The 57671-nt window shown below is 54.8% G+C and carries 51 protein-coding genes and 1 tRNA gene (2 of these 52 running past the window's edge); 21 read left to right on the plus strand and 31 right to left on the minus strand.

Annotated elements, in window-relative coordinates; translation table 11 throughout:
* The 3 genes in view from ACR0EO_RS15215 to ACR0EO_RS15225 are tightly spaced (at most 8 nt apart) and all read right to left on the minus strand, a layout consistent with a single transcriptional unit that may run on beyond the window.
* On the minus strand, positions 1–223 hold the 5' portion of the coding sequence (locus ACR0EO_RS15215; RefSeq protein ID WP_480691347.1) for a dynamin family protein. 1523 nt of this gene lie to the left of the window's left edge; 223 of the gene's 1746 nt are visible here — the first part of the coding sequence; it begins with the start codon at positions 221–223; its stop codon lies off the left edge, out of view.
* Positions 224–231: 8 nt separating this feature from the next.
* A complete protein-coding gene (locus ACR0EO_RS15220; RefSeq protein WP_480691348.1) occupies positions 232–2241 on the minus strand; it encodes a dynamin family protein in 2010 nt (669 codons plus the stop codon).
* 2 nt (positions 2242–2243) lie between these two features.
* Positions 2244–2657 (minus strand): hypothetical protein, encoded by a 414-nt coding sequence (locus ACR0EO_RS15225; protein ID WP_480691349.1) that lies wholly within the window; start codon positions 2655–2657, stop codon positions 2244–2246.
* A 737-nt stretch (positions 2658–3394) separates the two neighbouring features.
* Here ACR0EO_RS15225 and ACR0EO_RS15230 point away from each other — a divergent pair.
* Both ACR0EO_RS15230 and ACR0EO_RS15235 read left to right on the plus strand, forming a co-directional pair.
* Positions 3395–3479, plus strand: a tRNA-Leu gene (locus ACR0EO_RS15230).
* 169 nt (positions 3480–3648) lie between these two features.
* The gene (locus ACR0EO_RS15235) at positions 3649–4719 is read left to right on the plus strand and encodes an agmatine deiminase family protein (protein ID WP_480691350.1); all 1071 of its coding nucleotides are present in this window, start codon (positions 3649–3651) and stop codon (positions 4717–4719) included.
* Between the two features lie 298 nt (positions 4720–5017).
* On the opposite strand, the gene ACR0EO_RS15240 is transcribed toward ACR0EO_RS15235, so the two are convergent.
* The 15 genes from ACR0EO_RS15240 to ACR0EO_RS15310 form a co-directional block, all read right to left on the minus strand.
* On the minus strand, positions 5018–5713 hold the full coding sequence (locus ACR0EO_RS15240; protein ID WP_480691351.1) for an RraA family protein: 696 nt from the start codon (positions 5711–5713) through the stop codon (positions 5018–5020).
* Complete coding sequence (locus tag ACR0EO_RS15245) at positions 5710–6405, minus strand: alpha/beta fold hydrolase (protein WP_480691352.1); 696 nt, start codon at positions 6403–6405, stop codon at positions 5710–5712. The genes ACR0EO_RS15240 and ACR0EO_RS15245 overlap by 4 nt, the downstream gene beginning before the upstream one ends.
* A complete protein-coding gene (locus tag ACR0EO_RS15250; protein ID WP_480691353.1) occupies positions 6402–7526 on the minus strand; it encodes a cobalamin-independent methionine synthase II family protein in 1125 nt (374 codons plus the stop codon). Before ACR0EO_RS15250 ends, ACR0EO_RS15245 begins: the two co-directional genes overlap by 4 nt.
* A 9-nt stretch (positions 7527–7535) precedes the next feature.
* Entirely contained in the window at positions 7536–8138 is a 603-nt protein-coding gene (locus ACR0EO_RS15255) for a class I SAM-dependent DNA methyltransferase (protein ID WP_480691354.1), read from the minus strand.
* Entirely contained in the window at positions 8135–9094 is a 960-nt protein-coding gene (locus tag ACR0EO_RS15260; RefSeq protein ID WP_480691355.1) for a cupin domain-containing protein, read from the minus strand. The genes ACR0EO_RS15255 and ACR0EO_RS15260 overlap by 4 nt, the downstream gene beginning before the upstream one ends.
* 154 nt (positions 9095–9248) lie before the next feature.
* Positions 9249–10238, minus strand: a complete 990-nt coding sequence (locus ACR0EO_RS15265) for a nuclear transport factor 2 family protein (protein WP_480691356.1) — start codon at positions 10236–10238, stop codon at positions 9249–9251.
* On the minus strand, positions 10235–11278 hold the full coding sequence (locus ACR0EO_RS15270; RefSeq protein ID WP_480691357.1) for a LacI family DNA-binding transcriptional regulator: 1044 nt from the start codon (positions 11276–11278) through the stop codon (positions 10235–10237). The genes ACR0EO_RS15265 and ACR0EO_RS15270 overlap by 4 nt, the downstream gene beginning before the upstream one ends.
* Positions 11278–12042, minus strand: a complete 765-nt coding sequence (locus ACR0EO_RS15275) for an SDR family NAD(P)-dependent oxidoreductase (RefSeq protein WP_480691358.1) — start codon at positions 12040–12042, stop codon at positions 11278–11280. The genes ACR0EO_RS15270 and ACR0EO_RS15275 overlap by 1 nt, the downstream gene beginning before the upstream one ends.
* Positions 12042–13094, minus strand: a complete 1053-nt coding sequence (locus ACR0EO_RS15280; protein ID WP_480691359.1) for an ester cyclase — start codon at positions 13092–13094, stop codon at positions 12042–12044. The genes ACR0EO_RS15275 and ACR0EO_RS15280 overlap by 1 nt, the downstream gene beginning before the upstream one ends.
* Complete coding sequence (hisD, locus tag ACR0EO_RS15285; RefSeq protein ID WP_480691360.1) at positions 13091–14422, minus strand: histidinol dehydrogenase; 1332 nt, start codon at positions 14420–14422, stop codon at positions 13091–13093. Before hisD ends, ACR0EO_RS15280 begins: the two co-directional genes overlap by 4 nt.
* Positions 14423–14436: 14 nt before the next feature.
* The gene (locus ACR0EO_RS15290; protein ID WP_480691361.1) at positions 14437–14964 is read right to left on the minus strand and encodes an ester cyclase; all 528 of its coding nucleotides are present in this window, start codon (positions 14962–14964) and stop codon (positions 14437–14439) included.
* Between the two features lie 126 nt (positions 14965–15090).
* Positions 15091–16245, minus strand: coding sequence for a carbohydrate ABC transporter permease (locus ACR0EO_RS15295; protein WP_480691362.1), 1155 nt, complete (start codon positions 16243–16245; stop codon positions 15091–15093).
* Between the two features lies 1 nt (position 16246).
* On the minus strand, positions 16247–17269 hold the full coding sequence (locus ACR0EO_RS15300) for a carbohydrate ABC transporter permease (protein WP_480691363.1): 1023 nt from the start codon (positions 17267–17269) through the stop codon (positions 16247–16249).
* A gap of 64 nt (positions 17270–17333) precedes the next feature.
* The gene (locus ACR0EO_RS15305) at positions 17334–18545 is read right to left on the minus strand and encodes an ABC transporter substrate-binding protein (protein WP_480691364.1); all 1212 of its coding nucleotides are present in this window, start codon (positions 18543–18545) and stop codon (positions 17334–17336) included.
* A 75-nt stretch (positions 18546–18620) separates the two neighbouring features.
* Complete coding sequence (locus ACR0EO_RS15310) at positions 18621–19667, minus strand: ABC transporter ATP-binding protein (protein WP_480691365.1); 1047 nt, start codon at positions 19665–19667, stop codon at positions 18621–18623.
* 160 nt (positions 19668–19827) lie between these two features.
* Between ACR0EO_RS15310 and ACR0EO_RS15315 the strand changes: the two genes are divergently transcribed.
* Together ACR0EO_RS15315 and ACR0EO_RS15320 are read left to right on the plus strand one after the other, a co-directional pair.
* A complete protein-coding gene (locus tag ACR0EO_RS15315) occupies positions 19828–20829 on the plus strand; it encodes an ester cyclase (protein ID WP_480691366.1) in 1002 nt (333 codons plus the stop codon).
* Entirely contained in the window at positions 20826–21713 is an 888-nt protein-coding gene (locus tag ACR0EO_RS15320) for an amidohydrolase family protein (protein ID WP_480691367.1), read from the plus strand. Before ACR0EO_RS15315 ends, ACR0EO_RS15320 begins: the two co-directional genes overlap by 4 nt.
* A gap of 135 nt (positions 21714–21848) precedes the next feature.
* Here the strand turns inward: ACR0EO_RS15320 and ACR0EO_RS15325 are convergent, their stop codons facing one another.
* The gene (locus ACR0EO_RS15325) at positions 21849–24083 is read right to left on the minus strand and encodes a methyl-accepting chemotaxis protein (RefSeq protein ID WP_480691368.1); all 2235 of its coding nucleotides are present in this window, start codon (positions 24081–24083) and stop codon (positions 21849–21851) included.
* Positions 24084–24395: 312 nt separating this feature from the next.
* On the opposite strand from ACR0EO_RS15325, the gene ACR0EO_RS15330 reads away from it, so the two are divergent.
* The 6 genes from ACR0EO_RS15330 to ACR0EO_RS15355 all read left to right on the plus strand — a co-directional run bounded on the left by ACR0EO_RS15330 (position 24396) and on the right by ACR0EO_RS15355 (position 34181).
* Entirely contained in the window at positions 24396–27188 is a 2793-nt protein-coding gene (locus ACR0EO_RS15330) for a bifunctional aconitate hydratase 2/2-methylisocitrate dehydratase (RefSeq protein WP_480691369.1), read from the plus strand.
* Between the two features lie 417 nt (positions 27189–27605).
* Complete coding sequence (locus ACR0EO_RS15335) at positions 27606–29912, plus strand: FdhF/YdeP family oxidoreductase (RefSeq protein WP_480691370.1); 2307 nt, start codon at positions 27606–27608, stop codon at positions 29910–29912.
* Positions 29905–30198: a hypothetical protein gene (locus ACR0EO_RS15340; protein ID WP_480691371.1), complete on the plus strand. Its 294-nt coding sequence runs from the start codon at positions 29905–29907 to the stop codon at positions 30196–30198. Before ACR0EO_RS15335 ends, ACR0EO_RS15340 begins: the two co-directional genes overlap by 8 nt.
* The gene (gene fdhD, locus ACR0EO_RS15345; protein ID WP_480691372.1) at positions 30195–31019 is read left to right on the plus strand and encodes a formate dehydrogenase accessory sulfurtransferase FdhD; all 825 of its coding nucleotides are present in this window, start codon (positions 30195–30197) and stop codon (positions 31017–31019) included. The genes ACR0EO_RS15340 and fdhD overlap by 4 nt, the downstream gene beginning before the upstream one ends.
* Positions 31020–31071: 52 nt before the next feature.
* A complete protein-coding gene (locus ACR0EO_RS15350; protein ID WP_480691373.1) occupies positions 31072–32253 on the plus strand; it encodes a DMP19 family protein in 1182 nt (393 codons plus the stop codon).
* A gap of 137 nt (positions 32254–32390) precedes the next feature.
* Positions 32391–34181 carry a cobalamin-dependent protein gene (locus ACR0EO_RS15355; RefSeq protein ID WP_480691374.1) on the plus strand — a complete coding sequence of 597 codons (1791 nt, stop codon included), beginning with the start codon at positions 32391–32393 and terminating at the stop codon, positions 34179–34181.
* Positions 34182–34222: 41 nt separating this feature from the next.
* Here ACR0EO_RS15355 and ACR0EO_RS15360 read toward each other — a convergent pair whose 3' ends face one another.
* Complete coding sequence (locus ACR0EO_RS15360) at positions 34223–35494, minus strand: MFS transporter (RefSeq protein WP_480691375.1); 1272 nt, start codon at positions 35492–35494, stop codon at positions 34223–34225.
* 187 nt (positions 35495–35681) lie between these two features.
* Between ACR0EO_RS15360 and cyoA the strand changes: the two genes are divergently transcribed.
* The 7 genes from cyoA to ACR0EO_RS15395 all read left to right on the plus strand — a co-directional run bounded on the left by cyoA (position 35682) and on the right by ACR0EO_RS15395 (position 41395).
* Entirely contained in the window at positions 35682–36743 is a 1062-nt protein-coding gene (gene cyoA / locus ACR0EO_RS15365) for a ubiquinol oxidase subunit II (protein WP_480691376.1), read from the plus strand.
* Between the two features lie 28 nt (positions 36744–36771).
* Positions 36772–38805 (plus strand): cytochrome o ubiquinol oxidase subunit I, encoded by a 2034-nt coding sequence (gene cyoB, locus ACR0EO_RS15370; RefSeq protein ID WP_480691377.1) that lies wholly within the window; start codon positions 36772–36774, stop codon positions 38803–38805.
* A complete protein-coding gene (gene cyoC / locus ACR0EO_RS15375) occupies positions 38805–39446 on the plus strand; it encodes a cytochrome o ubiquinol oxidase subunit III (RefSeq protein ID WP_480691378.1) in 642 nt (213 codons plus the stop codon). The genes cyoB and cyoC overlap by 1 nt, the downstream gene beginning before the upstream one ends.
* Positions 39443–39799, plus strand: coding sequence for a cytochrome o ubiquinol oxidase subunit IV (cyoD, locus tag ACR0EO_RS15380; RefSeq protein ID WP_480691379.1), 357 nt, complete (start codon positions 39443–39445; stop codon positions 39797–39799). The genes cyoC and cyoD overlap by 4 nt, the downstream gene beginning before the upstream one ends.
* Positions 39796–40506, plus strand: coding sequence for an SURF1 family protein (locus ACR0EO_RS15385; protein WP_480691380.1), 711 nt, complete (start codon positions 39796–39798; stop codon positions 40504–40506). Before cyoD ends, ACR0EO_RS15385 begins: the two co-directional genes overlap by 4 nt.
* A 164-nt stretch (positions 40507–40670) precedes the next feature.
* Complete coding sequence (locus tag ACR0EO_RS15390; RefSeq protein WP_480691381.1) at positions 40671–40877, plus strand: hypothetical protein; 207 nt, start codon at positions 40671–40673, stop codon at positions 40875–40877.
* An 11-nt stretch (positions 40878–40888) separates the two neighbouring features.
* A complete protein-coding gene (locus ACR0EO_RS15395; RefSeq protein WP_480691382.1) occupies positions 40889–41395 on the plus strand; it encodes a hypothetical protein in 507 nt (168 codons plus the stop codon).
* 15 nt (positions 41396–41410) lie between these two features.
* Here ACR0EO_RS15395 and ACR0EO_RS15400 read toward each other — a convergent pair whose 3' ends face one another.
* The 11 genes from ACR0EO_RS15400 to ACR0EO_RS15450 form a co-directional block, all read right to left on the minus strand.
* The gene (locus tag ACR0EO_RS15400) at positions 41411–42460 is read right to left on the minus strand and encodes a siderophore-interacting protein (protein ID WP_480691383.1); all 1050 of its coding nucleotides are present in this window, start codon (positions 42458–42460) and stop codon (positions 41411–41413) included.
* An 11-nt stretch (positions 42461–42471) separates the two neighbouring features.
* A complete protein-coding gene (locus ACR0EO_RS15405; protein ID WP_480691384.1) occupies positions 42472–43254 on the minus strand; it encodes an ABC transporter ATP-binding protein in 783 nt (260 codons plus the stop codon).
* Position 43255: 1 nt separating this feature from the next.
* Positions 43256–44266, minus strand: coding sequence for a FecCD family ABC transporter permease (locus ACR0EO_RS15410; protein ID WP_480691385.1), 1011 nt, complete (start codon positions 44264–44266; stop codon positions 43256–43258).
* The gene (locus ACR0EO_RS15415) at positions 44263–45294 is read right to left on the minus strand and encodes a FecCD family ABC transporter permease (protein WP_480691386.1); all 1032 of its coding nucleotides are present in this window, start codon (positions 45292–45294) and stop codon (positions 44263–44265) included. The genes ACR0EO_RS15410 and ACR0EO_RS15415 overlap by 4 nt, the downstream gene beginning before the upstream one ends.
* Position 45295: 1 nt before the next feature.
* Complete coding sequence (locus ACR0EO_RS15420; RefSeq protein WP_480691387.1) at positions 45296–46282, minus strand: iron-siderophore ABC transporter substrate-binding protein; 987 nt, start codon at positions 46280–46282, stop codon at positions 45296–45298.
* 59 nt (positions 46283–46341) lie between these two features.
* Positions 46342–48585 carry a TonB-dependent siderophore receptor gene (locus tag ACR0EO_RS15425; RefSeq protein WP_480691388.1) on the minus strand — a complete coding sequence of 748 codons (2244 nt, stop codon included), beginning with the start codon at positions 48583–48585 and terminating at the stop codon, positions 46342–46344.
* Positions 48586–48868: 283 nt separating this feature from the next.
* On the minus strand, positions 48869–49678 hold the full coding sequence (gene tolA, locus ACR0EO_RS15430; RefSeq protein ID WP_480691389.1) for a cell envelope integrity protein TolA: 810 nt from the start codon (positions 49676–49678) through the stop codon (positions 48869–48871).
* On the minus strand, positions 49675–50058 hold the full coding sequence (locus ACR0EO_RS15435; RefSeq protein ID WP_480691390.1) for an ExbD/TolR family protein: 384 nt from the start codon (positions 50056–50058) through the stop codon (positions 49675–49677). The genes tolA and ACR0EO_RS15435 overlap by 4 nt, the downstream gene beginning before the upstream one ends.
* A 4-nt stretch (positions 50059–50062) precedes the next feature.
* The gene (locus ACR0EO_RS15440) at positions 50063–50434 is read right to left on the minus strand and encodes an ExbD/TolR family protein (protein WP_480691391.1); all 372 of its coding nucleotides are present in this window, start codon (positions 50432–50434) and stop codon (positions 50063–50065) included.
* A gap of 4 nt (positions 50435–50438) precedes the next feature.
* Positions 50439–51395: a MotA/TolQ/ExbB proton channel family protein gene (locus tag ACR0EO_RS15445; RefSeq protein ID WP_480691392.1), complete on the minus strand. Its 957-nt coding sequence runs from the start codon at positions 51393–51395 to the stop codon at positions 50439–50441.
* A gap of 268 nt (positions 51396–51663) precedes the next feature.
* A complete protein-coding gene (locus ACR0EO_RS15450) occupies positions 51664–53709 on the minus strand; it encodes a TonB-dependent receptor (protein ID WP_480691393.1) in 2046 nt (681 codons plus the stop codon).
* Between the two features lie 305 nt (positions 53710–54014).
* On the opposite strand from ACR0EO_RS15450, the gene ACR0EO_RS15455 reads away from it, so the two are divergent.
* The 4 genes in view from ACR0EO_RS15455 to ACR0EO_RS15470 are tightly spaced (at most 3 nt apart) and all read left to right on the plus strand, a layout consistent with a single transcriptional unit that may run on beyond the window.
* Positions 54015–55061: a hemin-degrading factor gene (locus tag ACR0EO_RS15455; RefSeq protein WP_480691394.1), complete on the plus strand. Its 1047-nt coding sequence runs from the start codon at positions 54015–54017 to the stop codon at positions 55059–55061.
* The gene (locus ACR0EO_RS15460; protein ID WP_480691395.1) at positions 55058–55909 is read left to right on the plus strand and encodes a heme/hemin ABC transporter substrate-binding protein; all 852 of its coding nucleotides are present in this window, start codon (positions 55058–55060) and stop codon (positions 55907–55909) included. Before ACR0EO_RS15455 ends, ACR0EO_RS15460 begins: the two co-directional genes overlap by 4 nt.
* Positions 55902–56966 (plus strand): FecCD family ABC transporter permease, encoded by a 1065-nt coding sequence (locus tag ACR0EO_RS15465; RefSeq protein WP_480691421.1) that lies wholly within the window; start codon positions 55902–55904, stop codon positions 56964–56966. Before ACR0EO_RS15460 ends, ACR0EO_RS15465 begins: the two co-directional genes overlap by 8 nt.
* A gap of 3 nt (positions 56967–56969) precedes the next feature.
* A protein-coding gene (locus tag ACR0EO_RS15470; RefSeq protein WP_480691396.1) for a heme ABC transporter ATP-binding protein crosses the window boundary here: on the plus strand, positions 56970–57671 show its 5' portion. Its footprint extends 75 nt past the window's final position; 702 of the gene's 777 nt are visible here — the first part of the coding sequence; it begins with the start codon at positions 56970–56972; its stop codon lies beyond the right edge, outside the window.

A 57671-nucleotide genomic window follows, 5' to 3' on the forward strand; every position in this document is an offset into this window, starting at 1 on the left:
TTATGTAAGCGGATTCCTTGCCCCAGCTAAACCAAACCGGGGGCAATTGTGTCGCAGTTACCTGTGTCGGCAACGCTTGAGAGCGCAACAGAAAGTTCATCAGCGTGGATTTGCCAGCACTGAATTCTCCCATAAGCGCAAAAACCGGTTTGCGACGGGACCACTGCTCGATGCGTTCCCATGCCTTAGGAGAGACGAAGCGGGTTTGTGTATCTTTTGCCATATCGCTACTTATGCTGCCTCGTTGCTAAGATCTTTCAGGATGTCACCCAGAATGTCGTCACGCGACTTTTTGGGCGTCATGCCAGCCATCAAGGCTGCCTGGTTTGGGTCTTGCTCGGCCGCGGTCGAGATATTCAGCAGAGTTTCCTTCTGCTCGCGCAGGAAGTCTGCCAATCCAGCCCGGACATTCTCGAGCACCGCTGCGACTTGGTTTTCCTCGATGTCTTTGGTGATCGAGTTTGCCTCGGACGCGATCAGGCGTGTGTAGTCGGCGGCATATGCCTCAAACCCTTTGCGGCGTTGCCACCAGCGGCGCCACCAAGTGCTTTGAAGGTCTAGTGCGATTGTTCGGCCAATACCCAGTGGTGGCGGAACACGGGGAACCATTGGGGCTTCGATGCTGAATTCGCCCAAATGGTTGCCTAGAAGCTTTTGATAAAGCGCTTCAATGTCCGCAGCCGCGGCGTTGTATAATGCGCCCGCGTCTTTGCGCATGGCGCGTGCGAAACTGAAGTAAGCCGCCTTTTGAAGCGTCCGTAGGCCAGCGGGGTCATACTGCCAGGTGCCTTGCTCACCATTCAGTTCGAGATGCGCGATCAAAGAGTCGGTCGCGCGTTTGACGAAATTGGTTTCGGCAGCATTCAGCCGTTCCAATACCTTTTCCCGCAGCGCAGTTGTGAGCGCCGCGGCTTTCTTTTCGTATTCGTCGGAAACCTTGGCGATTGCTTCTTCTGCCGACACGCCGTCCAGGTCGCGTACAACGCCGCCCCCTTCGGACAGGTTTTTCGCAACTGCGGTAGCGCGGATTTGGCTGGCAATGTTGCGAGCGCGATGGCGCACTCTGTCCAGCATCCGTGTGCCCGCGCCTTCGGCGATCCGTTCATTCATCGCCAAAAGCAGATCAGGCAGGCCTGATAGAGCCCATATTTTATCAAGCGACGGCGCCTGATCACCAAAACCTGCGGCCAGATAGAACGTGTTAAGAGCCTCGCGGGACTCCTCGGACAAGATGTCTGGGTTGCCAGTCAGTGCGGCCTCAGCCCAGAGTGCGCTGCCAAATACGACACTTGTGTTGGCATCAATGCTGTTCTGTTTCAGGGTGTCCTGAATCCGGTCGCGGATTTCAGGGACTTGATTGACCGGATCAGCCAACTCGTCGATCCGGTTAACAAAAAGAATGATCTGGCGATTTTCGAACTGTGCGATGATCCGCATCAACGCCATGTCCATGGTGGTCAGGGCTTGGCTTGCCGCCAGCACCACGACGCAGACCTCGGAACCGCGCAAGCTGCGCAGAGTAATCTGCTCGCGGACCATAAAGGTGTCGTTCACACCGGGTGTGTCACAGAGCTTGAGCGAGATCGGGTACTGCGGAATGTCCATATACAGTTCCGCTGACTTGGTCACATCAGCAAAACGCCCGGTTTTTGGGTTGATGTCCGGATCGTCCTCGTCACCGAGGCAAACGTAGCGCTGGATCAGTTCTTCGTCGAAATAGTCGTACTGGTGGCTTTGCCCAAGAATCAGGTCGAAGTGCTGGCCCAGGCGCGCTTCGGACTTGGCTTTCATTTCGCCGATCTGACGGCGAATGTCTTCCATCTCGTCATCTGCACCAGCACGGTTGGCCAATTCGCCAAGGCGACCGCCGCCAACCATCAGGTTGTCCCATTCTTCCTGTTCGAAAAATGTGAACTTTGCCCTTTTGTCACCTTCGGTGCGGGTATTGATGTTCAGTGTCGTCACCACCGACGTCCAAGGGTTCACATCCGAGGGCAAAAGGGCAGGGCGCCCGGCCAGGATGTTCACGATCGAGGACTTGCCGGCCTTGACCTGACCAACCATTGTAATGCTGGCCGTGAAATTCTCCATGCGCGTCTTGAGCGTTGCAAGCCGCGCAGAGGAGCGCGCATCCGCCACCTCTGTCAATTGGTCTATCTGTGTTGTCAACGAAGACATGGCCGAGGTCATCGACGCCAACGCTTCGTTTCCTACGGACAGAAGATGGTCGTTGCGGGCCATGTTCAGCCTCCGGTTCCAGTAGCAATATGGGGTTGGTTCTGACCTTCAGGGGTGCTGGTCAGCGTATCAATGCGGGCAATCAGGTTCAGCGCGTTGCCCAGAATTTCGGCTTCTGCCCCAGGTGTCATCGACTCGTATGCGTGGGAATCGGCAAGCACTTCGATCGAACTGAAGTGTTCGCTGTTCTCTAGACACGCAACGCGACGCCCGGTTGGAAAACCAGCGGATTTCGTTTCGGGCAGAGGCATGCGGGAGTTGGCGAGCAGGTAGTGCCCCCCAGAGTGGGTGCGCAGGGAAACTCCAAACCCAGTATTCGGATGATGCCGATTCAGGGACTTGAGTTCACCAAGAAAACTTTCACGGGCAAGACCGAGGGCGTCTTGCTCAGCAGCAGCGGAGTTCATCATATTGGTCATGGTTCGGACCCTTGTAATGGAGTTGAGCAAAAAACTCGTACGGTGCCAGACGGCAATAAAGACTCATTATCTCCCAGTGCTCATCAATTACTGGCAAGACGGTGTTATTTTGACGCGAATAAGATTTTTTGGCGTTTGAATTGTGGCGCAATTGTGATTGCTTTTGCGATCGGCCGCTCAACCCATGCGAGAAAGGCTTATCGTTGAAGTGCTTGATCCCCCGATTCTCATCGCATTTCGTGTAAGGGAATGTCTGAGCAGTAAAATTTGGTGCCGTAACGTCAATATGCTGAAAATAGGCGAATAAACCTGTCCTTGTTCAGTCAGGGAACCTACAGGAGCCTTGTCGGTTCAGTAGTGGGTGACCGGCTATCGCCACATCAACGTCGCAACTCTGATTGCTTCGGAATCATATCGACTCAACGCTTAGGTGTTATCATTTCACTGCCGCTCTTTACTTAAATGAGCGGAAATTATGGGGTTTTTCTGAGTGTTAAGAACCCGCCAAAGATATGGTGTGCTCCATCCAAATGACGCAGGGAAGAGAGCTGCATCTCCGCTCTGATACGATAACATCGCTCGACAATATGGTGTTCTGGGTTGAAGTCGATCGATCGGTTAAGCGCGGGTATTTTCAGTGCAAACAAATAATCTTTCTCACAAGCATAATTTCCCTCTCGCACTTGCTCAAAACCTTTGCTATTGACCGCCCCAACGCTGTTCTGACGGACAGCGATGCGGGTGTGGCGAAATTGGTAGACGCACCAGATTTAGGTTCTGGCGCCGCAAGGCGTGGGGGTTCAAGTCCCTCCACCCGCACCATTCAGGTTCTTGAAAGAAAACCTGATTCTCTCAACCTGTACTCGACTAACACGATCTTCTGACTGTGCTCTGGCCTACCGCGTAACGGGTTCCGAATTACCTGCTTCTCGGTAGACAAGTTGTTCGATAACTTTCGCCGCAGATAGTCAACGATCTGAGAGTGCAGAGTATGAGGCGGCGGGAGGCGTTGTTAGGTGGAGGTGCAATCGGCCTTTGCGGCCTATTTGGGAGTTCCCATTTGGAAGCTGCATCAGGATACTACGTGCCGCCCGAAGAAAGGCGCCATCAACTCACATTCATGCAGTGGCCAGTGAGCCCCAATGTGTACCGAGATGCCGGCTTCCTGAAAATGACACAGCAAACCATTGCTGACATCGCCAATGCAATTGTTGAGTTCGAGCCGGTGACCATGCTTGTCGCGGCGGAGGATGATCGAGGCGCGCGTGCCAAGCTTTCAAGCAAGGTTGAGTTGTTGGACATTCCTACCGAAGATTTGTGGTGCCGAGATTCTGGCCCAATTTTCGTAATCAACGATGCCGGTGAACTGGCCATTAGTCACATTCAATTCAATGGTTGGGGGAACAGGCAGCTAAGTAAACGTGACAGTCTGATTGCTGCTCGCGTGGCCGACCGCCTCGGATTGAAACTATTGCCAACCGGCCTCAAGGGTGAAGGGGGTGGCGTTGAGCACGACGGACACGGTTTACTCATGGCTCATGAAAGCAGCTGGGTGAATGACAACAGAAACCCTGGTTTTTCCAAGGGCGAAATTGAAGCGCGCTTGTTAAGTGCATATGGAGCGGACCGCATGATCTGGTCAGAAGGCGTTTGGGGAGAGGACGTAACGGACTATCATATCGACAGCCTTGCGCGTTTCACTGGAAGGGGTCGTGTTCTGATTAACCTTCCGGATCGGCCTGATTCGAACGATCCATTCCACGTCGCCGCACTAGAAACGTATGATACTTTAGTCGCCGAGGGTTTATCGGTCCAAGTCATTCCAGAACCTAATTTTCGCCGAATAAAATCCATCGATTTTGTGGCGTCTTATGCCAACTATTATGTTTGCAACGACGCAGTTATGGTGGCGGAGTTTGGTGATCGGGAAACAGACATTCTGGCCCAGGAAACACTTGCGGACCACTATCCCGACCGTGAAATCGTAGCTCTGAATGTAGACCCACTGGGGGAATTGGGCGGCGGCATACACTGCGCCACGCAACAGATGCCAGCCGTATAAAGCATATTACCCGTTATCGAACAAAGTGCTGTCGGGCTTTTCCCTAAGTGCATCCTCTTTGGTCCGCTTAGCGGATCATACCAGATCTTACTCTACCGCTCTTAGTGAGCTTTGTTGTTTAGGTGGTGCTGACAGTTGAAGTTTCAGCGCGGTCTGCACCTTTAGGCGGACACAGCATTTTGCCCACCTCATTGGTGGCACACTGTATTAGGACGAGGTTCGCACCTGCGCGCCTTCATAACATTCGGGCTCAAAGTCGGTTCAGGAGGTCCTCAGGCGCGGATTTGAGCCTGTGATCCTATACTCTGGCTTTTTCGAAGGCCGCCCAAGCGGTTTGGAAGGACTCGAAATCAAAACCAGGCTGCAATGCGGCGTCCAGAATGATGCGCTCGGTTGTCAGCAGTTTTTGGATTGCGGCTTCCAACTGATCAACCAGATCCTGAGGGATTACCACGGCACCGTGTCGGTCAGCATGGATCAGGTCGCCGGGATTGACAGTTAGCCCAAAGATCGAGACTGGTGTGTCGAGCTCTCGGACGTGGACAAACCCATGGCTTGGACCGACCGAACCAGCCACTACCGGGAAACCTTCGGGTAGATCACCGAGGTCACGCATGACGCCATTGGTCAATGCGCCTGCCATTCCAAATCCTTTGTGTACCGTGGTGTTTATCTCGCCCCAATAAGCACCGATACAATCTGGGAAATCGACGTCTTCGATCACTGCGACCGAAGTAGCAGGGCCTTCGGCCATGTACTTATAATAAGCCATCCGGCGCGCTTTGATTACGTCTAGTGCTTCTGAAGGGGGGTTCACAGCAGCGATCTTTGCAGTGCGGGCATATCCGACGATGGCAGGTTCAGATGGGGATGAACACAACATGGTGCCCCGCGTGAAATCATTAAATCCGCGTTTTCCCTGCGCGACTTCGATAGCGTTGCAAACGGTGGGCGTATCGACTTTGCGCAACAATGTCAGAAGTGAAGGTGTCATGGGGTCTCCAACCAGCGGATCAGAGCCGCTGTCGTATCTTTGGGTTGTTCAAGAGTGGGCAAGTGCCCGGCCTCTTCGATGATTTCAAACGTGCTGTTGGGCAAAAGATCATGCATGAGTTTATGCCGTTCGACAGGGCAGAGGTCGTCTTCACGACCACAAAGGACCAGAGCGGCGCTGGTGTAGGCGGCGAGAGTTTCAGTTTGATCCGGACGGTCCATCAGGGCACGAGACTGGCGCAGAAAGACGTCAGGACCAAGGTCCATCGCCATCACCATGCACAAGTCAAGTATAGCACCTTGATGAGGCCCGTCGGCCAAGTAGTTGGGCTTCATTTCATCCCGCATGACCTGTCGCAATTTTCCGGCTCGAACAGCGTCCATCTGGGGGCCGCGCCGTAACTTGACCTCGGGTTTTTCTGCCAGTGGGTTGGTGTCCAACAAAGCGAGCCGGTCAACTCGGCGCGGCGCCTGACGTACGACCTCCATGGCGACAATGCCGCCCATAGACAAACCTGCCAGAGCAAAATCGGGTGGGGCACTTTCAAGAATATCAGCCGCCATGCCTTGAACACTGTCATGCGTAGACAACGGGAAAGTCATAAGTGGGCGCGAACCCGACAACGCATCTATCTGAGGTCCGAAAAGACGTGCATCGCACATCATACCGGGCAAAAAAACCAATGGCGTCATGCACAGGCCTTCCGAGCGCCTTCAGACAAAGCTGCCAGTTTGGCATAGGCGATGTCCGGATCAACTGCGCCAAAGCCCGCAAATGTGCCAAACCCGCAATCGCTTCCTGCAATGACACGATCTGCGCCTACGATGTCCGTAAATCGTTCGACCCGTTGGGCCACAAGGTCAGAGTGTTCGATAAAGTTCGTGGTGGTGTCTACGACGCCGGGAACCAGCACCTTGTCGTCCGGGATCTCAGTCTTCCGGTCTCGGAAAACGGTCCATTCATGGGCGTGACGCGGGTTAGAGGTTTCGAAAAGGACATATCTGGCTTTCGTGGCCATCAGGGTGCTGAACACCTTGTCCATTGCAATGTCACAGCAATGAGGCCCTTCGTAGTTGCCCCAGCAGATATGTACCCGAACGCGTTCTTGCGGCACGTTTTGCAGAGCATGGTTCAAGGCCTCGACATGCATATCGGCGATCTTGATAAACTCCTCGTCGGACAGATCGGTGAAAAGCATGTGGCGAGAGAGAGCGAGGTCCGGGCAATCAAGTTGAATATCCAAACCAGAGGCCACGATGGTCTCGTATTCGTCTTTCATGGCGTCGGCCAGCGCTGCCAGATACGCTTCTCGCGTGGAGTAGAAGTCGTTCTGCAGAAATAGGGAAATCACACCCGGAGATGCGGCGTTCATGAACCCGCGCTCTGCCCCATGCTGCGCCATTGCAGCCCTGAGGTTGGCGATATCCTTCTCCAATTCACCCTGGCCCTTGGATCGAACCTCACCAGTACATTGGGGGCGAGCGTATTGCGGGGTACCGCCATCGTCGGCCAGCCTTTGCAGGAAACCGGGAAACATCTTCAGATCAGCTGGGGCGTTACGAGGGCTGTCGCCCGAAAATCCTGTATAGCGATCTTTGACGTAGGTGGCGTAAGAGATCTTAGAGGTTTCGCCATCACTAACGATGTCTACACCGGCTTCTACCTGTTTGCGTACCGTTTCTGAAACGGCTGCTGTCATGCATGCGTCAAAGGCCGTGGGGTCGAAAGGTTCTTCCCGTTCGCGCGCAAAGATGAAGTCTACCACCTCCTGCGAGCGTGGCAGGGATCCAACATGTGTTGTCTTTACTGGCATTAGACCTCCCTAAATCTTTCGTGCCATAAGCACGGTGTGACTTTGCGTTTCCGGGTCTTTGGCAAGGAAACCCGTCATGAGCATCCCATTTTCCTCAAGGCAAGCGGCATAGCCTGCAGGGGAAAGGGACGCGTGATACACCAATTCCCCGCCAACGGTGCCTTGCTCTTCGCCTGCGCTGGGACCAACGGTCAGCATTAGCATCCCGCCTTTGCGCAGGTGACGCGCCATTCGGGTGATGCAGGCCTTTTGCTCATCAGCTGTCAGGTGGAAAAAGCTGTTCCAGGCAATGATGCCGTCAAACCCTTGATTCAGTTCAAGCTCTCGCATATCCGCCTGCCGCCAATCGCCGTCAGGCCAACGGCTGCGGGCAATCTCAAGCATGGCTTCCGAGAAATCGACGCCGGTAACGGTGAACCCTTCGGCTTTGAACCAGCGGGCGATGGGGTCTCCGGTCCCGCAGCCCAGATCCAGTACATGATCGCCGGGTTTCAGGCTTGCGGTGAAGCGCGCCAGCCAGCGCGCTTCGAACAGGGCCTTCGAGCGTTGCTCGTCATAGGCCCTGGCCTGCCGCTCATAAACGGCATGTGTATCGTCGGGATCGACGGTCATCCGACCCAGGTCGCACCGGCAGGATCGTCGGTGGCTGTGATACGATAGAGACCCGCCTGACCGGTCATGGATGGCGTGACGGTGAAGGTCTCACCCGGCATCACAACCGCAGTGTCACCGTTGGACAATGTGGTCGAATAGCCATCAACAGTGATGCGCCAATGGCCGCTAGCCGGCATCAAAACCACAGGCTTCTCAGCTTTGACAGCATCATTCTGCGCCGAGCCGCGGGTCAGGAAGTCAACCTCAAAGCCCGGCTTGTCTTTGATGACGCCGTTTTCACCAATCACCGTTGCGGGTTTGTCCGCTCCCAGAGCCATCAGATCCCAATAGCGCGCAACGTATTTGCCGATAACAGCATCAACTGGCACTTCGGGATAGGCTTTCAGCTCTTCTTCGGTCAGCAGAGGCATGGGCTGCACATTGTGTGGCAGTTCTTGACCCTTTTTCGAGTCATACAAAACGCCGTTGTTGCCCAGCATCAGACCATGCGCTTGCGCGTCTTCGATCACCTGCGGAGCCCATGTCACACCGCCACCAGCATCGTCGCCGCCGAGGATCGACATGATCATGCCGTAGTCGTCGCCAACGTTCTCAAACCCACGGAAGATGCCGGTCGGGATGTTGAAGATGTCGCCTTCCTCGGCAATGAACTCACCCGCAGTACCGTAACGGCCCCAGAAGAAGCGCCAGCGCCCCTTGGCGACAAAGAAGACCTCTGCCGTGGTGTGGCTGTGCAGCGAGTTGCGGCATTTAGGGGGTTGCCCTGCCGCGCCAATGTTAAAGCCGATCTTGTCGGTGATGTGGACGTGCTGATCGGGCGATTCTGAGACACCGCCGCCGACGATGGTAAAGTTCTCTTTCTGATCGCTGCCCGGCGTGTGGGCATCGATGAAAGCGGTTTTGCAGGGTTGCAGTTCGCCATAGCGGACGATGCGTTCGTGGATGGTGCTCATTTTAGTCTCCTAACGGGTATAATGTTGCAACAGGGGGGTTAGCCTGTTGCCCCGGGAGGTCGATTGTTCAACCGCTTGGCCCGCAAAGAGGCCCGGTGGCAATGATACCGCCGGGTTCCTTCGCTGGCATCAAGAATTGCAGGCACCAGAGGCATTACACGTCCCCGGTCGCCAGGATAAGTTGTTTCCAGATCGCCGTTTCATCGAACAGAGTCCATTCACGGCGCAACCTGATGTCACCGCCAATCAGTTCGCCCCATTCAGCGTGGCTGATGCACAGCACATAGAGCTCGGCTCCGGTCGGAACGCCAAACGCACCCCAACCGTCATGCTTACCGTGCAGGCTCCAACGAACAGCCGAACGCGGGGGCATGTTCGGATCGTCGCGCCCGATTTGGTGGTGGATAGTGAAGGTCGCACTAGGCATCGCCGCACGCAGCGACATCCAGAAGCGGTCAACCGGACCACGCCCATGATCGCTTGCGCCGCCAGGGTATTCGGTCTGAACAGCACGATCATACTCACGCTCAACCGCGCCCATATCCGCGCCCATCATCCGGGTCAGCAGGTCAGCGTGGCGCTGTCCCCATTCGTTGTCATTGCCGCGCCCGGAATACGGACCTTCCATGTCATTGGCAGGGGTTAGCGGTTTGACACAGTTTTCCGGCCCGCCCTCACGCGCGATAAGATCACGAGTGAAATCCTTCGGATCCCAGCCCATCTGGCGCACGACCGCGCCGTTATCACGGATCAGCCATTCGTCATCGATGGTGTTTTCCCGCGCATGACAGTCGGCCAGAATGCGATAGCGCAGCTTTGCCCCGGTCGCTTTGCCAAACATACCGTCACCCAGATGGGTCGCGGTTGACATGATGCGGTGGCTCGACAGCATCCCGTCTTCAGGGGTGCCGGACCAGATCACATCCTCACCCAGCAAGGTCCGGTCAGGAAACTCGGCCAGCGTCGCCATAGTGGCGCCGATCACGCCCTGATTGCCGGTCGACACACTGCCCGGCATCCGCACAACAATGTCGGACCCGTAATATTCGTGTAGGGTCGAGATGCCGCGGTCTTCCCAGATTTCTTTGGTAATACCGATGATATAGTCGGGAAAATCCCGGAACTTGGCGTCGAAACCTTTCATGTCTCTGTCCTTTGTGGTGTCCACCCTTTGGGCAACCGGGCTGAGGTCCGCACGACCAGAGGCCCATCGATGGCCACCTTGCGTGGCGTCACCGATGCCGGGGCGTCGATATGTTCAAGAAGTGCGGTGACGGTCTCCGCCACCATAAGATTTGCGCGTTGTCGGATCGTTGTCAGGTTGTAAGCAGGCCACCCCGCGGGCGGAACGTCATCGTAGCCCACAACCGACACATCCTCGGGCACGCGCAGCCCTAGTTCAAAGCGGATCACGTCCATTACCGCCAGTGCCATGTGGTCGTTGGCGACGAAGACGGCGTCAGGTCGCTTATCGGGCGATACATCGAACATTTGTCGCGCAGCAGCGCGTGTCTTTTCAGTGTGGAAGTCACCGACGCCATGCGCGAATGGGCTCTGACCGGCTTCTGTTAACGCCGCACGGAAACCTGCCTCACGGTCGCGCTGGGTCGAGGCACCCTGCCAACCCGCGATATAGGCGATACGTTCATGTCCCCCGGCCAGAAGGAACTCGGCGACCTTGCGTCCACCAACATAGTTGTCGGATGTGACCGACGTGATGCCTTCGATATCCTGACTTCGGTTGAACAGCACCACCGGAACACCGGCCTGCTGGCAGCGCATCGCAATTTCCGACGACATCGCAACCGAGGCCAGAATGACCCCATCCACCTGATAGTCGAGGATTTCCGCCATCACGTCTTCGATGTTGCCAGCCGTACGCGAGGCCATGAAGATCAGGACGTGATAGCCCTTTTCCTGTAAAGCGTTGGACAATTTCTCAAGCGCTTCGGGATAGAAGTAGTTGTCCAGATATCCAACCACCAAACCGATCATACGGCTTTTACCCGACACCATCGCGCGGGCCAGAACATTGGGGCGATAGCCCAGTTCGGCAGCAGCCTTGCGCACCTTTTCTTCGGTTTTCTTGCTGACCGACGCGCCGGGCGTGAACACCCGGCTGACCGCCGACTGGCTGACACCTGCCAACTGCGCAACTTGCAGCGATGTGACTTTCTCAGCCATCAGTCTGCCGTCCATCCTCCGTCAATCAGCATCGAAGTGCCCGTGACCAGCGCCGAAGCGTCCGAGGCCAGATACGTCACCGCGCCCATGATATCCTCGACCTCACCAATCCGGTCCAGCTTGATTTTTTCCATGATCCAAGCGGCGCGTTCGGGGTTGTCGAAGGTGGATTGGGTCAGGGGCGTGCGGATGAAGGTGGGACACACCGTGTTGATACGGATGCGCTGCTTGCCCCATTCGATCGCCATGGCTTTGACCATACCTTCCAGCCCGTGCTTGGTGGCACAATAAAGCGCCCGGTCAACGCCGCCCACATGGCCCATTTGGCTTGAGATATGGATGATCGACCCCGGCTTGCGCGCCGCCAACAGCGCTTTGGCCGCATAAGACGACAGGAAATAGGCCGAGCGCAGATTGACGTTGGTCACTGCGTCAAAATCCTCGGCCGAGGTTTCAATTGCCGGGCCGTGACGCGCTGTTCCGGCCGAGTTCACCACCACGTCAAAGACACGACCGTCGAACAGCCCGCGCAGCGCCTCAAGATCACCCTGATCCACCACGGCCGCCTCAGCCGACCAACCCTGCTCTTGGAACGCGGCCACTGTCTCGTTCAAACGATCCGCACCACGCGCCGCACAGACCACATGCGCACCCGCTTCGGCCAGTGCCACGGCGCAACCCTGCCCGATGCCCGATGATGCACCGGTGACCAGAGCGGTCTTGCCCGCCAGAGAAAACGAAGGGGTGCGGGGCAGATCACTCATCAGCTCATTCCATCCGGTATATTAATGCGCCCCATGTTGCGGGCCTTGTTGAATTCCCGCAGTCGGGCGAAAACGTCAACGCCAAGCTGACGATATGCGTCCAGAAGATCGACCAGAACCCAGTTTTCGCGGATCTTGCCGTTTTCAACGCGCCAGAAATCAAGGCTGCGCATGGTGATCCGTTTGCCCGAGGGCGCAATCCCCATCCACCCGTCATGGGTCACGGTCTGAATCATGTTGGGCCAGCCGGTTACGGCGGCGTAATCGCCATCCCCAAAGAAGTGATAGGTGATGTCGTCCACATATTGTCCGCGATCCGGCATCCCGTTGAGGAATGGAATCTGGTGCCAGTTGCGGAAACCCGAGAATCCGCGCCCCGTTCCGATACCCGCCGGACCGTACCAGTTCATACGAGGATGCCAGAACCGCTCGGGCTCCATCACCTCCGGCCCACCCTGCGAGGGGTGTTTCTTGAGGTATTCCAACATGTCGATGATGTGCTGGCAGGTCGCCTTGCCTTTGTCCGCATCATAGGGACCGGGCACAAAACCGTCCTGCGTGGCGGGTCCCGGCACATGCCATTCGCGGCCAAGGCTGGGCGCCATCGGCCAGGCATTCGCCTGCATCATCACCTCGGGGATGTCCCAAAGGGCCTGCATCTCGACCACTTTGCCGTCTTCGAAACGGTAAAATTCATGGAACCGCATCGTTACCTGATGGCCGGTTGGCGGGATATCCAGCCAAGGCCCGGTGAAGGTTCCGGTGTAGTAACCGCCGCAACCGACCCAATCAGCGCCATGTTCATCCGGGCCAGCCATGACGATATAGTCGCGGCGTTCCAGATCAGGCCAGGCCGACAGCAGGTCTTTATAGGCAGTGTCGTAATACGCGTCGCTGCCGGTGCTGTCTCCAAAAGGATGGCACAGTCTGTAAACAGCGTCAGGGGCGCTGACATCTGCCAGCGCCCTGCGCACACCGTCTTCACTGAAGTCGTACGTCGCCGCCCGAAGCGGCGCGATCAGCGATTTGTGATGTGTGTGCTTGTCACTCATTCAGCGGCATCCCGATAGGGCGCGGGCTCACCGTAAGGCACGTTGATCCCGCCATAGCGACGCACACGCACGTTGCACTGCTCGGCATGGCCAACAAAGCCTTCGAGCATGCACAGGCGCGAGCCGTACTCACCGATCAGCGTCGCCGCTTCGTCGGTCAGAACCTTTTGATAGCTGTGCGTCTTCAGGTATTTACCGACCCACAGACCACCGGTATAACGGCCCGCCTTCTTGGTAGGCAAAGTGTGGTTTGTACCGATCACCTTATCCCCGTTCGAAACGTTGGTACGTGGACCAAGGAACAGCGCGCCGTAGCAGGTCATGTTCTCAAGGAACCAGTCGTCACGGTCGGTCATGACCTGAACATGCTCGGATGCGATGTCGTCAGCAACCTGCAGCATCTCGTCATAGGTGTCACAGACGATGACTTCGCCATACTCATCCCACGACACTTTCGCGGTGCCTGCGGTTGGCAGAATGCCCAGAATACGGTCAACTTCCGACAGGGTCTCCTCGGCCAGTTTGCGCGAGTTGGTCAGCAGTACGCAGGGGCTGTTATAGCCATGCTCGGCCTGACCCAGCAGGTCAGTGGCGCACAGTTCGGCATCCGCTGCGGTTTCATCGGCGATGACCATGGTCTCGGTCGGACCGGCGAAAAGGTCGATGCCGACGCGGCCGAACAGTTGGCGCTTGGCTTCAGCGACGAACGCGTTGCCGGGGCCGACCAGCATGTGAACTGGGTCAATGGTCTCGGTCCCGATCGCCATTGCGCCGATGGCCTGAATGCCGCCCATGACATAGATCTCATGCGCGCCGCCCAGATGCATTGCTGCAATCACAGCAGGGTTAGGCTTGCCGTTGAACGGAGGCGTGCAGGCGATGATGCGCGGAACACCAGCGACCGAGGCTGTGGCGACCGACATATGCGCCGAAGCCACCATCGGGAACTTACCACCCGGAACGTAGCACCCAACGGACTGAACGGGGATGTTCTTGTGACCCAGGATCACGCCCGGAAGGGTTTCGACCTCGATATCCAGCATCGAGTCGCGCTGTGCCTGCGCAAAGTTACGCACCTGCTCTTGCGCGAACTTAATGTCCGCCAACTCACGTTCGGTTAGCTGGCCGATCAGGTCGTCGATCTCTTGCTGCGACAGGCGGAAGGACGCAGGCGAATAACTGTCGAACTTCTCGCTCAGCTCGCGCACGGCGGCATCGCCACGAGTTTCGATATCTTTCAGCGTGGCTTCCACCACTGCACGGGTCTTGGCGTCATCCTCTGCCCGGTCGGCGTCAGACTTACCGCGTTTGAGATACTCAATTGCCATTGTCTAAACCCTTTTTATTCAGGACGAGGAGCTGTTTTTTCACCACGGTCATAGGCTTCCCAGCCTTCGCCGTTGAAGATATCGACGCCCAGCTGAGCAGCGACATGAGCGAAATCAACGTTCACCCAGTTGTCGACGATCTTGCCATCGACCACTTTCCAGAAGTCCATGTAGCGGATCTCAACCCGCTTGCCGGTGGGCGCGATGCCAAGGAATTCGCCGGAATGGGTGGCTTCCTGACGGCCGAATGCCGCAGCCCACTCACCCATATAAAGGCGCGCCTCGTCGATGCAGGTCTTGTCCGAGAACGCCGCTTGGAACGGACGCTGCCAGTTGTCCTGAAACTCCTTCAGGCCGGTTTTGGTGCCGCAGCCTTGGTTGCCCAACCAACGGAAGCCTGCCGAGAAGAACTCGCCGATGTCGTCGATGCGGTGGTCGTTCAGACCGTCAACCATGGTTTCGATGACACGACGGGTGTCTTCGGTTTTGCTCATGTCCGTGTCGCGGGTCAGGACCGCTTGTTCGGGACGGGAACCTTTCATTTTTCTATCCTTTCAGATCGCAAGAGTATGTGAGGGGGACAATTGCCCCGCTTCACAAAAAGTCCCTCGGCATTCTGTTCAGCGCCGGATGGCGCGAGACTGCGCTGTTGCGCGACCGACTGCTCATCAGCCCTTCACGGCCCCTGCGGTCAGACCGCTGACGATTTGGCGCTGGAAGATCAGCACAAGGAAGATCAGCGGCGCCGTGATTGAAACGGCCGCAGCCACGGCAACAACCTGGTCGGTCGTGGTGGTTTCGCGGTTGAACATACCGACGATGGCCGGAACCATGGTCTGGTTCTGAGCGTCAAGCAGCAGTGAGGTCACGAGGAAGTCGTTGTACGCCAGCAAGAAGCTGAACAGACCCGTGGTAATCACACCCGGCCACATCACCGGCATGATGACACGGCGGAAGGCCTGGAAGTGGCTGCAACCATCAACGCGAGCGGCCTCGTCCAGTTCGGACGGGATGTTCTGGAAGAACGACCGAAGCATCCAGATGGTGAAGGGCTGGTTAATCGCAACCAGAACCGCAATCACCGCGAAAGGCTTGCCGTACAGGGTCGGAGCATTTTCGCCGAGGATCGGGCTCAGCCATTCGGCCGAGTTGATGAAGACTGGCAGGTAGCCTGCAACCAGAACCGAATGTGGCAGGGCGCGGAACACCAGAGCTACAATCAGGATCCAGAACGCGAAAGTAGACCCCGAACGCGCTAGACCGTATCCCGCCAGCGTCCCAACGGTCAGCGAGACGGTCACAACTCCGGTTGTAACGATCAGAGAGTTCCGGAAATTGTCCGAGAAACCACGGTCAATCCAGACGGTTTTATAGTGTTCTGTAGTCAGGCCCAGAACGTCACGACCCAATGGGCCAAAGATCGGGTTTAATACGCCAAGGATCGCAGGCAGGATCACAAAGAACGCCACGACGAAACCGATGGCTACGGCCAGTACTCCAATGACCCAACCAATCCATTCCTGTCCGGGCTTTGAGTAGGACTTCACCATGGATGGCAGAGTTTTGGTTGCCACCTTTATGGTGCCCCAGATCAACGCAATGCCAAGAATGATATCCAGCAACGACAGGCCGTTGCCTTTGGACAGTGTCTCGGGGCCGAAGATCACATTCAGCGCGTTGCTGTCAAAAGCGTCCACTGGGGACTTGAAGCTCATTACAGCGATCCAGAAGATCGGGAAGGCTGCGACCAGGCACCAGAAAACCAGGAAGATGTTTGACGTCAGCCGTAGGCCGAGAGGTTGTTGAAGCGCGCGTGAGGACATATCAGTGACCTCCTTTGTGATCGCGCCATGTCCGGCGCAGCGGAAGAATAAGCAGGATGACGATGCCGATCATGGTCAGCATGGCGCTGGCCGAGGCTCGGCTGATCGACCGGTTTCCGGCCTGATCCGGCACGAGGAAGTCATAGGTCAGCCACTGCAGCGAGATGACGTAGCCCTGGCTTGAGAAACCTACGATTTCTTCGAACACACGGTAGGCATCCATCAGATGGATCATCGAGACAAAGATGATCAGAGGCATCAGATGCGGAATGACGATGTATTTCATGCGCTGCCAACGGGTCGCTCCATCGATCACTGCGCTTTCCAGACTGTCCTGATTGACGGTCTGCAAACCGGCGTAGAAGACGATGGCGGCAAAGGGCGCGACGTGCCACACACGGTAAAGCATCATCAAGATTTCAATGGTCCACGCTTGCGCGAACAGTGCAATATCCCGGTTTAACCACCACTCCAGCATCGCGGTCAGGATACCGTCACCGCGGAAAAGCCAGTTGATTGATAGCACACCGATCACCGGAGTGATGATGAAAGGCAACAGCGAGATAAAGATAACCGGTCCTCGGATCGCCCGTGCAGCGTTGTTGATCAGAACCGCAATGCCCAATCCACATACGATCACCAATGGCAATGTGATCAGTGTGAACGTGAGCGTAAACCGCAGCGCCTTCCAGAAGTTGATAGTCGACAGAACGCTCAGGCTGCCGTCGCTGATTGCGCGCCATGCTCGTTCGGGTTCCAATACGTTCCGATAGCTTTCCAGCCCGACATATTGCGTTTGCGTGACGACCTCGCCGTGTTCGTCCAGCTTTGGCTGTGATTTAAGCTCTGTCACACAGGTCTGGGTCAGAAAGCCCGGCGTGCAGGTTTCGACCTCAACCGTCTCGTAAATCGGCTGAGTAATATAGAAGCTCTGCTTGAAAACGCTGACCAACGGGAAAGCGATAAAGAGAAGCATCATAAAGACAGAGGGGCCAACAAAGGCGGCAAATGTCCTGAAATTCATGGCTCTGCCTTTCTCATGGTTCTCGAGGGAAGGAAGGGAGGGCCGGAGCCCTCCCTAGGGAGGATTAGTTGTTGACCAGGCCAGCTTCTTTAGCTGCAGTCAGGTACGAGGCTTCGATGTCTGCCAGAGTGGTGGACGCATCTTTGGCGCCGGTCAGGTAGTCGGCCAGACCGTTACCCAATGCGCTGTGCAGAACACCCATCGCAGCCGAGGCAGGGTATGCCCGCGCACCGTTCTCAGCCGAAGCAGCGGCGCCAGCGGCCAGATCGCCAGGCTGATAAGCTGGGCTCAACCAGACGGCGGTGTCATTGTTCGCGCTGACCATGTCACCGTCGATGCCTTCCATGACGACGCGGAACGCGGCATCCGCTTCTTCGTCGCTCATGTTGGCCGCCAGAACAACGCCATCCCACCAGATTGTGGTCGAAGGCGCTGCAGCGCCCATCGGTGCCGAGGCCATGGTGACTTTACCAACAACCTGGCTTTCAGCCTCGTCGTTCATCGCAGCGGCGCGGCTGGCCCACAGGTTGGCCATAGCAATTTTGCCCTGCTGGAACTGTTGCTGAACATATGTCGAGTCAGAAACCAGGAATTCCGGGTCCATGTACTCGGTCATCGCCTTCATTGTCTCAAGCGCTTTGACGCCTTTTTCGTTGTTGATCGAGGGCATATTGCCTTCGCCAAAAAACTCACCGCCTTCGCCCATGTACATGTTGACGAATTCCTGGGCCAGGTTCCAACCGGTCTTAAACGTACCGCCGATCGGGTACTCCATGACGCCTGCTTCTTTGATCTTGGCAGCTGCGGCCAAAACGTCGTCATAGGTTTGGGGCTCTTCGATGCCCAGATCGGCCAGAACGTCGTTGCGGTACATCAGGTGTTGTGCATTCACCATCATGGCAATCGCCATGACCTTGCCGTCCACTTTGATCAGCTGGTTCGGCAGCAAGTCCTGACCGTATTTAGCGACCAGATCATCCAGAGGACGTAGCGAGCCCGCGTTCAGCAGTGGGATCATGGTCTCGTTGGCAACGCCACCGATCTGGTACAGCGAGGGGTTCGCAGCAAATGCTTCAGGCTGCTTTTCGCGGAACTCCTGATCCAGCGACGCGCTGAAGTTGCCGCATTCGGCCATCGCGTCTGTGACAGCTTTCCAAGCCTCAAAGCCAGCCGAGAGCGACTTCAGCGGCACTTCGTTTTCAAACGAGCATTCGGCCCAAGCGCCGGTTGCTGCGAGAGACATGGCACCAGCCATGAAGAGTGATTTGAGTTTCATGCGTTTCTCCCTGTCAGGATCGGTCCGTCGTCGACGTCCGGACCGGTGTTGTGCCCGTTTGGGCTGTTCGTGGGATTACTCCCCAATCCGAGCACCGCTTTCAGCTTCAAAGAGGTGACAGATATCTGTGGGCACCGAGAACGAGACCGTCTCGCCAATCTCGGCGCGGAATGCTTTGTCGGCTTTGACCGACACCAGCGCACCACCTACACGGACCGAGATCATGGTCGCGTCGCCCAGCAGTTCGAGTGTGTAGATTGGAGCTGTGATTTCGCCCTTACCTTCGGCAATGCTGGCGTCCTCTGCACGGAAGCCCAATGTCAGTGGGCCATCGGCAGAATTCACCGGAATTTCCACGTTCTCGGCACGGAAAACACCGCCGGAAACTTCGCCATCCATTAGGTTCATCGCGGGCGATCCGATGAAGCTGGCCACGAAAGTGTTTGCAGGGCGGTCATAAATCTCGGTGGGGCTGCCGACCTGCTGAACCACACCCTTTTTCATGACCACAACGCGATCAGCCAAAGTCATCGCCTCGATCTGATCGTGGGTCACATAGATTGTGGTGACGGCCAGTTCGTGGCTTAGGTTTTTGATCTGAGCACGGGTCGAAACACGAAGCTTGGCATCCAGGTTGGACAGCGGCTCGTCCATCAGAAACACGTTGGGTTCGCGAACAATAGCCCGTGCAAGCGCCACACGCTGACGCTGACCGCCGGACAGTTCGGCTGGCTTGCGGTGCAGGAACTCGTCCAGTTCGACCATTGCGCTGGCGCGACGAACTTTCTCGTCGTGGGTCGCTGGATCGATGCCGCGGACTTTCAGCGGAAAGCGGATGTTTTCATAAACATTCATGTTGGGGTAGAGCGCGTAGCTCTGGAACACCATCGCAACGTCGCGATCCTTTGGCTCGAGATCATTAACCACTTTGCCGTCGATCAGGAGTTCACCTTCGGTGACGTCCTCAAGACCTGCGATCATGCGCATTGTGGTGGTCTTGCCGCAGCCCGATGGGCCGAGCAGAACCAGGAACTCGCGGTCCGCGATGGTCAGGTCGAAATTGTGAACCCCGACAAAGTTGCCCCAGCGTTTGCCGACGTTACGCAGTTGAATTTCCGCCATGGTGCCCCCTGCAAGGATTCGCTTTGCATACGTTTGCAAAACTGTATTCTTCAGGAATCATTTCTGGCAAGACTTTTTTGCATACGTATGCAAAAAACCTGTAAATCGCGATTCTCAATCGCTTAAATCCAAAGCAAGCCATCAGAAAAGTGGTGCAAACGTGAGCTTTCAGAACGAAAAAACACTCGTGTCCTCGTTTTTCGAGGCCCTCGATAAATCTAGCGATTCGAATCTGCCTGATGTTTTCAGGCGCTATTGCGCAGAGGATTTGCTCTGGCGCGGCTTTCATCCATTCGATGAAATCACCGGGTCCGATGCGGTGGCTCGGACATTTTGGCAGCCACTCAGGGCCAGCCTGCGCCGAATGCAGCGCCGTCAGGATGTCTTTTTCGCGGGCACCAACTCTTTGGAGGAGGGTGCGGATGTATGGGTCGTCTCAATGGGCCATCTTATGGGCTTGTTCGACGCACCCTGGCTGGGCATTCGGCCCACAGGTAAGATGGCATTCTTGCGTTATTGCGAATTCCACAGAATTGCCGACGGGAAAATCGCAGAAACGGCGATGTATTTCGACGTTCCTCATCTCATGGTGCAAGCCGGACAAAATCCGTTCCCGCCTCAAACCGCCGCGCACTTAGTTCAGCCGGGGCCGCTGACTCATGGCGGCATTCTGATCGATGACCAGCCAGAAGAAGAGGGGCGCAAGACGCTGGCGGCGATCAATGCGATGATCTCGGATCTGGGACAATGGAACAGTGGATTGTCTCTTGAGGACGAATTGGCGCGTACCTGGCATGACGATATGATCTGGTGGGGGCCCGAGGGTATCGGCGCCACCTATACGATCGAACGTTATGCAAAGCAGCATTCCGGCCCGTTCCGCGCCGCTTTCTCGGATCGCTCGAAAACCAAACACATCTGTCGTTTGGCAGAAGGTCATTATGGTGGTTTTTTTGGTTGGCCGAACTTCACCGCCGTTCCAACGGGTGGATTTATGGGAATGCCCGCCACCGGCAAGCCCGGAGAATTCCGGGTGATTGATATCTACCGCCGCGCGGACGACAAGCTGGCCGAAAACTGGATATTCATTGACTTGCTGCATTTTTGGAAACAGCAGGGCATTGATATTCTGGGGCGAACAACAGGAATTGAAACGCCATGAGGATAGACGCGCATCACCACCTTTGGGACCTCAGTGCGGTTGAGTATCCTTGGCTTATGGAAAACGGCGCAGTGCGGTTTTTCGGAGATCCCACTCCGATTCAGCGCAACTACCTGCTGCCCGAATTCTGTACAGATGCCGAAGCCACGGGATTTTCAGCTTCGGTCCACATTCAGGTCGGGGCCGCTGATCCGTGGGCCGAGGCCCAGTGGGTGCAGTCTGTCGCAGATCAGAACCCTGACTGGCCGTTGGTGCAGGTGGCATTCTGTGACCTTACCGCAGACGACTTGTCTGAACAGCTGGATCGCTTGCAAACCTTGCCTTCGTTGCGCGGCGTGCGTCAAATCATCGGCCGCGCCCCAGGAGAGGATCAGATTTCCGGCACCAATGATTTGTTGGATAACCCCAAATTTCTTGATGGCCTCAAACAGCTTGGAGACCGTGCACTTTCTTTTGACCTTCAATTGTTGCCGGAACTGATGGAAAGTACAGCAACTGTTTTGGATCAGGCGCCTGCGACGCAGGTTGCACTTTGCCATGCTGGGTCGCCGCACAACCGGTCAAAAGAGGGTTTGCAAGCTTGGGCTAAAGCACTGCAGGGCCTTTCAACGCTACCACAAGTGACGTGCAAATTGTCAGGTCTGGGAATGTTCGACCACGGTTGGAGCGCGGATAGCGTGAAACCGATTGTTTCCACTTGCCTGTCGCAGTTTGGAGCCGAACGATGCATGTTTGGCTCCAACTTTCCAGTGGACAGCCTTAGCTCCACCTACCCCGAGTTGATTTCCCGATATGAGGAGATCATTCCAAGCGATTTCCAACCTGATGTGTTTCATAAAACGGCAAGGAATTTCTATCGGTTCGCACAACTCGGCCATCTTTAAATGTGGGCGGGCTTGGGTTCGCTCAAATAGCTACTTCCAGCCACAAGCGCTTTGTTACAAAGTTCTCCTAAGAGAATTGATCACTTGTGGCCGAAACCTATTGGTTGCGAAGCACGGACGGGAATACCTTTCGAATCAAAAATCCTGCCAAACTTTAGCGTTGGAGTTACCACCGGCAACCGCCGCAATAGGTGCTGGCGTGAAGCCTTTGTTATCCTCCCAATCGCTGCCACGAGCACTTGGTGGTGTCACTCTTGCCTTTGAGGTCTGGGAGTTACTTGTCGAGAACCGACTGACAAGATCTGTCAATCGCGTTGCATCACTTTTGAGCATGTGCCCCGCCGCATTCGCTTCTTCAACCATGGCTGCGTTCTTCTGCGTCACCTGATCCAATTGTGTTACGCCGATGTTGATTTCTCCCAGCCCTGTTGACTGTTCCGCAGCACCCTCCGCTATGTTCGATACAAGCTGCGAGATCTGGGCCACCTGACTAACAATGCTTTCGAGAGCCTCACCTGTCTTCCCAACTAAGATCACACCGCGCTCAACATGCCTTGAAGAGTCACCGATCAAAGTTTTGATTTCAGTTGCAGCATCCGAGGAACGCTGTGCCAATGCTCGCACTTCGGAGGCGACCACCGCAAATCCGCGACCTGCTTCACCTGCGCGCGCGGCTTCAACACCTGCGTTCAGAGCCAGTAAATTGGTTTGGAAAGCAATATCATCAATCACCGAGATGATCTGAGAAATATGCGCTGAGCTCTGCTTGATCTCGTTCATCGCCTCGACAGCGTTTTGAACCACTTTCCCGCTTTCTTCGGCTTCTGCCTTGGCGAGTGACATGGTCGTTTCGACATCACGGGCGCCATCAGCGGCGGATTTCACAGAAGCTGTAAGCTCGTCCAAGGCTGCAGCTGTCTGTTCAAGAGTTGCGGCTTGGCTTTCGGTTCGCCGTGACAAGTCATCCGAGGCCTGACTGATCTCGCCGGCACCATTGTTGATAGAGCTAGCGGCCTCAATCACGTCGCCCATCAGGTTACTCAGCGTGGTGACGGTCGCATTGAAGTCTTTCCGGAGTTTTTCATAGCGGCCAGGCATTTCCTCGGAAATTTCTGTATCCAGTTGACCTGCCGCAAGGTTTTGCAGGCCTTGAGCTAAAGACTGGACAACAGCGGCTTGATTATCCTGATCCTTTTGGCGCGACACTTCCAACTGTTCTTTCTTTGCCAGACCCTGACGCAAGGTTTCAATCGACTCTGCAATTTCTGCGATCTCGTCTTTGCTTTGAGGCAGGGTAACGAGCTCGTCTACTTTTCCGTTCGACAGGTCCTGTACTACCTCGCGGATCATCCCAAGCGGACGCTGCACCAGTTTTCGTGCTGAAAAAAAGATTGTGGCGAGCGTCAGTGCTAACAAAACCAAACTTGAAACCAACAGTTCAATGACGCTCTGTCGAACAGGACTAACAAAGACTTCACGCGGGATATCCAGAACGATCACCCAAGTCTTGTTCATGCCGAAGGCGGTAAAAGGTAAAAATAGTCGCGTGGCACCGTTAGGAAGTGCCGATACAACTTGAGGCTGGCCGGTCTCTATCGCGGTGCGAAACTCTGAGCGGCCTTCTCCCTCAAATGGCTTGCTTAGAAGGTTTCTGTCCGGATGAGCCAACCATTTACCGTTCTGCCCAAGAAGCATAACCTGATCACCTTCATAGGCCGAAAAATTGCTTACGAAACGGGTTAGCTCCTTCAGCAGGATGTCGACGCCGGCGATTGCAATTATCTGATCCTCAACGAAGACGGGCACCGAGATGGATGTCATCAGATGTCCCTGTTGAGTCAGGTAGGGTTCTGTGATCGTGCTGGTGCCGGTATCGAGCGGCAAACGGTACCATTCGGCGGTGTCGTTAGGGTCCACTTCAAATGTGCTGAATTCCAGGTCGCCACTATCGGATTTGGTCCAATAGGGCGTAAAGAAGCCATCAGGGTTACGCCCCTCAGGTCCTTCGATGAAGTCTTCAGTAGTGCCGTCTGGAATGGCGCTCAGATAAGATGAAAACACCATTTCGTAACGCTGTGGTACGCCTTCCAGCAGGTCAATAACCTCTGCAGTGGTTGCGGTTCCGTCGCTCATGTACCCAGAAAGTGCGCCGCTCATTGCAGTTGCAGCCGACGTCGCCTTGACCAATTCCGTCGATAGGTTCAGGGCCAGATCAGAGGCCGATTGGGTCGCCATTTCCAGAACTTGTTCGTTCACCTGCGCTGATCGGTACAGGGCAATATAGGTAGTGTAGCATAACATCAGCGCGGTGATTGCAGCCGTTGTTGCGGCCAAAAGCTTTCCCGAAACGGTACGAAACAATGTCGGCATAAGGTATCTCAGTTTTTTGGTCTCTTCCTCTTTGCCGAATGTCACGAATAGCTGAACAAATTATTGAACGTCCCGATAATTGGCCGTGTAGTTTTCGCATCAGCTCTGGGCCGAGTGCTTTGCAGCAGCGACACGCAGAGGAACTTGCTCACATGTAAAAAAGAGCGAGCTCTGGCTCAGATTCCAAAAATGTCGCACGTCGGCGTCTTGAAATCACCATAAGAAATGTATACCAAAGTATACAAAATTGGTCTGGTCGAATGCCAGCAATTCTTCTACACACCCGAAGACTCACATAAAGCGGAAACAGCCATGAGCCAGTATTCAGATTATTTGGATGAAATTGAAACGCGCAAAGAGCAGGGTCTTAGCCCAAAACCCATCGATGATGGCGCGCTGGTCAAAGAGATCATCGAGCAAATCAAAGACGCCGGAAATCCGCATCGGGCAGATTCGCTGCATTACCTGATTTACAACACGCTGCCAGGCACAACCAGCGCGGCGGGTGAAAAGGCTAAGTTCCTCAAGTCAGTCATTCTCGGCGAAGTGGTCGTCGAGGAAATCACGCCTGCTTTCGCTTTCGAACTGCTGTCTCATATGAAGGGTGGCCCTTCGATCGAAGTGCTCTTGGACGTTGCTTTGGGTGATGATCAAGACCTCGCTGCGCAAGCAGCAGAAGTGCTCAAGACACAGGTTTTCCTCTACGAAGCTGACACGGACCGCCTGAAGGCCGCTTATGACGCCGGCAATGCTGTCGCCGCAGATATCCTAAAAAGCTACTCGAATGCAGAGTTCTTTACCAAACTTCCGGATCTGGATGAAGAAATCAAAGTCGTGACTTATATCGCCGCTGAGGGTGACATTTCGACAGACCTTCTTTCACCAGGCAACCAAGCGCACTCGCGCTCGGACCGTGAACTACACGGCAAGTGTTTTATCTCTGAAGAGGCGCAAAAAGAGGTTGAGGCACTCAAACTCCAGCATCCTGATAAACGTGTGATGTTGATCGCCGAAAAGGGCACAATGGGTGTTGGCTCTTCGCGGATGTCCGGTGTGAACAACGTAGCGCTTTGGACTGGTAAACAAGCCAGCCCCTATGTGCCTTTTGTCAACATCGCGCCGGTTGTGGCCGGGACAAATGGCATTTCGCCGATCTTCCTGACAACCGTAGGTGTAACTGGTGGTATCGGTGTCGACCTGAAGAACTGGGTTAAGAAAGTTGATGAGGACGGCAAGGCGATCCTCAACAATGATGGTAACCCGATCCTGGAGCAGCGGTACTCGGTTGAAACCGGCACCGTGCTGACCATCAACACGAAAGACAAGAAACTCTACAGCGAAGATGGCAGCGATGAACTGGTGGATCTTGCTGGTTCGTTCACTCCGCAAAGGATGGAGTTCATGAAGGCTGGTGGCTCTTACGCCATCGTCTTTGGCAAAAAGTTGCAGACATTCGCCTGTGAGGCGCTTGGTGTTGAACTGAAGTCTGCTTTCGCACCGTCCAAGGAAATCAGCCACGATGACCAAGGGCTGACCGCCGTTGAAAAGATCTTCAACGCCAATGCGCGCGGCACCACTCCGGGCAAAGTACTGCATGCGGGCTCAGACGTACGCGTCAAGGTGAACATCGTAGGCTCGCAGGACACCACTGGCTTGATGACCAGCCAAGAGCTTGAAGCCATGGCCGCCACTGTTCTGTCGCCCAGCGTAGACGGCGCGTATCAGTCGGGTTGTCACACTGCTTCGGTTTGGGATCTCAAGGCACAGGCCAACACGCCGCGTCTGATGGCGTTCATGCACAAGTTTGGCCTGATTACCGCGCGCGATCCCAAAGGCGTCTACCACTCGATGACAGACGTGATTCACAAGGTGCTCAACGATATTACCGTGGACGACTGGGCCATCATTATCGGTGGGGACAGTCACACACGTATGTCAAAAGGTGTGGCCTTTGGTGCTGACTCTGGGACAGTTGCGCTGGCGCTGGCCACCGGCGAGGCAACAATGCCGATCCCTGAGTCCGTCAAGGTGACCTTCAAGGGTGAGATGGCGCCGCATATGGATTTCCGTGACGTGGTTCATGCGACACAAGCTCAGATGCTGGCGCAGCATGGTGATAACGTTTTCCAAGGGCGGATCATCGAGGTGCATATCGGTACGTTGCTGGCTGACCAAGCCTTCACCTTCACCGACTGGACAGCCGAAATGAAGGCTAAGGCATCGATCTGTATTTCCAACGATGACACGTTGATTGAATCGCTGGAAATCGCCAAGTCGCGCATCCAGATCATGATCGAAAAAGGCATGGATAACGACGTTCAGATGCTGCAAGGCCTGATCGACATTGCCGATAAGCGCATCGCGGAAATCCGTTCAGGCGAAAAGCCAGCCCTGCGTCCTGACGACAATGCGAAGTACTTCGCCGAAGTTGTCGTGGATCTGGACCAAATCGTAGAACCTATGATCGCGGATCCGGATGTGAACAACGCAGACGTTTCCAAGCGCTATACGCACGATACGATCCGCCCGATCTCTTACTACGCGGCCGAGAAGAAGGTCGATCTTGGCTTTGTCGGGTCCTGTATGGTTCACAAGGGTGACATCAAGATCGTGGCTCAGATGCTGCGTAACCTCGAGGCTGAGTACGGGAAAGTCGAATTCAACGCACCGCTTGTTGTCGCTGCCCCGACTTACAACATCATTGATGAGCTGAAAGAAGAGGGTGACTGGGCAATTCTGCAGAAGTACTCGGGGTTCGAGTTCGACGATCTTTTCCCCAAAGAAAAGGCGCGGACAGAGTACGAGAATATCCTGTATCTCGAACGTCCGGGATGTAACCTCTGCATGGGGAACCAGGAAAAAGCGGAAAAAGGTGACACGGTTCTGGCCACATCTACACGCTTGTTCCAGGGCCGCGTGGTGGCAGACAGCGAAACCAAGAAAGGCGAGTCCCTGCTTGGATCGACGCCGGTTGTCGTTCTCTCTGCGATCTTGGGCCGTACGCCCACGTTGGAGGAATACAAGGTGGCCGTTGAGGGTATCGACCTAACCAAGTTCGCGCCGCCAATGGAGACACCGGCAACATCCCGTTCGGTACACTTCTAAGACATTTGAAAGGGCGCGGTTTTTCAACCGCGCCCAATTCACAAATGGGGTAGTTTTTTCGTACAGAACCCCAACTTTGGCAGCAGCCAATGCGCTTTCTCTCTCTTTGAATTTTGATTTCGTCTGCCCCTAAATAGTCGAGGGTATTATGCACCCTAGAGATCCTTCAATAGAGATTGCTTATCGTGAAATCAGAAATTAGATACATATCGCTTATCAAAAATCTATCGCGACGATTGACAGAAACTCGATCGCAGCGCATCAAAGCTCAAGCATAGCCACTTGGACTTGCCTCGAATTTCGAGCCCTAAAACAAGAAGCTGAGCAACTTAACACCGTCATATCGGGTCCATTTCACGCTTTGGGCATGGCAAAAGCCGTGCCCGAAGGTTGGGCATGTGGTCGAACAGGTTTGGAATGTCAAAAAAAGATCCTATCCGCGAAAGCTCAAAGGCTGCAGGAGGTTGGGGTGCGTTGAAAAGCGTGGGCCGCCAACTGATGGGCAGCGGCAAACCATTATCAGGTGCGCGCACCATGCTCAGCGCCAACCAACCGGACGGCTTTGATTGTCCGGGTTGCGCGTGGGGTGACCCGGAGCATGGATCATCATTCGAGTTTTGTGAAAATGGTGTCAAAGCCGTTGCTTGGGAGGCCACAAAAGCCCGTGTGACACCCGCTTTTTTTGCCAAACATACGGTCTCGGAACTGCGGGAATGGACGGACTACGAACTGGAGCATCAAGGCCGCCTGACTCATCCGATGAGGTTCAATTCTGAAACCGAAAAATATGAGCAAGTCGAATGGGAAGCTGCGTTTGCTGAAATCGGCAATGCCCTGAACGCATTGGACAACCCAAACCAAGCTGAATTTTACACCTCTGGCCGCGCTAGCAATGAGGCTGCATTTCTGTACCAAACTTTTGTTCGCCTTTTCGGGACCAACAATTTCCCCGACTGCTCGAACATGTGTCACGAAGCTAGCGGAGTTGCCCTGACCGAGGCGATTGGTATCGGTAAAGGAACAGTACAGCTTGAGGACTTCGAGAAAGCGGATGCTATCTTTGTGGTCGGCCAAAACCCAGGCACCAACCACCCACGTATGCTGGCTGACTTGCGCAAAGCAACCCAACGTGGAGCTCGGGTCGTTGTCTTCAATACGCTCAAGGAAAAAGGGTTGCACCGTTTTGCCGACCCGCAAAACAAGCTTGAAATGATCCGGGGAGGATCGGAAGCAACTTCAACCGACTATTATCGCCCCCGATTGGGCGGGGATATGGCGGTCTTTCGCGGCATGGCTAAAGTCGTGATTTCTGCAGATCAAACTGCGCGGGCTGAAGGGCGCCCTCCAGTTTTGGATGATGCTTTTATCGCCGAACACGCACACGGCTTTGAAGCGTATCGCGCTGTTGTCGAACAAACCAGCTGGGATGAAGTCGAAGAACAGTCGGGCTTGTCTCGCACCGAAATTCGCGAAGCTGCTGAGATCTATATGGCAGCCGAGAACGTAATAACCACTTGGGCAATGGGGGTTACTCAACACAAACACTCGGTTCAAACGATCCGCGAGATCGCCAACTTTATGTTCCTGAGGGGCAATATCGGGCGTCCCGGAGCAGGTCTTTGCCCGGTGCGTGGCCATTCAAACGTGCAGGGCGACCGAACGGTTGGGATCAACGAGAAAGCGCCGGCACCGCTATTGGATGCAATGGAGCGTGTCATGGGTGTCCCGATGCCTCGCGAACCGGGTCATAACGTGTTGCACGCGATAGGCGCGATGTTGAACGGCCAGGCCAAAGCATTCATCGCTCTGGGCGGAAATTTTGCACGGGCAACGCCAGACAGCCAATTGATTGCAAAGGCGATGGGTAATCTCGACTTGACGGTCAACATTGCGACCAAGTTGAACCATGGACATCTTCTGCCGGGAAAGCTGTCCTTCATTTTGCCTTGTCTCGGACGCACTGAGATAGACAAAAACTCCGCCGGAGTGCGCCAGATTGTGACGGTCGAGGACTCAATGTCGATGGTTCACGGATCAGGCGGCATCAACTTACCCGCCTCCAAGGAACTGAAGTCTGAGGTCCGTATCGTTTCAGGAATAGCTAAAGCCACCGTGGGCAGCGGGGTTTTGGATTGGGACACTTTGGGCGATGACAACGACAAAATCCGGGATCTGATCGAAATGGTCCTCCCGGCGTTTGCCAACTATAATCAGGCGGTGAGAAAACCGCGTGGGTTTCATTTGTATAACAGCGCCGCAGTTCGGGAATGGAACACTCCCTCGGGGCTCGCTAATTTCTCAGATTCCGCATTGCCTGAGCAAACCGAATGGCAAAAATCTCAGAGCAAAGATCAGGTCTTTGTACTGCAGACATTTCGATCCCACGACCAGTACAACACAACTGTTTATGGCTTGGATGACCGATATCGTGGAGTTTATGGCGAACGTAAAATCGTCTTTATGCATCCAAAGGATATCGCGCTGATCGACGCAAAATCCGGAGATCGGATGGACGTAATCGGATGCCACGAAGACGGCATTGAACGCATCGCTGAAGGATTCAGGTTGGTAGCCTATGACATTCCCCGCGGTTGTGTGGCGGGCTATTACCCAGAACTGAACGTGCTGGTTCCCCATAATGCCTTTGGCGACCAGAGTTTCACTCCGGCTTCCAAATCGGTGTTAGTTAAGTTCCGCGCGAATAAAGGGCAAGGCGATGGGTGAAGAACTGTTGCACATCATATCGGATCTGCTGCAGCAAAACCCGGATCACTTGACGCCGATGTCGGCCGGAGTGCTTGCGGCTGCCTATTCTGGTCTTGCCAATGATAGCCGTAGCCTTGCCAGCAAACTGGGTTTGGCACATGCGCTTGTTCTGCGGGAGTGCGTGGCCCTATCAGAAGAGCAAAACTTAATTGCCCTGCAGGACAATTCGGATCGCTCACAACGCCTGTTTTTCTCATTGACGCAGCGTGGACATGAGCTGGTGGCGGAAACGGATTCGCGATGAATGCGTCCTTTCGGAACAGCGAGGTCGCCCAGCATGAAGCGTCAATCGTTAAGTCCGCCATCAGCTTGCCGCATCATCAGCGTAAGTCTGTTGTGCTTGCGCAGGAAACACCAGTGGCGCTGGTTTTCAACGGTACGACTGCTGCGGTGATGATGGGGTCACCGTCAGACATCCATGATCTTGCGTTGGGGTTCGCTTTGAGTGAAGGGTTCATTCACTCTCCTGACGAAATCGCCGAGTTCGAACAAGTTGCTCATCAAAAGGGGATAGAGGCGCGGTTTTGGCTGACCACTCAGGCTGCCGAGCGGAGCACCGCGCGTCGTAGGGCAATGATGGGGCCGGTGGGTTGCGGGTTGTGTGGGGTTGATAGCCTCGAACAAGCCGCGCGCCCTGCCGCTAATGTTGCGAATTCGACCTTGCAAATCAGCAAAGATGAGGTGACGGCCGCAACCGTATTATTGCGGGATCATCAAATGCTGCACGATCGTACTCGGGCAGCGCATGCGGCTGGATTTCTACGACCTGGGCGTGGGATTGTAACGGCAAGAGAGGATATTGGCCGCCACAATGCGCTGGATAAACTGCTTGGCGCACTGATCCAAAGTAGCGTGGACCCCTCTAGTGGTGCAGTGGTGATGACCTCACGTGTTTCTGTGGAACTGGTGCAGAAAACCACAATGCTCGGTTGTCCAATGCTGATCGCAGTTTCAGCCCCAACTGCATACGCCGTTGAACTGGCTGATCAAGCTGGCCTGACACTTGTTGCCAATGCCAAAGGCGACAAGTGTGACGTGTTTGCGCACCCGAGACGAATATACTGATCGCAACTGCCGGTTGTCCTTTCCGAAGCAAGCTGCTTTGGCCATAGTCCCCATGGAAATCATTGTTTTGGAAAAGCAAATGCAGGTATTGGTGACTGCGTCCGCTATGGCTGGCGGTACCCCTGAACTAGACGAATTGTTGCTTCGGCAAATCTTTTTTCACGGAGAGAACCTGATCACTCGGCGAGGTGTGCCAGAGAATTGTGTTCCTGAATTTGTATTGGCGTGCTCTGGCTTTGATTATTATGTCGGGCAAGTCCTGAACGGAGGACACAGTCAATTCGTGGGAAATGCAGGCTCGCAAGCAAAGAAGGTGTTGGCCAATATGGTCTACCTTTTTGATCTGGCTGGGCTTGTAGAGTACGCCGCACTTGCCCGAATAGCAAAAACCTGGGTTTCCGAAAACCCAGAGGAAGCATCAAACCAAACAGGTTTCTCCGGCGGGATTGCCGAGGAGTTGGAGGCACTGGATGTTCCGTTTTATACGCTTCACAAAAATCAACCTCCGCTTGGCCCTATTGCAGATGCGTTGCGTGCCCGGCCCGAGCTTCTTTCCGTGGAAAGTACGGACAACGAGGTTCCAACCAAGCAGCGCACCACCTTAGCGAATGAGTGGATTAGCCAAACGCCGGCTGTCCGCCATCATATCGCCCGCAAAGTAGCGCAACAGGTGCGCGAGTGGTTTTCCGACCCGATGAATGTTGGGCTCGCGCTTGCTGCGGGATGGGAAAACGCCCCAATCCAGGTCGCTGAAACAATTGGCGTAAGCCGTGCGTCACCTACCGAGGCTAAGGGAACGGCCATTTTCATAAAGGAATACCTCGACGAGTTTAAAAAGGGTGCGTTCAAATTTGAGCTCTCGGAAACAGGTCTCCTGGTCGAACCTTTTACAGACGTAGAGAATTTTAGATCCGTTCACGTTCCAATAGAGAACATTCGCCGCGTTCAGGAACTAGCTGAGGAGTTCCGCCTTCCGGAGTCGGTCGGTCTGCGCTGGTGGCAGATGGGTGTACCCTTTTCAGCAAATAGAATTGGTCTTTATGAACACCCAAAGTGGGAGCCTGGGAAGTTCTGGTTGCGGTGGATGGGCCGGGATTGGGGTGTTAAAGGCAGTCCCGAAAAATCGACCTTTGTCGACCTACGAACTTTTGAACCGGAAAGCCTGTCGCAAGCAGAATTGCAGCGTATGGCGGCCGAAGCGGGAATAGCTTCAGCAAAGCAAGCTACAAGCTGATGTCGACATCCTTATCTGCATAGCCGAAGTAATGTTTTAGTTTGAAAGACTGCCGGGTCGAAGGGCTCAGTTTGGGCGAATTCAGAAAGGCATCTGGTTTGCCTTGAAAAACGAGGCGTTTGTGGGATTAAAGAACAATGATCCTTTCATCCTCACGACTTGATCGGGCAGACCTGCTGCCGGTTGGCGATTATGCCAAAGGGCCTGAGCTTCTTAGAGCCGGGGCAAAGCTGGCGGTGGATTGGCCTGTTGGATCCAGTGCCTTTCAGCAGGAAACCTCATTTGAAAATGAGATTGCGTACAAACGTGAGGTTCAAAAGTCCGGACGGGTTATGCAGCATGCCCATCTTGGCTTTCGACAACTTTCCCATACCGTAGATGCGCTACGGCGCGTGTATGGAACTTGTTTGGACCGAGGGGCGCGGATCGACAGGTTTGGTGTGTGTCTGGATTGGTCGATGGGCTATCCGCGCCATATGCGCGCGGAAAAACCGCGGGGCACTGGTGTCCTTCTTCCAGACGCTGAAGCTTTTTCAAATCTGACACTGGCAACTCCTGCTGCAATGCACTTTGGGGACTTTATGCTTGGGTTTCCCGCTGCACTGGAGAACACCTGTGCGGCGCTGGCGGCTGGGGCAACTACAATCGGAAACCTTGGGCAGTACTTCACTTTTCGTTTGCCGAGTTACGACGACGATGTTGAGGCAACCCAAAGTACGGTCAAAGCCCTGGGCCTTATCGCAGCGCAAAGAGTTCCCGTTCTTGTGCATTCCAATCTCGACGACGGTTATGCCGCTGTGTTCGAGGACTTATCTTGCGCCTTGGGTCAGGCGATACTGGAAAAGCATATTGTCACCAATCTGATTGGGGCGCCTTATGCAGTTTGTTACGGTCACCACTTCACCGAGCCCAAGGCCCGAATTGCCTTTCAGCGGGCCTTGGCAGACATCAGTGATGGGGTGCCAGGCTCGCAGATTTACGGTGCAACCGTCCTGTACAAGGGTAACCACGCTGAAAATTACGCTGGGCTGTCATCATATTTACTAGCGGATATCGTTGGCCAAAAGCTTTTGCCGACCGGGCATGCGTTGAACCCTGTGCCGGTGACGGAAAACGAGCGCATCCCTGATGTATCCGAAATTTGCGACGCACAGTGTTACTTGCACCGCCTGACTGAATTGGCCGAAGGGTATGTGCCGCTTTTTGATACAGGCGAGATCGACAAGATTCGCAAGACATTGGTTCGGGAAGGGCAGGGGTTTGCAGATCGGGTTTTGCATGGTCTTGCTGAAACGGGAATCGACACTGAAGATCCCTTTGAACTGCTGCTATCACTACGTCGAATTGGTGGGCGCGCGCTTGAGCGAATGTACGGCGGCGGCACCCCGCGCGCGGATATGCCCGGACGGCGTTACCCGATAGTCGCAGGAACGACGTTGAGTGAATTGGAAGAAAGCGCCGCTGTTTTTTTGGCCTCGCCGGCTGGGCAGGAGCTAGCCGAAGTGGCGCAACAGCCTTGCCGCATTCTTACAGCAACAACAGATGTTCATGAGCACGGTAAAATGCTGTTGGACACTGTTTTCAGCCAAGTGGGTTTTGAGGTCCAAGATGGGGGTGTTTCAAGCGACCCTCACACGGTAGTTGAACTGGCAAAAGCCAGCGGCGCGGATGTAATCGCAATCAGCACCTACAACGGGGTTGCTTTGAGCTATGCCAGAGAATTGAAGAAACATCTGGCTTTGGTTGACCTTGACCTGCCCGTTCTTGTGGGAGGCCGCTTGAATGAAATCCCAGAACGCAGCAACAACAGCTTGCCCCTGGATGTGACAAGTCAACTCGAAGAGATGGGATTTCTTGTTTGTTTGGGTCTCGAGGATGCCAGTCAGAACCTAAAACGTCTGGTTGGTTCTGCCGTTCCACTTGCTTAACGAAAAAAGTGACCCCGCGCGATGGCGGGGCCAGCCCTTTGTTAGCTAGCTTTTTCAGCGGCGTCGCGTTTGTTGAGCAAATTGAGCGCTACAAACGTTACTAATGCGCCGGAAAGAAGATAAAGGCCTGCTGCCCAGAGTCCAAAAGCTGCGGTCAGGCCAACGCCGACCAAAGGTGCGAAAGCGGCACCGATGATCCACGAGAGGTTCGTCGCCATTGCAGATCCAGAGTAACGGTACTTTTTTGGGAACCGTTTCGGCACAATCGCACCGGCCTGCCCATACGCGAAACCAAGGACAACAAACCCGAACAGGATATAGATGTAAGGGTAATGGGCCAGCGTTCCGATCATCAGGCTAAGCAAGACTATCATAATGGTGCTTAGTAGAATAACGGTCCGACGGTCATAGCGATCCGCCAGAAATCCCGAAGCAATGACTGACAGAATTGCCAGTGCTCCACCGATTAGTTGAACGGTCAGAACCTCCGTGATCTCGAACCGCTCATAAATCATAGCAAAAGCCAAAGGAAAGACCGTAACCATGTGGAACAGAGCATAGCTAGCCAAAGGCAAGCAAGCAGACAGGAAGATTGTCCGGCCTTGCTCCCGAACCAGCTCGGGAAGAGGCGCGGATTGCATCACTTCGGGCTCAACACCCAAGTCGGAGTTCAACAACCGCACTCGTGCGTATAGCGACACTACGTTAACGGCCATGACGGCAAAGAAGGCAAAGCGCCAGCCCCATTTGAGGAATTCTTCTTCTGTCAGGAAGCCGTTCAGGACAAAAAAGATCGATGCTGCCACCACAAAACCGATGGGCCCACCCAGTTGCGGTACCATTGCATAGAGGCCCTTACGATTGTCAGGCGCGGCATTTTGCAGCTGCAGCGTAAGCCCATCCCAAGCACCCCCTAGGCCCAAGCCTTGTAATATGCGCAAAACGGCAAGTAGCACGGGCGCAAACCATCCGATCTTTTCGTATCCCGGCAATAATCCAATGGCGACAGTTGATGTTCCCAGCAGGAAAAGGGCCAGCGTTACCTTACCAACTCTGCCGATTTTGTATTGCAGAGTCCGTCCGGCTAAGCTCGCCACGGGACGTGCTAGGAACGCAAGAGAGAAGATTGCAAAGGAAGCCAAAGTTCCGGCCAGCGGGTCCAGCATTGGGAAGAACAGGCGTGGGAAAACAAGGGCTGAGGCGATGGCGTAAACAAAAAACCCAAAGAAATCAGTCACCCGCGCCATAACAACAGTGGTTATGACCTCATCGATCGTCGCTGTGTATGGTTGTGTGCTGTCAGCGGAAGACATGCTATACTCCTGTCTGGGCCCAGTGTTGCCGAAGCGTGTCGCCAAAGGTAAATTTCTGGGTCATCTTTTGTCGCATTGCAGCACGGCTGGAATACATGCACAAGGGCATTCGCAAGCAGAGGTACATCAAATGTCTCGCCAGCTTAGCTACTCCTCAATTCAAGTCCGATCCAAGAGACGCATAAAAATGAAGCGCGCTATTCTCGCGGCACTAATGGTGCCGCTAATCGTCCTGTCGGGGTGCGACATGGTCGTTCTGAACCCATCTGGCGATGTCGCGGCCCAACAAGCCGACCTTATTCTGTATTCTACAGTATTGATGTTGATCATCATCCTGCCGGTAATGGCACTAACCGTGTTTTTTGCTTGGAAGTATCGCGAATCCAATAAGCAAGCGACCTATGAGCCTGATTGGGATCACTCGACCAGTCTGGAAATCATTATCTGGTCGGTACCTCTGGCAATCATCATCTGTCTGGCAGGTTTGACTTATGTTGCGACGCACCGTCTGGATCCGTTTCAACCACTGACGCGTTTGTCGGACGGGCAAGAGATCGACCCCAACGTTGAGCCGATGGTGATTCAGGTTTCGGCTATGGATTGGAAATGGTTGTTCATCTACCCCGAAGAAGGCATCGCGACCGTAAACGAGGTTGCCGCCGTCGTGGATCGGCCAATCAAGTTCGAAATCACATCGACCACAGTTATGAACTCGTTCTTCGTGCCTGCCTTGGCCGGACAGATTTACGCGATGTCCGGTATGCAGACAGAACTGAATGCAGTGATCAACGAACCGGGTGTCTATGACGGGTTCTCGGCGAATTACAGTGGCGAGGGCTTCTCGCAGATGCGGTTTAAGTTCCATGGTAAAGATCAGGCTGATTTTGACGCTTGGGTTGAACAGGTCCGCGCAGAAGGTTCCGCGTTGGATCGAGATACCATTGCGCAGCTCAACCAGCCGAGCATTTCTCATCCAGTGACCTATTATAACTCTGTAGAGGAAGGACTCTGGGACAAGGTCGTGAACCTGTGCATCGAGGATGACTCTTTGTGTTTGAATGACATGATGATGGTCGACGCATTGGGTGGTGGCGGTCTTGAGGGTCTGTTCAACCGCGAGATGTTCCGCGGCATCTGCTCGGCTGACGATCCGGGCGCGTTGATGGCGATGATCCGCCCCGAGATGCGCATCCGCGAAGACGAAATCATTACTGCGATGACGCTGGTGCCGCCAGCGGCTGCGAACTGAAACGAAAAAGAAACGGAAAGATAACGCAATGTCGCTATCTCACGGAGCCGCAGACGGCGTCGCCCACGCATCAGGTGTCGACCCTTTTTGGGGCAAACTCTCTTGGGACGTGTTCCCCTTTTACGAGCCGATCGTGCTTTTCACCTTCATTGGTGTGGTCCTTGGTGGCCTCGCGGTGTTCGGCGCGCTGACATATTTCCGCCTTTGGGGCTATCTCTGGAAAGAATGGTTCACCAGCATCGACCACAAGAAGATCGGGATCATGTACATGATACTGGGTCTGGTGATGCTGCTACGGGGCTTTGCCGACGCGCTACTGATGCGCGGCCATCAGGCCATCGCAGCCAGTGGGGGCGAAGGATATCTGAACGCTCACCACTATGACCAGATCTTCACCGCGCATGGCGTAATCATGATCTTCTTTGTCGCGATGCCGTTCGTTACTGGCTTTATGAACTATGTCATGCCGCTGCAGATCGGCGCGCGCGATGTGGCATTTCCGTTTTTGAACAACCTTAGCTTCTGGCTGACCGTTTCAGGTGCGATTCTGATCATGGTCTCGCTGTTTGTCGGAGAGTTCTCAACCGCCGGCTGGCTGGCCTATGCTCCGTTCTCTGGGCTTGATTACAGTCCGAGCGTGGGGATGGACTATTATCTCTGGTCACTCAACATCGCTGGGATTGGCACGACCCTATCGGGCATCAACCTGGTCGTAACAATCGTAAAGATGCGTGCGCCGGGGATGACCCTGATGAAGATGCCGGTCTTTGTCTGGACCACGCTTTGTACCAACATCCTGATCGTGGCGACCTTCCCGGTATTGGCCGCCACGCTCGCTCTGCTGACAGCTGACCGTTACTTGGGCACCCATTTCTTCACCAATGACATGGGCGGCAATCCGATGATGTATGTGAACCTCATTTGGATTTGGGGCCACCCAGAGGTCTACATTCTGATCTTGCCGATCTTTGGTATTTTCTCGGAAATCGTGCCGACCTTCACCGGCAAACGCCTGTTTGGCTACACCTCAATGGTTTACGCGACCTGCGTGATCATGGTGCTCAGCTACATCGTTTGGCTGCACCACTTCTTCACGATGGGGGCAGGGGCCAATGTGAACGCCTTCTTTGGTATCACCACAATGATCATCTCGATCCCAACTGGGGCCAAGATCTTCAACTGGCTGTTTACCATGTACAAAGGCCGTATCCGGTTCGAAACCCCGATGTTGTGGGTAATGGGCTTTATGTTGACCTTCGTCATTGGTGGCATGACCGGTGTGCTTCTGGCGGTGCCACCTGCGGATTATGTTCTACACAACTCTCTGTTCCTGATCGCGCATTTCCATAACGTGATCATCGGCGGCGTGGTGTTCGGTATCTTCGCGGGCATCATCTACTGGTGGCCCAAAGCCTTCGGTTTCAAGCTTGAGCCGTTCTGGGGCAAGGTCAGCTTCTGGTGCTGGATCATTGGTTTCTATCTAGCCTTCATGCCGCTCTACGTGCTGGGCCTGATGGGCGTCACCCGCCGCCTCAGCCAGTTCGAAGACACGTTCTATTCGGTCTACTTCATAGTTGCCCTTGTCGGCGCGTTGTTTGTGGCCGCCGGGATCGGCGCGTTCATCTTGCAGATCATCGTATCGATCATGCGTCGGGATGAACTTCGCGACACCACTGGCGACCCATGGGATGGCCGGACACTTGAATGGTCGACATCGTCTCCGCCGCCTTACTACAACTTCGCATTCTCGCCGCGGGTGTATGATTTGGATGCCTTCACCCAGATGAAGCGCGAAGGGTTCACGCGTCCAACCGAAGGGTTCGTTCCGATCCATATGCCGCGTTACACGGCAACCGGGATCGTGATGGCTGGGTTCCTGACCGTGATGGGCTTTGCGTTGGTCTGGCATGTCTGGTGGCTTGCTGCACTCAGCTTTGCGGCGACGCTGCTCTATGGCATCGCTCACACCTTCAACTACGACCGCGACTATTACGTCCCTGCGGATGAAGTGCGCGAGATCGAAAACCAGCGGACACAACAGCTGGCAGGGGCTGCGGAATAATGAGCAATACGACAAGCGAAACGCCAAAAGAGTTCTTCGTGATCGAAGACCCCCATCACGGGGACGATCACGGAGAGCATCACCACGAAACTGGAACCATGCTTGGGTTCTGGATCTACTTGATGAGCGATTGCCTGATCTTTGGTATCCTCTTCGCCACCTATGCAGTGTTGGGTCAGAATTATGCAGCCGGTCCGGCACCCGTAGACCTGTTTGAAATCGAGATGATCTTGGTGGCAACTTTCATGTTGCTATTTTCATCAATCACTTACGGGTTCGCTGTCCTGCGGATGGACATGAACGACCTGCGCGGCACGGTTCTATGGCTTATTGTCACCGGTCTGTTCGGTGCTGCGTTCCTCTATCTGGAATTTGAAGAATTCAGCCACCTGATCCATATCGGAGCAGGTCCAGGGGCAAGCGCTTTCTTGTCCTCCTTCTTCATCCTCGTCGGCACGCACGGGATGCACGTTCTGGGTGGTAGCATCTGGTTGATCGTCTTGTTAATCCAACTGGGTCAGCACGGCCTGACGCATGAAAACAAGCGTAGGGTCATGTGCCTGTCGCTGTTCTGGCACTTCCTCGATCTGATCTGGATCGGTGTCTTCTCTTTGGTCTACCTGACAGGGGTTCTGCTATGAGCGATCACGCACAAGGGGGCCACGGCACCTTCAAGTCCTACATGATCGGCTTTCTTTTGTCGGTTGTCCTGACGTTGATCCCCTTCTGGGTAGTGTTGGGCGATGTCACAGACAGCACCGGCTGGGCCGTGGCGATTATCTTTACGCTCGGTGCCGCGCAGATGATGGTGCACATCCACTACTTTCTGCATGTCACAATCAAAGCAGAACAGGGCTGGCAAGCCATGTCATTGGGTTTGACCGTTCTTTTGCTGGTGATTGTGATGGCCGGCTCCATCTGGGTGATGGTGAACCTGGATGAGAACATGATGCCAGCACATGAGCAGATCGAGCGGGTCCGAAACCTCCCATGAACAACACCCGCACGGCCCGACGGCCCAAATGGGTCACCGCCCTACTACTGGCGCTGTCGGTTGTGTTGATCATTGTGTTTGTTCTGCTGGGTAACTGGCAGATGCGGCGATTGGCTTGGAAACAAGATCTGATTGCTGCTGTTGAAACGAGGGCCTTCGGCGATCCAATTGGATTGCCTGAGGTTTTCGACCCAGATCAACATGCTTATTTGCGCGTGTTGGCCGACGGTATTTTTCTGGACGTCCCAGCGGTATTGGTGAAGGCCGTCACAGAGATTGGTCCGGGGTATTGGGTTATGTCGCCAATGAAGACCACAAGTGGCATTCTGTGGGTGAATCGTGGCTTTGTGCCACCTGATGCGAAAGACCCTGCGGATTGGGTCGCGCCAACAACTCCGGTCACCGGCTTATTGCGTCCGACGGTCGAAGGCGGGACTCTTCTTGAACGAAACGATCCAACGATAAAACGCTGGGTCTCTCGCGATACAAATGCGATGTCGTCGAGCAATGGGCTGGCCGACACGCTACCCTACTTTTTAGATGCCGATCATTATGGCGAGCCCGGAGCTTGGCCACGCGGCGGCCTAACGATCATTCATTTCAACAATTCGCATCTTTCGTATGCTTTGACGTGGTATTGCATGGCAGTTCTGTTCGTAGCTGCTCTGATTTATGTCATGCGTTCTGGTCGTACCGCCGGACAATAATCGGTTATCCAGAAGAAACAAAATCTGCGCCTTGTAAATCCTGAGTAATTTTGTCATGTACATGCTGGCTCAGTCAGATACCTTGGAATCACGCCCGGCCTCACTCTGTTCCATCTAAGGTTAGACGTCATGTCTTTACCCATGATTCCTCAGGAGTTTTGAGCATGAGACCACTAATGCACACACTGCTGGCCACTGATGCAATTGCACAAAATTGCGGGTGCAAACTGAAACCTGCGCTTCGGGCAGCGATCGAAGCCGACGCACGTTTTCCGGTCCATGCGGCATCGCCAACAATCAACGTGCGCCCGACGCTGGATGAGTTACCGGAAAACGTTCTCAGCTTAGAACCAGTTCTCGGGCTCAAGTGAAGGTACTCATCATGAGCGTGATACAATACACAGAGCAATCGGAAAGCATGCAGGTGCTTGACAGTTTCCCGTTCGATCCATTCGAGCGTGGCTTGCTTGTAATAGCACGGCATCACTTGGACGCTCTGCGTTGCCCGGAAACACAAGCCTGGCATTTGGCGTATTCTATTGCGGCCGAACGGTGGGGAGATCCGATCGGATTGCCCGCATCCCACCTTTTGGCGCGATTCATACGTTATGTGATGGTCTGCCGAGCTGAAGCCTTCGATCACATCGATCCTTTTTGCAATCACAGCCGGGATCTTGTGACAAGAGATGAAGTGGCACTGCTGTTTACGCTCCATTTCATGCGTCGAGATGACACTCGGTCAGCACGCGAAGCCGTCGAAGAACTGACCAAAGGCCGTTTAGACCCGGATGTCATCCGGTCGGGTCTTACATTTGCAAACCGGTTTCCGGCCGGACAGGCACCTGGCCTGAATAGTCACTCGGGCGTTAAGTTGCGCGTTGTGAATTAAACCGGCAATGCGGCATTATTCTTTGGTCCAATAAGCTGCTATGTAGGCGTTTTCCGGGTTTCCGCCCCGCTCTTTATAGACTTTCCGGACCCTCTGTGTGTCTGATTTCTCGCTGGCAAACCATAGGAAATGCTCAGGAAATTCGTTGCTCGCTTGAATTGCTAAATCTGCCATCGAGGTGCAGTCTTCGCTATCCAGCCAAGTAACTGAAATACCTGCCGGAGCGCTTAGTGGATAAGCACAGTTGGCCCCGCCGATCGCTTGTATGGTGACGTGACCTTTGGCTTTCGCGGGCAGCGCTTCGAGGATACGGGCTGTTGCAGGCAATGCCGTTTCGTCGGCAAACATCAAGATACGATCAGTTTCAGGAATGCCTCCGCCGCCGGGTCCCGCTACGGCCACCTGAGCACCCGGCACAACCGATTTGGCCCAAGCCGTCACTCTGCCGCCGTCATGCAGAAAAACGTCAAAGTCCAACACACCTTGCGCGTGATCAATCCAGCGGGTGGTGTAAGCAGGTCGATGCAGCGCCTTTTCACCCTTGGGCCAGACAGTCGATCCATTTTCCGCGACATACGGCCATTCAACCTCATCCAATCCTGAGGCGGGAAGAACGATCCTAAAATGGATGGCATCATCCTGGAAACTGGATAACCCGGACGCCTTTATCCGAACTCTTAGAAACGACGTGCCAATAGGCCGAACGGACTGGATAGTGGCAAAGTGGAAGTTCGGGGGTAAGCCCCCGGCCTGATCAGTATCCGACCAACGCAGCTCAGCAGCCGTTTCTGGGGAAAAGTGGGCCAAGTGCTCGACAACGGCCTCTTTCAGCATGAATAGCCAATCCAGTTTGGCGGCCGAGGTTGAAACGCTGACACCACCTTTGGTTTCGGAAAGACTGAGAGAACCGTAGTGGGTTTGGATCATCAAATGGGTGTCGGAGTTTTCAACCACAGGCAAGTCATGTTCCTGCGCCTCATGAAGCATCAAGGCTTTCACAGTCGAGAACTGGATTTGCGGCAAATGTGTTTCTGCGTGCAATGGAAAGTCAGGGCGTACAGTCATGGAAAAACCTCTCAGACTGGGATCACGTGAGGTGTGCCGTGAACGGGGTCGTCGATCACGGTACAGGGCAGGGAAAAGACCTGATCCATTGTGGATGCGGTGATAACTTCGGCAGGGGTGCCATTTCGGTGCACGCGACCGTCCTTAAGCGCGACGATGTTGTCGGCGAACCGTGCGGCCAAATTGATGTCGTGCAACACCATAGCGACGGTGCGTCCGGTTTTACGGTTCAAGGACTGAACCAGGGTTAGCAACTCAATCTGATGTGGTAAGTCCAGATAGGTGGTTGGTTCATCCAACAGCAGAATGTCGGTGTCCTGAGCCAGTGCCATCGCGATCCAGGCGCGCTGCCGTTGCCCGCCTGACAGCGCCTCAAGTGGGCGATGAGAATGCGCGGTCATGCCGGTTTGTTCCAGAGCGCTCTCAACCGCATCAGCGTCAGCCTTGGACCACTGCCGCAAGGCTGACTGGTGGGGTGTTCGCCCGCGTATAACAAGGTCGCGCACCGACAGGCCTTCGGGTGCGGTGGGCATTTGCGGAAGTATTGCAAGACGGCGGGCAACAGAACGGCTGTTTTGCTTGTGGATGGCCTTGCCGTCTAAAACGACCTGACCCGCGCGCACAGGCTGCAGTCGGGCGAGGGTACGCAGCAAAGTTGATTTGCCACATGCGTTCGGACCTACAACAACCGAGAGTTTGCCGTCGGGAATGTCGACAAACAACTCTTTCAATATCTGTGTTCTACCAAAAGACACTGACAGGTCCCGAGCCATCAGGCGGGCAGGTTGGGCCATTTCAAAGGGTTCCTTTTCTGAATTGTGCCAATAACAACCACATCAGAACCGGAGCGCCGATAATGGCTGTGAAAACTCCAGCGGGTAGTTGAACAACCGGGACCGAGCGCGCGGCCATGTCGGCCAGTAACGTGACCACTGCACCGACCATCGCGGATTGAAGCAGCGCGGGTCTGCCGCCTCTCATCAAAAACCGGGCGATCGGACCAGAGACAAAAGCGACGAAAGGCAGTGGGCCTGCTACACTAACCCCTAACGCCGTCAATGCGACGGCCAAGGCTGTTATTGCCAAGCGCAGAGGTGAAAGAGACAACCCAAGGCCGGTTGCAACATCATCTGTCATCGCAAGCCGAGCCAGCGGAAGCTGAAGCCAAAATGCCAGAGGCATCAGCACCACAAGTCCCAGCCAGACAAGCCGTACATCATCCCAACTGCGCGCGTTCAAAGTACCGACCAACCATTTTGACATCTCGGTTGCACTCAGTGTGTCGAGCTTCGACATCAATAGATCTGCGCCAGCCATCAGTGTCAGGCTTGCACCGATACCAACCAGAATGAGGCGGTAAGGATGCAACCCACCTTGCCAGGCCAGTGCAGTGACTGCCGCAGCAGTGAGCATTCCTCCGGCAAGCGCGCCCAACAAGATGTATCCGCCGGTTAGGATCATGGCCAGCAACGCACCGCAACTGGCTCCGGCTGTGAAACCTATGACATCTGGTGAAGCTAGCGGGTTTCGCAGCATCGTCTGAAAAATCGATCCAGCCAGTCCAAAGGCTGCACCCGCTCCGATTGCTGTCAGAATGCGGGGCAGTCGATGATCGACCACGATCATGTAGTGCAGCTCGTCGGAAGGCTGAAAAATAGCAGCCTGTATCTGAGGCAAGCTGAGGGGAAATGCCCCCAACTGTACCGACGCCAACAGGGTAACCGCACCAACCAGAAACAGCGAAACTGTGACCGAAAGCGCCCTTGGTGAAGTTTGAAAGGATAGAAAAGACAGGCGCAGGATCATAGCTTTTGCACTCCGTTTCGGCGCACGAGCCAGACTAGAATGGGGCCGCCGATTAAGGCTGACATCACGCCAGCCTGCATGTTCCCGCCAAAGACAGCCAAACGGCCAAGCAGGTCTGCGGCGACCATTAACAACGCCCCGCAACTGGCGGAAAACAATAGCATCCATCGCATATCCGCCTTGGCGATCCGACGAGCCAAGTGCGGAACGATTAACCCGACGAATGCGATTGGCCCCGCCATCGAAACCGTGGCACCGCATAGGATGACGATGGCAAGTCCGATCAAAATTTGGGAAAGCCCAACACGTACACCCAGCCCGCGGGCTGCGTCGTCACCCAGCATCAAAGCGTTCAAAGCAAAACCTGAGATGATCGCTAAAACCAGACCAACCGCGAAAAACGGCGACAGGGTTTGCAGCGTTGCAAATTCAATTCCGTCGAAACCGCCAAGAACCCAAAACCGATATACATCCAGGGTCTGTTGGCTTACCAGTAAGAGAGACCGACTGAGCGCTAAGAACAGGGCGGACACCGCTGCCCCAGCAAGGATCAGACGCGCTGGATTGGCCTGATTGCCACCACCCAAGAGAAAGACCAGAACGGCGGCAATGAACCCTCCGCCCAAGGCGACCCAAACAAAGGCGGCGGGATCGGCGATGCCCAACACCAAAATGCATAGCACGACGCCCATAGAGGCCCCGGCGTTGACACCTAAAATGCCCGGATCAGCCAGTGGGTTACGGGTCATGCCCTGCATCAGTGCACCAGCCATGCCCAGTGAAGCTCCGGCCACGGTCGCGCCGATAAGTCGAGGAATTCGGATTTCACGAATGACAATCTGATCGGGGTTCATGGGGTCGTACGACGTCAGGGCGGACCAAATCGACCCCCATCCAGTCGGGCGCAGTCCAAATCGAAGAGCCGCCGCCGACAGTATCAACAATACCAACACCGATACGCAGAGCCAAATCAGCCGCGTATCGGTGTCGGGGTTTTCCGAGGGAACGGAAGTTGTGTGTGCCACCATGTCAAAAACCTTCGGGCAGGATGCCGGCATCGCGCGCAGAGGGAACAACGGTATTGGGGTCACCATCCATTGCGGCTTCTATCAGAGGCACAATTCGGTCGAGCGCATAATTGAGGCTAAGTGGGCTGGAGTGAGACAATGCGCCAGACAACAAGGGATCGGAATACACCTCTCGCCCTTCTTTGAACGCACGCATGGTTTGGCGCAGGGGCATTCGGTTCAAAACGGGTGCCGATCCGCCGGCGTCGATCCAAACAAGCGCATCCACGTCGATGGGTGACAGATCCTCGGCCGGGATTAAGACGTAGAAATTGTCCAAAGTCCCGCGATCGTTAACGGCGTCAGGAACGATGAAGCCAAGGTCCTCAAGAAACCGGCCTCGAATATCTCGGCTGGTAAACGCTCCGGTTTGGCCGGCCCAAGCCATCACCGCGGTTGCCCCCTGCCATTCAGGGTGGGCTTCTCGAAGATTTTCATAACGCGTTTCGAGCTGGTCAATTAACTGCTCAGCTTCGGCTGCCTTACCCGTGGCCAGCCCAACAGTCCGCTGCATTTCTTGCCAAGGGCTACCATAATCGCCGAATTCGGCCTTAGGGGGTACTGTAGGAGCAATTTGTGACAGCAGAGCATAGTCGCGCTCAGTTATGCCGGACCATTGACCCAATATCAGATCGGGCTGCATCGCGGCGACTTGTTCGATGTTTATTTCACCTTGCATGACAATCGGCTCGGCGTCGCCCAAAGCCTCATGCCCCCAAATCCAAACGCCGTTCGAGTCGGGTCCATACCATCTGCGCAAAGCATACGGTGTAATCCCAAGTGAAAGCAGGAAGTCGTGACCGATGAAACTCAGAGAAACGATTTTCTTTGGTTTACTCTCAATTCGGGTGGTGCCGTATTTGTGCTGAATTTCGACCGGAAATGAATCGGCACTCGCCCTGACGGGACAAGTTGCCAATACAATAGCGGTCAACAGTCTGCGCAGCATTTATTGGGTCCTTAGAGATGCTTGGCCCGGGCTGCTTATGCGCCCGGGCCTGTTTCAGATCAGAAGGTTCGCGACAGTGAGAACTCGACCGAGCGGCCTGCGCCATAGGCACACCCACCAGCCTGTGCTGGGTTTACGCCCGGGATCAGACCGACGATGCCAGTGCCGTCGATTTGGCAATAGGTAACGTATTGCTTGTCGGCGAGGTTCCGTGCGGCCAAGGTGGCTGTCCAACCGTCCCATTGATAGCTTGCAGATGCGTCAAAGACGGTCACATCATCGACTTCGTAGCTCGCGGTGTTGGCGTTGTCCGAGAAGCGTTTGCCCGTGTAACGCGCACCTGCACCGACACGAAGACCGGGCACTTCGGCCACGTCATAAGCCAACCAAAGCGAGGCAGAATGTTCTGGGATACGCGCTAGGCGGTTGCCTTCGTTCGCGGGATCTTTGGTGATTTTGGCGTCGATAAAGTTATAAGTCCCAAGTACCGAAATACCGTTTCCAAAGGAATAATTTGCCGCAACTTCGACACCCTTTGACTGAACTTCACCAACCTGGTCGAATGCGCCGGGGACACCGGCGGCCGCGACGGGGGTGTCTTTTTTTGTTATGTCAAAATAGGTGATCGACAAGAGAGAGTTTGTACCCAGTGGCTGAAACTTCGCACCGACTTCCCAAGACTGAGATTGTTCAACATCCAATTGCTGGCGGTTTCTGTCGACGCCGGCAGGCGGCAAGTTGAAGGACCGTGCAACTGCACCGTATAGGCTGACACCGTTGTCAAAGTTGTAGGATGCACCAAGGTTTGCGCTGGTGAAGTTCTGCTTGTTGTCCAAATCGGTGGTCGAGTTTCCCAGAACTGTCGACTGAGTTCCGGCAGTCCCGTTAATGTCGACCCAATCATGACGCAGACCTGCATCGACGACGATGTGATTGCCGATCTGGAAGTTCCCAAGCAGGTATAGACCTGTCTGCTCGATTTCTTGCGAAATGGTGTTCACCGCCAATGGATCGGTTGGGAAACCGGGCAATCCGACGATGGTTCCGGGGCTGAACAAGTGAACACCGCCAAGCGCGTACGATTGGCTGCCATCGTAATCGCTTTGGTAGTAGTCCAGTCCACCAACCACAGTCGCGTTTACATTGCCAAACGAAAACTCCTTGGACACGCCGTTGTCGAATGTTGCTTGTTTCGCTCTGTTGTCGACATCGAAGTTCACCAGCACAGCCGCGTCGATTGCATCTGGAACTGGCGGCTGCCCCGCCAGAATGGCCGAGGAGATGAAGGCGCCGGCATAGGCTGTATTGTTGGTCCAATCATTGTCGGCATACCGAGCACGCGACCGGAAAGTGAAACCATCACCGAACTCATGGTCAAATTCGTACCCGAGATAACTCTGAGTGGTTTTGATTTCGTTGCGGTTAGGGTTGTTGGAGTAGAAATCGTTGTCATAGCTCATGACCGGGTTCGGCAATTGCGAGCCATATTGCGGCACCAGAATGTACGAGTCTGGCACATCGTCTTTTTGGTATTGGGCGAATACCGTTAGGTTTGTGCTTTCTGATGGTGCCCAGGTAAGGGACGGGGCAAAGTACAGGCGGCTCTGATCGGTTTCATCGTATTGGGTACCGGTTTCACCCCCAAGCAACACAAAGCGCATGGCCAAATCGTCGGATGCCACGGCGGTGGTATCAACGCCCAACTCTAGCCCTCCATAGGCCGAGGTGCGGGCAATGGCCTCGGTTCTGTTTTCAAAACGTGGACGCTTGGTGATGATGTTCACCAGTCCGCCAGGCTGGCTCGCGCCATAAAGGCTAGAGCTTGCGCCGCGCAGAACTTCAATCCGTTCGACCCCGAAGGTTTCGGTGCGCCACCCAGCAAAACCATAGAGACCTAGCGGCATCCCATCGCGGTAAACGTTCGAGTTCTGAACCTCAAAACCACGGATCGCGAACTGATCGTAACGTCCATCCAAACCAAAGGTCTGAGTTGTTACACCCGGAGTATAAGAGATTGACTCTTCAAGGGTTGTCGCCCCTTGGTCATTTATCTGTTGTGTCGTTATAACGCTGATTGATCGCGGCGTTCTCGCGATATCGGCAGGCAGGCCACGCGTTGCCGTTGACGCAGCAGTTGCCGAATAACCGTCGGTTTCGTCCAGTTGCCCTTCGTCGTTACCTTGTACAACGATAGTGTCCAGAACAACCTCTTCAGGCGCTGACTGCGCGTGGACGTTCTGAGCCGCTAGGCCGACCGAAATTGCAATGGGTCCTACTGCCAGAACCTTGCTTCGTGTTGACATGTCTTCTTCTCCGTACGCCGGCGACATGCGCGGGCGCATTGTGTTTTGTGAAACACGAAAGCGCGCCCGTGTGGCCTGGGTGTTTTCACCTCAGAACGGGTTTGCTGTCCCTCATTGTGTGGCTTGACGTTCGAAAGATGCTGGCAGCGATCTGGTCTTGCTAAGTGCGTTGATATTCACGCATCAACGGCCTGATAGAATTTCAGACAATAATTGTCAAGAAATAGTGAAGCGCTTTGTTATCAATTGGATAGAGCTTTACCCAACGTCAAAATCAAGCGCGCTATTTTCGTGGCACAAGGCGGATCTTGACCGCAAATCGAAAGCTATCACCCTTCAACTCTTTCGGCGCCTTGGGGAATTTCTTTGCTCGGGAAACAGCGCCGAGCGCAGCCTGATCAAGGGCCGGATCCCCTGTCGACTTTACCAATTTGTAAGACGTCAGCCTACCGTCACGGGATACGGACAAGCGGACAGTAGCGGTGCCACCAGCTTTGGAACCGCGGGGGTAACGCTTGTTGCGTTCTATCCGGGCCCGGATCTTTGCGCCCCACACAGCCTGCAACTTGGCTTCTTTCCCTGGCGTACCGGTGGAAACGCTGGCCGCCCCGGACCCGGCATGCGCTCCGCCGCCTGATCCGGCCGAGACCTGTTTGGCAACTCCTGCTGACGTAACCTTGGCCTTTTGGACTTTTTTAACAGGCTGCTGCTTTGGTTCCGGCTTGGGCTTGGGCCGCGGTGGTGGAGGGGTTGGGTCAATCGCAATGTCCTTTTCCGCTTGTGGCGCGGCAAGGGCCACACTCATCTGCGCGCGAGGAGCCTGATCAATCTGCAAATCCGGCATCGAAGGAGCATCGGTTGCTACCGGCTGCGGCGCTAACGTGTCCGGAGTTTGGGTTGGTTGCACAATCGGAGAACGCTCCCACGTTTCAACCATTTCAGCGGCTGATGGCGCAGCTGCTTTTAATGATACCAAAGCGGTGCCACCGCTGCCCCCGGATACGAGCCCAGACTTCGGTTGACCTGCAAATGCTGTAAGGTGAAGAGCCACAGCAAGAACAATAAAAACTGATGCTTCAAGCCAGTTCTTCATTTGGGTGTCACCACCAATTCAACTTTACTAAGACCGGCCTGAGCCAAATCACTTAGCAGGTTTGCCATTTCCTTGGCTCTCAGTTCGCCATCCGCTCGGATCTGAATTATGTTGTCGCCTTCACTGACCGCCGCCAGTGCGCCGAGTGCAGCTTCACCTTCGGCACCTTCGAACGACGTTCGCCCTGTCTTGTCGACATAGAGAACTCGTTCAACTTCGGGTTCTATGTCCGAAGTGGATCGCGGCGGCGCGACCTCAAACGGTTCAGGCGTGGCAAGGTTCGAGGTCATCAGAAAGAAAATCAGCAGCAGAAAGACCACGTTGATCATTGGCACGATTGACTCGGCGCGCGGTTTTCGAGGGGGCTCTGAGAAGTCCATTGTGTTACTCCACCAGAACAACCGAGGTGTAACCCGCGTCGCGCAAACCTTCGGTTACAGTCACAATTCTCTGCAGCGTTGCGCCGTCCTTTCCACGCAAGATCAGCATGTCCGTTGGGGCCTGCATTAACGGTGCCAAGTCACCCGCAAGATCATCTGTTTCTGAACCGTTTAGCAGAACACCCTCAGGCAACACGTCGATCAATCTTGGGGGGCCAGTATACTCTCCGCCAGCCGAAGCCAGAGGTAGCGGGAGGGATGCGTCCGTCCCAAACCGAGAGGCCAGCATGAAGAAAACCAACAACAGAAACACCACGTCGATCATCGGTGTCAGACTAGGTTTGCGCCGAGGCCTGGAGGGTGGGGCGAACTGCATCCGTTCACTCGGCAGCCAGTTTGAGATCGAGCGGTTTTACTGAAATGAATAGCCGTGTCGCACCATCTTCGACATCGCGACGTATGCGGTCAATCACGGCCTCGAACCAAGTCAGCGCGGCCGAAGCTGGAATAGCTACAGCCATACCAGCAGCTGTAGTCAGCAAGGCTTCCCAAATACCGCCGGCCAACAATGCAGGATCAGCGCGGTTGCCCGATTGTTGCAGAGCCTGGAACGCAGCGATCATACCCAAAACGGTGCCCAACAATCCGAGAAGTGGAGCAATCGTAGCGATCAATTCCAAGGCACGCAGCCCCACACCGGCGTTGGCAATTTCACGTTTCGCCACACGCGAAACTTCTTCGCGCGCTCGGTTTTCGGGGAGGGTGTTCAACGCCAGAATTGCTTCTCGTACGACCTTTGACCGCACGCCTTTCCGGCCTTTTACCACCGACAGAGCAGCCTCGGAGTTCCCGGTTTCGAACAAGTCCACAGCCAAACCGGCTTTTCCTCGTGACCAGGCACCGATCACAGCCAGGCGCCATATTTTCCAAAGGATAAGGGCCAACGTAACAATGGATAATGCTGCAATAACCCAAATTGACGGCCCACCGTTTTGCAGAAATTCGGTTGCTTGAACCGAAGCGTGTTGGGCCGCCGCCAAAAACTCCTGTTGTTCCGCTGCTGCGGTGGGCAAAACGTCGGGATCCACGGCCAGTTGGGATTGGGGCTCGAATGGAACGTCTACGGTTGCGTCGACCTCGGGTTGCATAGGGGCTGGGAGAACAGGGCTGCCCAAGGGGGCATCTGGCGCAGAATTGGAAAGGGTTTCCTGTGCGGCCAATGTCAGCGGAGCAGCCGCCAATAGGGCAGTAAGGACCAGTCGGGTGTTTGTGAAAGTACGCCGGAACAAACGCGTGCCGTGCGTATGTAGAACGGGACAATCGGTGTTACGCGTCATTGCATATCATCTTTTTTGGAGCCTGCGCGACGGTGATCGCCACACATCCATCACACCGGGCGGAATTTGCCACTCTGGCTCCGAACGGTTTTGCAAGCTGTTATTGTTGGATGGCTGGATTGCAGTCGTTTGTTAACGCTGAAACAATCTGGCGAGGGTTGTCTTAACCCAATTGGGTCCTGGCCTAGAATTCCAATTGCATTTTGTCAATACGACGGGCCACAGATAGGTCTGCGGCCCGTCGTATTCTGTAGGTCTTAGGAATCAATCAGAACGTAGCCGTCACGAACAGGCTTATGTTTCGTTCCGCTGCCGGAATCTGGTCGTTTGCCCGATAAGACTTGTCCAGGATGTTATTCACCTCAAGTGTCAGCAGGGCGTTCTCAGTCAGGTCCATGCTGCCGCGGAAGTTAAGCGTGGTCCATCCTGCGGTCGGGTTCGAGCCCGTTGGTGTGCCGGTATCCACAACGTTGCCGTTTTCGTCACGCAGCTTGGCCGAACTTTCACCCCTCAGGAAAACATCCCAGGTGCCGGACAAGCTGTCCGTTTGCCAATCAGACCGCAGGCCAACCGTTCCTGTCCATTCAGGAGTGCCGCTGTCTTTGGTGCTGAACCCGTTCGAATAGGTGAATTCGCGAGTGATGTTTGACAAAACGGCGTAAGGTCGAACACCGCCCCAACCCGGATCGAACTCAGCCGCGATTTCAACACCCCAACTGTCAGCGCTGTCGACGTTTGCATAGACCAGTTGTCCGGGATTGGCCGCGTCTGCCACTGTGGTGATGTAGTCCTTGGCCTCGGTGTAGAAAACCGCCGCGTCCAAAACAAAAGTGTTGCGATCGATACGGGCGCCGATTTCATAGTTGGTCGCGGTTTCAGGCTTTAGGTTCGGATTACCATTGATGACCTGACCGCCTGCTGAAGTGGACAGGAACAACTCGGACAACGACGGATAGGTGTAACCTTGCGAGATATTGGCCCGCAGGATCGCGGAGTCAGACAGATTATAGACTAGCCCTGCCGAACCCAACCAACGATCATCGCTGTTGCTTTGACCGGGTTGGGCAATGCCATTTACCGTTTGTTCGTCCAGATCGCTGTCGACATTGTAGTAACGTGCGCCGACGGTTGCGGTGAATTGGCCGAAGGTGGCTTCATGCTGACCAAAGATGCTTGCCGTTTTGATCGTCGCATCCGTAAAGCTCGTCGACGTGATTGGCGGTGGGAAGGGTCCGGCAAACGACACAACCGACCCCTTCGTGGTTTCCAGCCGATCATCGTCATACTCTAGCCCTACAACAGACCGATGCCCCGGTGCGAATTCGAAGTTCGCCGTCGCCAAAAAGCCTTTGGTGGTTTGCTTGTCATCCGAAGTTGCCATGACAGTCGGGGCCGGACCACCACTGGCAAAAGTGCTGTCGAACAAACGATCAACCTCTTGGGTGTAAATGCTGAATTTCAACATCGACATCCAGGGCGTCAGGTCTTCACCTTCGTAAAACGCGCTGTATTTTCGCAAATCTCGTTTGGGCAAGTTGATTTCGGCGGCTGGGCTGTCGGTGAATACTTCGGTTGAGGCGTCGTAGTCTTGGGCGCGCAATCCGACATAGCTATTCCCAAAACGGTAGCCGACAAATCCCAGAACCCCGCGGTCATCGCTACTTGAGGGAACCAAATCTCCGTCCGGAGTTTTGCGGTCGTTCAGGTCAGACTTGGAGTAAGACAGTCGGTAGTCAAAGTTATTGACTGTACCAGCAATGCTGGCGGCCGCGCGATAGCCATCGTTGGCACCAATGTACCCTGCAGTGCCCGAAGCCTCGATCGGCTTGTCAGCGCCTCGTTTGGTGATGATGTTCACTACGCCACCGATGGCTCTGTTACCTGAGACAACAGAAGACGGGCCGCGAACGATTTCAATTCGCTCGATATCTGTCGGCGAAACCAGCAAAGGTGTGCCATATCGATTGTGGTCTGACAGTCGTTGTCCGTCGATCAGAATGGCGACGCGTTGGGATTCTTCACCGCGAATTCGGATACGGTCCAGATCATTCTCGGACACCTGAACACCAGGAATGTCTGACAGAAGATTGGCCACAGAAGTGGGTGGAATCTCGCGTATTTCATCGGCGTCGACGACGGTTACTGAACTCGGGCTGTTGAATACTTCTGTTGGCAACCCTGTGCCCGTAACAATGATGTCGCCCAATTGGACAAGATCATCATCGTTAACGTCTTGCGCCAACAACGGCGCGGCGGAAAACACGGCGCTAGTGAAAGCAATGGTTGCAGTGGAACGCTTGAGCATCGCGTACATGTGAGTCCCCGGTATCTTGTAAGTGCGGTGAGTGGCACATCCGCCCGTGCGTGGGCGAAATCCCTGATACCTTGCAAAAATGCTGGGTGGTTTTTGGGCAAATCGCGCAGATCAACCCATTGCGAAATGCCCTTAGTAAAGTTTTTTTGCGAATACCATAGTATTTAAGTCAGAAAATCTGGCCGTGCTCTTGATGCCACAGATTTATCAGCGTAGGTCATGGTCACACAAAGCGATACACAGTGCATAGCCCGGTCGTCTCAACCCTAGCCAGCTGCGCTTTTGATACCGATCCGGAGACGACGATGGCACACTCATACCCAAACAGAATTCGGGCCGCCCGCCTGCAGAACCCAAACCTACGGGACCGCGCCCTAGCAGCCCAACTGGATATTTCCGAAGCAGAGTTGGTGGCAGCCCATGTTGGCGACAGCGCAATCCGCATCAGCGCGGACATGGACCGGATCATGCCCTTAGTGAACCGGCTGGGTGAGGTGATGGCGCTGACTCGCAATGAAAGCTGTGTGATCGAGAAGGTTGGCATCTACGATGACTATCGCGGTGGTCCTCATGCAGCACTTGTTTTCAATCATGAGATCGATCTGAGGATGTTTCCCAGACACTGGGTTCATGCTTTCGCCGTGACCAAAGCACTCGAAGACGGTGCCGAAAGGCGCTCAATTCAGATATTCGATGCGGCAGGGGACGCGGTCCACAAGATTTTCCTGCGTAACAGCTCCGTCAGTGAAGAGTGGGATGGTCTCGTCGAAGAGCTGAAAGAGCCTAATCAGTCCGAAACGCTGGCGGTCGAACCGCGCGCCGCTATTGAGCCAGCTAAAACTGACCCAGCTAAAACAACCCGCTTGCGGGCAGGCTGGGATGACATCACCGACACCCATCAGTTTCTGCAAATGGTGCGCAAGCTGAAGCTCAACCGTTTGGGTGCTTACCGGATGGCTGGCGCGCCTTATGTCCGACCTTTGGCACCATCGGCTGTCGAAACGGTGTTGAACAAGGCCGCAGAAACTGGGCTGCCAATCATGGTCTTTGTCGGCAATCAGGGGTGCATCGAGATACACACTGGTTCCATTAAGACGGTCAAACAAATGGGTCCTTGGCTGAACGTCTTGGACCCTGGTTTCAACCTGCATCTTCGTTCCGACCATATCGCCGAGGTTTGGCAAGCCACCAAAGCAACCAAACGAGGCGACGCAATCTCAGTTGAGGCGTTTGATGCGGACGGCGGATTGATCCTGCAGATATTTGGAGTGTTGGCCGATCCTGAGGCCGCCGAGAAATGGAACAACTTGGTTTTGTCCCTTGCGGAAAGCGTGCAGGAGGTTTCGGCATGACTAGAATTCTCAATACTCTTGGTTTGATCGCGGCGGGGCTGATGGTGTCTGTCACTTCAGTGAGCGCACAACCAGCGAAGAGGGTTGTATCCGCAGGAGGGTCGATCACAGAAATCGTTTACGCGCTTGGTCAGGAGCATCGTCTGGTGGCACGGGACAGTACATCGAACCACCCGCCGCAGGTCTCCGAGTTGCCGAATATCGGGTACGTCCGTCGCCTGTCAGCTGAGGGTTTGTTGTCGGTTAACCCCGACCTTATCCTTGCCGAAGAAGGCGCAGGCCCTCCCGAGGTTTTGCAGGTGATGGCCGAGACGCAAGTCCCCTTTGTCACAATTCCAATGGGTCATGATCGTGCGGCAGTAGCTTCCAAAATCAGGGCTGTCGCTTACGCACTGGACGTACCCGCGCAAGGTGAAAAGTTGGTCGATCAGGTTGACGCCAAAATCAATGAGGCAACCGATCATCTGGACATTGGGAATAAGCGGGTTCTGTTCGTTCTGACGATGCAGGGCGGGCGCGTTTTGGTGGCCGGGCGGAATACGGCTGCTCAGGGGATCATTGAAATGGTCGGTGCGACCAATGCCGTTCAGGAATTCGAGGGCTACAAACCAATGGGGGATGAGGCCATAATCTCGGCTGCGCCTGACGTCATTCTGATGATGGATGGTGGACGCAGTATCTCGGAAACAGACGAGGAGGTTCTGGCTCATCCAGCCATTGCGGCAACGCCAGCGGGTCAGAGCGGGAAACTGATCCGAATGGACGGAATGTTATTGCTAGGCTTTTCGGTCCGAACCGGGCAGGCAGTAACAGAATTGGCTGCTGAGCTGCGCGATGGCAATGGTTGACCTCGCACTACGTGGCCTTTCGCAAAACGGTGATCGCAGTTTTGTCGCTCAAAGGCTGACCTGGGTTCTGTTGTTCGCTCTTTTGGCCGCCGTTTTAGCCGCGCTCGCGACCGGTGCGGCGGGCACTTCGCTATGGCGCACATTGAACGACGTGCTTGTCGGACAAGAACTGACATTGCGAGACCAAGTTGTCTTGTTTGATATTCGCGCGCCACGAGTGCTCATGGGTTGTCTGGTAGGTGCAGGGCTGGCAGTTTCCGGTGCCATTCTACAAGGCCTTTTTCGCAACCCGCTGGCTGACCCCGGCATCGTCGGTGTCAGCGCCGGTGCCAGCCTCGGAGCTGTGACCGCAATCGTATTGGGCGGCACTTTGACTTTTGCATCTGGCTTCGCAGCTTGGGTAGCGCCCGTCTTTTCGTTCTTCGGGGCATGGATCTCGACCATCCTACTTTATCGCGTTGCGACCCGTAGAGGACGTACTTCGGTTGCGACAATGCTGTTGGCGGGCATCGCGCTGACGGCGCTTGCAATGGCTCTGACAGGTATCCTTGTATACTTGGCCAACGACGCGCAGCTAAGGGACTTCACCTTTTGGTCAATGGGGTCGTTGGCTGGTAGCAGTTGGAGCAAAGTCGCGATTTCTGCACCCCTGATCCTCCTTCCGGTGTTGCTTTCGCCCTTTCTGGCACAGGGTTTAAACGCGTTGTCGCTGGGCGAAGCAGCGGCAGGGCATATTGGTGTCCGCGTTCAAAACCTGAAAACCACCGCTGTTTTGATTGTCGCCTCAGCAACCGGCGCGTCAGTGGCCGTGAGCGGAGGGATCGGTTTCGTCGGCATTGTCGTACCGCACCTTCTGCGGCTGATATCCGGCCCAGATCATCGTTATTTGCTAGTCAATTCCGCATTGTTGGGAGCGACACTGCTGGTTCTGGCTGACCTAATCAGCCGCGTTATCATTGCGCCGTCCGAGCTCCCTATCGGCATTGTAACTGCAGTCATCGGTGCGCCGTTTTTCTTGGGTATTCTGCTTCGTCAACGTGGGATTGTGGACCTTTGAAATATGCTGAATGTCACTGATCTAACTGTTCGGCTTGGGCGACACATCATCTTTAAGAACCTGTCGTTTTCCGCGGCAGCGGGTCAGGTTACTGCAATTGTTGGCCCGTCGGGGGCGGGCAAGACGAGCCTTCTGGCGGCTTTGACAGGAGACTTGGCTTTTGAGGGCCAAGTGACTTTGAACGGGCGGGATGCCGCCAAAACCTCTGCTGCCGAGCTTTCGGAAATGCGCGCGGTTTTACCTCAGTCCACACCGATGAGCTTTCCCTTCACTGTTCTCGAAGTTGTTCGCATGGGTCGAATGCGTCTGCTGGGTGATGACTGGATCGCACAAGACGCATTGAAACGCGTGGGGTTGTCCGGTTTTGAAGCGCGTTTTTACCAGGAACTCTCTGGGGGCGAGCAGCAGCGCGTTCAGCTGGCACGTGTTCTGGTGCAGGTATGGGAGCCAACAGGCCCTTCCGGTTCTCGTTGGTTGTTTCTGGATGAGCCAGTCTCGAGTCTGGATATTGGCCACCAATTACAAGTGATGCAAATCGTCAAGGACTTCACCGCTGCGGGTGGCGGCGCGGTTATGGTGATGCATGATTTAAACCTGACGGCCATGTGCGCCGACAGCGTAATTCTTCTTTCCAAAGGTAAAGTGTTAAGTCACGGTACGCCCGTTGAAACCTTGCAAAATGAGTTACTTAGCCAGGCCTACGGC

The sequence above is a fragment of the Ruegeria sp. BE9 genome (genome assembly GCF_056538765.1).

Excerpts from the sequence above, each read along its gene's own strand:
- ACR0EO_RS15385 (WP_480691380.1), top strand. The coding sequence starts at position 39,796 with ATGAACAACACCCGCACGGCCCGACGGCCCAAATGGGTCACCGCCCTA.
- ACR0EO_RS15220 (WP_480691348.1), bottom strand. The coding sequence starts at position 2,241 with ATGGCCCGCAACGACCATCTTCTGTCCGTAGGAAACGAAGCGTTGGCG.
- ACR0EO_RS15260 (WP_480691355.1), bottom strand. The coding sequence starts at position 9,094 with ATGAGCACCATCCACGAACGCATCGTCCGCTATGGCGAACTGCAACCC.
- ACR0EO_RS15280 (WP_480691359.1), bottom strand. The coding sequence starts at position 13,094 with ATGAGTGACAAGCACACACATCACAAATCGCTGATCGCGCCGCTTCGG.
- ACR0EO_RS15235 (WP_480691350.1), top strand. The coding sequence starts at position 3,649 with ATGAGGCGGCGGGAGGCGTTGTTAGGTGGAGGTGCAATCGGCCTTTGC.
- ACR0EO_RS15425 (WP_480691388.1), bottom strand. The coding sequence starts at position 48,585 with ATGTCAACACGAAGCAAGGTTCTGGCAGTAGGACCCATTGCAATTTCG.
- ACR0EO_RS15255 (WP_480691354.1), bottom strand. The coding sequence starts at position 8,138 with ATGACCGTCGATCCCGACGATACACATGCCGTTTATGAGCGGCAGGCC.
- hisD (WP_480691360.1), bottom strand. The coding sequence starts at position 14,422 with ATGGCAATTGAGTATCTCAAACGCGGTAAGTCTGACGCCGACCGGGCA.
- ACR0EO_RS15350 (WP_480691373.1), top strand. The coding sequence starts at position 31,072 with ATGGAAATCATTGTTTTGGAAAAGCAAATGCAGGTATTGGTGACTGCG.
- ACR0EO_RS15455 (WP_480691394.1), top strand. The coding sequence starts at position 54,015 with ATGGCACACTCATACCCAAACAGAATTCGGGCCGCCCGCCTGCAGAAC.
- ACR0EO_RS15270 (WP_480691357.1), bottom strand. The coding sequence starts at position 11,278 with ATGGCTGAGAAAGTCACATCGCTGCAAGTTGCGCAGTTGGCAGGTGTC.
- ACR0EO_RS15440 (WP_480691391.1), bottom strand. The coding sequence starts at position 50,434 with ATGCAGTTCGCCCCACCCTCCAGGCCTCGGCGCAAACCTAGTCTGACA.
- ACR0EO_RS15295 (WP_480691362.1), bottom strand. The coding sequence starts at position 16,245 with ATGTCCTCACGCGCGCTTCAACAACCTCTCGGCCTACGGCTGACGTCA.
- ACR0EO_RS15310 (WP_480691365.1), bottom strand. The coding sequence starts at position 19,667 with ATGGCGGAAATTCAACTGCGTAACGTCGGCAAACGCTGGGGCAACTTT.
- ACR0EO_RS15400 (WP_480691383.1), bottom strand. The coding sequence starts at position 42,460 with ATGACTGTACGCCCTGACTTTCCATTGCACGCAGAAACACATTTGCCG.
- cyoD (WP_480691379.1), top strand. The coding sequence starts at position 39,443 with ATGAGCGATCACGCACAAGGGGGCCACGGCACCTTCAAGTCCTACATG.
- ACR0EO_RS15340 (WP_480691371.1), top strand. The coding sequence starts at position 29,905 with ATGGGTGAAGAACTGTTGCACATCATATCGGATCTGCTGCAGCAAAAC.
- ACR0EO_RS15415 (WP_480691386.1), bottom strand. The coding sequence starts at position 45,294 with ATGGTGGCACACACAACTTCCGTTCCCTCGGAAAACCCCGACACCGAT.
- ACR0EO_RS15410 (WP_480691385.1), bottom strand. The coding sequence starts at position 44,266 with ATGATCCTGCGCCTGTCTTTTCTATCCTTTCAAACTTCACCAAGGGCG.
- ACR0EO_RS15450 (WP_480691393.1), bottom strand. The coding sequence starts at position 53,709 with ATGTACGCGATGCTCAAGCGTTCCACTGCAACCATTGCTTTCACTAGC.
- ACR0EO_RS15265 (WP_480691356.1), bottom strand. The coding sequence starts at position 10,238 with ATGAAAGGTTTCGACGCCAAGTTCCGGGATTTTCCCGACTATATCATC.
- cyoB (WP_480691377.1), top strand. The coding sequence starts at position 36,772 with ATGTCGCTATCTCACGGAGCCGCAGACGGCGTCGCCCACGCATCAGGT.
- fdhD (WP_480691372.1), top strand. The coding sequence starts at position 30,195 with ATGAATGCGTCCTTTCGGAACAGCGAGGTCGCCCAGCATGAAGCGTCA.
- ACR0EO_RS15395 (WP_480691382.1), top strand. The coding sequence starts at position 40,889 with ATGAGCGTGATACAATACACAGAGCAATCGGAAAGCATGCAGGTGCTT.
- ACR0EO_RS15435 (WP_480691390.1), bottom strand. The coding sequence starts at position 50,058 with ATGGACTTCTCAGAGCCCCCTCGAAAACCGCGCGCCGAGTCAATCGTG.
- ACR0EO_RS15300 (WP_480691363.1), bottom strand. The coding sequence starts at position 17,269 with ATGAATTTCAGGACATTTGCCGCCTTTGTTGGCCCCTCTGTCTTTATG.
- ACR0EO_RS15445 (WP_480691392.1), bottom strand. The coding sequence starts at position 51,395 with ATGACGCGTAACACCGATTGTCCCGTTCTACATACGCACGGCACGCGT.
- ACR0EO_RS15325 (WP_480691368.1), bottom strand. The coding sequence starts at position 24,083 with ATGCCGACATTGTTTCGTACCGTTTCGGGAAAGCTTTTGGCCGCAACA.
- ACR0EO_RS15275 (WP_480691358.1), bottom strand. The coding sequence starts at position 12,042 with ATGAGTGATCTGCCCCGCACCCCTTCGTTTTCTCTGGCGGGCAAGACC.
- ACR0EO_RS15290 (WP_480691361.1), bottom strand. The coding sequence starts at position 14,964 with ATGAAAGGTTCCCGTCCCGAACAAGCGGTCCTGACCCGCGACACGGAC.
- ACR0EO_RS15330 (WP_480691369.1), top strand. The coding sequence starts at position 24,396 with ATGAGCCAGTATTCAGATTATTTGGATGAAATTGAAACGCGCAAAGAG.
- ACR0EO_RS15250 (WP_480691353.1), bottom strand. The coding sequence starts at position 7,526 with ATGCCAGTAAAGACAACACATGTTGGATCCCTGCCACGCTCGCAGGAG.
- ACR0EO_RS15460 (WP_480691395.1), top strand. The coding sequence starts at position 55,058 with ATGACTAGAATTCTCAATACTCTTGGTTTGATCGCGGCGGGGCTGATG.
- ACR0EO_RS15240 (WP_480691351.1), bottom strand. The coding sequence starts at position 5,713 with ATGACACCTTCACTTCTGACATTGTTGCGCAAAGTCGATACGCCCACC.
- cyoC (WP_480691378.1), top strand. The coding sequence starts at position 38,805 with ATGAGCAATACGACAAGCGAAACGCCAAAAGAGTTCTTCGTGATCGAA.
- ACR0EO_RS15360 (WP_480691375.1), bottom strand. The coding sequence starts at position 35,494 with ATGTCTTCCGCTGACAGCACACAACCATACACAGCGACGATCGATGAG.
- ACR0EO_RS15245 (WP_480691352.1), bottom strand. The coding sequence starts at position 6,405 with ATGACGCCATTGGTTTTTTTGCCCGGTATGATGTGCGATGCACGTCTT.
- ACR0EO_RS15355 (WP_480691374.1), top strand. The coding sequence starts at position 32,391 with ATGATCCTTTCATCCTCACGACTTGATCGGGCAGACCTGCTGCCGGTT.
- ACR0EO_RS15320 (WP_480691367.1), top strand. The coding sequence starts at position 20,826 with ATGAGGATAGACGCGCATCACCACCTTTGGGACCTCAGTGCGGTTGAG.
- cyoA (WP_480691376.1), top strand. The coding sequence starts at position 35,682 with ATGAAGCGCGCTATTCTCGCGGCACTAATGGTGCCGCTAATCGTCCTG.
- tolA (WP_480691389.1), bottom strand. The coding sequence starts at position 49,678 with ATGAAGAACTGGCTTGAAGCATCAGTTTTTATTGTTCTTGCTGTGGCT.
- ACR0EO_RS15420 (WP_480691387.1), bottom strand. The coding sequence starts at position 46,282 with ATGCTGCGCAGACTGTTGACCGCTATTGTATTGGCAACTTGTCCCGTC.
- ACR0EO_RS15390 (WP_480691381.1), top strand. The coding sequence starts at position 40,671 with ATGAGACCACTAATGCACACACTGCTGGCCACTGATGCAATTGCACAA.
- ACR0EO_RS15225 (WP_480691349.1), bottom strand. The coding sequence starts at position 2,657 with ATGACCAATATGATGAACTCCGCTGCTGCTGAGCAAGACGCCCTCGGT.
- ACR0EO_RS15465 (WP_480691421.1), top strand. The coding sequence starts at position 55,902 with ATGGTTGACCTCGCACTACGTGGCCTTTCGCAAAACGGTGATCGCAGT.
- ACR0EO_RS15305 (WP_480691364.1), bottom strand. The coding sequence starts at position 18,545 with ATGAAACTCAAATCACTCTTCATGGCTGGTGCCATGTCTCTCGCAGCA.
- ACR0EO_RS15405 (WP_480691384.1), bottom strand. The coding sequence starts at position 43,254 with ATGGCCCAACCTGCCCGCCTGATGGCTCGGGACCTGTCAGTGTCTTTT.
- ACR0EO_RS15335 (WP_480691370.1), top strand. The coding sequence starts at position 27,606 with ATGTCAAAAAAAGATCCTATCCGCGAAAGCTCAAAGGCTGCAGGAGGT.